The 57,671-nt window shown below is 40.9% G+C and carries 44 protein-coding genes, 2 tRNA genes and 1 pseudogene (2 of these 47 cut by a window edge); 16 read left to right on the forward strand and 31 right to left on the reverse strand.

Annotated features, from left to right (window positions below; translation table 11 throughout):
• Both ACED29_RS00390 and ACED29_RS00395 read left to right on the forward strand, forming a co-directional pair.
• A tRNA-Val gene (locus ACED29_RS00390) sits at positions 1–55 on the forward strand (it extends 122 nt beyond the left edge of the window).
• Between the two features lie 38 nt (positions 56–93).
• A tRNA-Val gene (locus ACED29_RS00395) sits at positions 94–170 on the forward strand.
• 471 nt (positions 171–641) lie between these two features.
• Here the strand turns inward: ACED29_RS00395 and ACED29_RS00400 are convergent.
• Both ACED29_RS00400 and ACED29_RS00405 read right to left on the reverse strand, forming a co-directional pair.
• Positions 642–2,189 carry a methyl-accepting chemotaxis protein gene (locus tag ACED29_RS00400; RefSeq protein ID WP_371696642.1) on the reverse strand — a complete coding sequence of 516 codons (1,548 nt, stop codon included), beginning with the start codon at positions 2,187–2,189 and terminating at the stop codon, positions 642–644.
• Between the two features lie 51 nt (positions 2,190–2,240).
• Positions 2,241–4,607, reverse strand: a complete 2,367-nt coding sequence (locus ACED29_RS00405) for an EAL domain-containing protein (RefSeq protein ID WP_371696644.1) — start codon at positions 4,605–4,607, stop codon at positions 2,241–2,243.
• A gap of 754 nt (positions 4,608–5,361) precedes the next feature.
• Between ACED29_RS00405 and ACED29_RS00410 the strand changes: the two genes are divergently transcribed.
• Positions 5,362–6,282 (forward strand): helix-turn-helix domain-containing protein, encoded by a 921-nt coding sequence (locus ACED29_RS00410; protein WP_371696645.1) that lies wholly within the window; start codon positions 5,362–5,364, stop codon positions 6,280–6,282.
• 203 nt (positions 6,283–6,485) lie between these two features.
• On the opposite strand, the pseudogene ACED29_RS00415 reads toward ACED29_RS00410, so the two are convergent.
• From ACED29_RS00415 to nhaA, 4 genes and pseudogenes are all read right to left on the reverse strand, one after another.
• Positions 6,486–7,518: pseudogene (locus ACED29_RS00415) on the reverse strand (NADP-dependent oxidoreductase).
• Positions 7,519–7,530: 12 nt separating this feature from the next.
• The gene (locus tag ACED29_RS00420) at positions 7,531–8,688 is read right to left on the reverse strand and encodes an iron-containing alcohol dehydrogenase (RefSeq protein WP_273058079.1); all 1,158 of its coding nucleotides are present in this window, start codon (positions 8,686–8,688) and stop codon (positions 7,531–7,533) included.
• Positions 8,689–9,698: 1,010 nt separating this feature from the next.
• Positions 9,699–9,827 (reverse strand): TetR/AcrR family transcriptional regulator, encoded by a 129-nt coding sequence (locus ACED29_RS00425; protein ID WP_371696647.1) that lies wholly within the window; start codon positions 9,825–9,827, stop codon positions 9,699–9,701.
• Between the two features lie 85 nt (positions 9,828–9,912).
• Positions 9,913–11,313 carry a Na+/H+ antiporter NhaA gene (gene nhaA / locus ACED29_RS00430; protein WP_371696648.1) on the reverse strand — a complete coding sequence of 467 codons (1,401 nt, stop codon included), beginning with the start codon at positions 11,311–11,313 and terminating at the stop codon, positions 9,913–9,915.
• 305 nt (positions 11,314–11,618) lie between these two features.
• Between nhaA and ACED29_RS00435 the strand changes: the two genes are divergently transcribed.
• Positions 11,619–11,831 (forward strand): hypothetical protein, encoded by a 213-nt coding sequence (locus ACED29_RS00435; protein ID WP_371696650.1) that lies wholly within the window; start codon positions 11,619–11,621, stop codon positions 11,829–11,831.
• A gap of 126 nt (positions 11,832–11,957) precedes the next feature.
• Here the strand turns inward: ACED29_RS00435 and ACED29_RS00440 are convergent, their stop codons facing one another.
• Together ACED29_RS00440 and ACED29_RS00445 are read right to left on the reverse strand one after the other, a co-directional pair.
• Complete coding sequence (locus tag ACED29_RS00440; protein WP_371696651.1) at positions 11,958–12,428, reverse strand: hypothetical protein; 471 nt, start codon at positions 12,426–12,428, stop codon at positions 11,958–11,960.
• Between the two features lie 703 nt (positions 12,429–13,131).
• On the reverse strand, positions 13,132–13,419 hold the full coding sequence (locus ACED29_RS00445) for a coiled coil domain-containing protein (protein ID WP_182697343.1): 288 nt from the start codon (positions 13,417–13,419) through the stop codon (positions 13,132–13,134).
• A gap of 254 nt (positions 13,420–13,673) precedes the next feature.
• Between ACED29_RS00445 and ACED29_RS00450 the strand changes: the two genes are divergently transcribed.
• Positions 13,674–14,075: a thiol-disulfide oxidoreductase DCC family protein gene (locus tag ACED29_RS00450; RefSeq protein ID WP_182697342.1), complete on the forward strand. Its 402-nt coding sequence runs from the start codon at positions 13,674–13,676 to the stop codon at positions 14,073–14,075.
• Positions 14,076–14,190: 115 nt separating this feature from the next.
• Positions 14,191–14,799 (forward strand): flavin reductase family protein, encoded by a 609-nt coding sequence (locus ACED29_RS00455; protein ID WP_182697341.1) that lies wholly within the window; start codon positions 14,191–14,193, stop codon positions 14,797–14,799.
• A 223-nt stretch (positions 14,800–15,022) separates the two neighbouring features.
• Here ACED29_RS00455 and ACED29_RS00460 read toward each other — a convergent pair whose 3' ends face one another.
• Together ACED29_RS00460 and ACED29_RS00465 are read right to left on the reverse strand one after the other, a co-directional pair.
• Positions 15,023–16,759: a DUF885 domain-containing protein gene (locus ACED29_RS00460; protein WP_371696654.1), complete on the reverse strand. Its 1,737-nt coding sequence runs from the start codon at positions 16,757–16,759 to the stop codon at positions 15,023–15,025.
• Positions 16,760–17,005: 246 nt separating this feature from the next.
• Positions 17,006–18,802 (reverse strand): acyl-CoA dehydrogenase C-terminal domain-containing protein, encoded by a 1,797-nt coding sequence (locus ACED29_RS00465; RefSeq protein ID WP_371696656.1) that lies wholly within the window; start codon positions 18,800–18,802, stop codon positions 17,006–17,008.
• An 887-nt stretch (positions 18,803–19,689) separates the two neighbouring features.
• On the opposite strand from ACED29_RS00465, the gene ACED29_RS00470 reads away from it, so the two are divergent.
• The 6 genes from ACED29_RS00470 to ACED29_RS00495 all read left to right on the forward strand — a co-directional run bounded on the left by ACED29_RS00470 (position 19,690) and on the right by ACED29_RS00495 (position 25,537).
• Entirely contained in the window at positions 19,690–20,352 is a 663-nt protein-coding gene (locus ACED29_RS00470) for a nitroreductase (RefSeq protein ID WP_124014844.1), read from the forward strand.
• 60 nt (positions 20,353–20,412) lie between these two features.
• Complete coding sequence (locus ACED29_RS00475; RefSeq protein ID WP_371696658.1) at positions 20,413–21,402, forward strand: alpha/beta fold hydrolase; 990 nt, start codon at positions 20,413–20,415, stop codon at positions 21,400–21,402.
• Between the two features lie 316 nt (positions 21,403–21,718).
• Entirely contained in the window at positions 21,719–22,411 is a 693-nt protein-coding gene (locus tag ACED29_RS00480; protein WP_124014842.1) for a crotonase/enoyl-CoA hydratase family protein, read from the forward strand.
• 10 nt (positions 22,412–22,421) lie between these two features.
• Positions 22,422–23,276: a crotonase/enoyl-CoA hydratase family protein gene (locus ACED29_RS00485; protein ID WP_371696660.1), complete on the forward strand. Its 855-nt coding sequence runs from the start codon at positions 22,422–22,424 to the stop codon at positions 23,274–23,276.
• Between the two features lie 102 nt (positions 23,277–23,378).
• On the forward strand, positions 23,379–24,164 hold the full coding sequence (locus tag ACED29_RS00490) for an alpha/beta fold hydrolase (protein ID WP_371696662.1): 786 nt from the start codon (positions 23,379–23,381) through the stop codon (positions 24,162–24,164).
• A gap of 197 nt (positions 24,165–24,361) precedes the next feature.
• Positions 24,362–25,537 (forward strand): sorbosone dehydrogenase family protein, encoded by a 1,176-nt coding sequence (locus tag ACED29_RS00495; protein WP_371696664.1) that lies wholly within the window; start codon positions 24,362–24,364, stop codon positions 25,535–25,537.
• 267 nt (positions 25,538–25,804) lie between these two features.
• Here ACED29_RS00495 and ACED29_RS00500 read toward each other — a convergent pair whose 3' ends face one another.
• Positions 25,805–26,620 carry an SGNH/GDSL hydrolase family protein gene (locus ACED29_RS00500; RefSeq protein WP_371696665.1) on the reverse strand — a complete coding sequence of 272 codons (816 nt, stop codon included), beginning with the start codon at positions 26,618–26,620 and terminating at the stop codon, positions 25,805–25,807.
• A gap of 346 nt (positions 26,621–26,966) precedes the next feature.
• Between ACED29_RS00500 and ACED29_RS00505 the strand changes: the two genes are divergently transcribed.
• Positions 26,967–28,586 carry an NAD(P)/FAD-dependent oxidoreductase gene (locus ACED29_RS00505; RefSeq protein ID WP_371696667.1) on the forward strand — a complete coding sequence of 540 codons (1,620 nt, stop codon included), beginning with the start codon at positions 26,967–26,969 and terminating at the stop codon, positions 28,584–28,586.
• A gap of 104 nt (positions 28,587–28,690) precedes the next feature.
• On the opposite strand, the gene ACED29_RS00510 is transcribed toward ACED29_RS00505, so the two are convergent.
• The 17 genes from ACED29_RS00510 to ACED29_RS00590 all read right to left on the reverse strand — a co-directional run bounded on the left by ACED29_RS00510 (position 28,691) and on the right by ACED29_RS00590 (position 48,988).
• Positions 28,691–29,863, reverse strand: coding sequence for a VWA domain-containing protein (locus ACED29_RS00510; RefSeq protein WP_182697333.1), 1,173 nt, complete (start codon positions 29,861–29,863; stop codon positions 28,691–28,693).
• A gap of 7 nt (positions 29,864–29,870) precedes the next feature.
• Positions 29,871–30,704 carry a MoxR family ATPase gene (locus ACED29_RS00515; RefSeq protein WP_124014835.1) on the reverse strand — a complete coding sequence of 278 codons (834 nt, stop codon included), beginning with the start codon at positions 30,702–30,704 and terminating at the stop codon, positions 29,871–29,873.
• A gap of 121 nt (positions 30,705–30,825) precedes the next feature.
• Complete coding sequence (locus tag ACED29_RS00520) at positions 30,826–32,955, reverse strand: molybdopterin-dependent oxidoreductase (protein ID WP_371696669.1); 2,130 nt, start codon at positions 32,953–32,955, stop codon at positions 30,826–30,828.
• Positions 32,956–33,000: 45 nt separating this feature from the next.
• Entirely contained in the window at positions 33,001–33,621 is a 621-nt protein-coding gene (locus tag ACED29_RS00525; RefSeq protein WP_371696671.1) for a cytochrome P460 family protein, read from the reverse strand.
• A gap of 82 nt (positions 33,622–33,703) precedes the next feature.
• Positions 33,704–34,702 (reverse strand): NADP-dependent oxidoreductase, encoded by a 999-nt coding sequence (locus ACED29_RS00530; RefSeq protein WP_371696672.1) that lies wholly within the window; start codon positions 34,700–34,702, stop codon positions 33,704–33,706.
• 76 nt (positions 34,703–34,778) lie between these two features.
• Positions 34,779–35,843 (reverse strand): patatin-like phospholipase family protein, encoded by a 1,065-nt coding sequence (locus ACED29_RS00535; protein ID WP_371696674.1) that lies wholly within the window; start codon positions 35,841–35,843, stop codon positions 34,779–34,781.
• A gap of 178 nt (positions 35,844–36,021) precedes the next feature.
• Positions 36,022–37,686, reverse strand: coding sequence for an AMP-binding protein (locus tag ACED29_RS00540; protein ID WP_371696676.1), 1,665 nt, complete (start codon positions 37,684–37,686; stop codon positions 36,022–36,024).
• Between the two features lie 216 nt (positions 37,687–37,902).
• Entirely contained in the window at positions 37,903–39,084 is a 1,182-nt protein-coding gene (locus ACED29_RS00545) for an acetyl-CoA C-acyltransferase (RefSeq protein WP_371696678.1), read from the reverse strand.
• 40 nt (positions 39,085–39,124) lie between these two features.
• Positions 39,125–40,048 (reverse strand): SDR family NAD(P)-dependent oxidoreductase, encoded by a 924-nt coding sequence (locus ACED29_RS00550; RefSeq protein WP_371696680.1) that lies wholly within the window; start codon positions 40,046–40,048, stop codon positions 39,125–39,127.
• Between the two features lie 84 nt (positions 40,049–40,132).
• Positions 40,133–40,594 (reverse strand): MaoC family dehydratase, encoded by a 462-nt coding sequence (locus tag ACED29_RS00555; RefSeq protein WP_182722901.1) that lies wholly within the window; start codon positions 40,592–40,594, stop codon positions 40,133–40,135.
• 299 nt (positions 40,595–40,893) lie between these two features.
• Positions 40,894–42,699: an acyl-CoA dehydrogenase gene (locus tag ACED29_RS00560; RefSeq protein ID WP_371696682.1), complete on the reverse strand. Its 1,806-nt coding sequence runs from the start codon at positions 42,697–42,699 to the stop codon at positions 40,894–40,896.
• 121 nt (positions 42,700–42,820) lie between these two features.
• Positions 42,821–43,582, reverse strand: coding sequence for an SDR family NAD(P)-dependent oxidoreductase (locus tag ACED29_RS00565; protein ID WP_371696684.1), 762 nt, complete (start codon positions 43,580–43,582; stop codon positions 42,821–42,823).
• A 62-nt stretch (positions 43,583–43,644) separates the two neighbouring features.
• Positions 43,645–44,685, reverse strand: coding sequence for a phosphotransferase family protein (locus ACED29_RS00570; protein ID WP_371696686.1), 1,041 nt, complete (start codon positions 44,683–44,685; stop codon positions 43,645–43,647).
• Between the two features lie 96 nt (positions 44,686–44,781).
• Positions 44,782–45,993 (reverse strand): acyl-CoA dehydrogenase family protein, encoded by a 1,212-nt coding sequence (locus ACED29_RS00575; RefSeq protein WP_124014823.1) that lies wholly within the window; start codon positions 45,991–45,993, stop codon positions 44,782–44,784.
• A 74-nt stretch (positions 45,994–46,067) separates the two neighbouring features.
• Entirely contained in the window at positions 46,068–47,192 is a 1,125-nt protein-coding gene (locus ACED29_RS00580; protein ID WP_182741912.1) for an NADH:flavin oxidoreductase, read from the reverse strand.
• Positions 47,193–47,292: 100 nt separating this feature from the next.
• Positions 47,293–48,063 (reverse strand): SDR family oxidoreductase, encoded by a 771-nt coding sequence (locus tag ACED29_RS00585; protein ID WP_124014821.1) that lies wholly within the window; start codon positions 48,061–48,063, stop codon positions 47,293–47,295.
• A 190-nt stretch (positions 48,064–48,253) separates the two neighbouring features.
• Positions 48,254–48,988 carry a histidine phosphatase family protein gene (locus ACED29_RS00590; protein ID WP_124014820.1) on the reverse strand — a complete coding sequence of 245 codons (735 nt, stop codon included), beginning with the start codon at positions 48,986–48,988 and terminating at the stop codon, positions 48,254–48,256.
• A 288-nt stretch (positions 48,989–49,276) separates the two neighbouring features.
• On the opposite strand from ACED29_RS00590, the gene ACED29_RS00595 reads away from it, so the two are divergent.
• Positions 49,277–50,188 (forward strand): LysR family transcriptional regulator, encoded by a 912-nt coding sequence (locus ACED29_RS00595; RefSeq protein WP_124014819.1) that lies wholly within the window; start codon positions 49,277–49,279, stop codon positions 50,186–50,188.
• 396 nt (positions 50,189–50,584) lie between these two features.
• Here the strand turns inward: ACED29_RS00595 and ACED29_RS00600 are convergent, their stop codons facing one another.
• Genes ACED29_RS00600 through ACED29_RS00610 form a run of 3 tightly spaced genes read right to left on the reverse strand, consistent with a single transcriptional unit; the run spans position 50,585 to position 54,302 of the window.
• Positions 50,585–51,718 carry an HDOD domain-containing protein gene (locus ACED29_RS00600; protein ID WP_371696690.1) on the reverse strand — a complete coding sequence of 378 codons (1,134 nt, stop codon included), beginning with the start codon at positions 51,716–51,718 and terminating at the stop codon, positions 50,585–50,587.
• A complete protein-coding gene (locus ACED29_RS00605) occupies positions 51,715–53,706 on the reverse strand; it encodes an EAL domain-containing protein (RefSeq protein ID WP_371696691.1) in 1,992 nt (663 codons plus the stop codon). The genes ACED29_RS00600 and ACED29_RS00605 overlap by 4 nt, the downstream gene beginning before the upstream one ends.
• Positions 53,707–53,717: 11 nt before the next feature.
• Positions 53,718–54,302: a response regulator gene (locus tag ACED29_RS00610; RefSeq protein ID WP_182697316.1), complete on the reverse strand. Its 585-nt coding sequence runs from the start codon at positions 54,300–54,302 to the stop codon at positions 53,718–53,720.
• 93 nt (positions 54,303–54,395) lie between these two features.
• Between ACED29_RS00610 and ACED29_RS00615 the strand changes: the two genes are divergently transcribed.
• Together ACED29_RS00615 and ACED29_RS00620 are read left to right on the forward strand one after the other, a co-directional pair.
• A complete protein-coding gene (locus ACED29_RS00615) occupies positions 54,396–55,754 on the forward strand; it encodes an HD domain-containing phosphohydrolase (RefSeq protein WP_371696692.1) in 1,359 nt (452 codons plus the stop codon).
• A 174-nt stretch (positions 55,755–55,928) separates the two neighbouring features.
• Positions 55,929–57,671, forward strand: partial view of an ATP-binding protein gene (locus ACED29_RS00620; RefSeq protein WP_371696694.1) — the 5' portion only. Its footprint extends 1,245 nt past the window's final position; 1,743 of the gene's 2,988 nt are visible here — the first part of the coding sequence; it begins with the start codon at positions 55,929–55,931; the stop codon falls past the right edge of the window.

Consider the following 57,671-nt stretch of genomic DNA (forward strand, 5'->3'; position numbering starts at 1 on the left):
GAGCACTACCTTGACATGGTAGGGGTCGGTGGTTCGAGTCCACTCGGGTGTACCACTCTTCTCAAAGAGTCTAAAGATTGAAAATCATATAATACACCCGTAGCTCAGCTGGTTAGAGCACTACCTTGACATGGTAGGGGTCGGTGGTTCGAGTCCACTCGGGTGTACCATTTCTTGCTTTATCTCCTCGTTTTAAAAGCCTTTTTCAAGTCAGTCATATTATTAGAATTAACCTACCCTTTACCAATTTGATTAATCTTGTGACAATTTGTATTTTTTGATGTGCAGATTTATAGGGTTTCCTTGCATTATAAATTGGTAATTAGCAGTATGTAGATATAAAAAAGGCACAAATCACTAACGAGCTAAATATGTTTGTACAAGGTGTTTTGAAAACAACCTTTAATACTACCCTCATCTCCCCCAGCTTTGATTCTTAGGCCGTTAGTTAATCCTGTTCAGCCAAAAAACAGTCAAATTATTTGTCTTGTATGCTAATGGACATTCAATAACGTTGATAATCATCAGTCTATACACTTAGAACCCCGATTGTTGACTAAGATGATTTATCTACAGTCAAAAATCGGTCTAAGCAAGCATGAGCGACTACAAGTAAACTCATCTATTAAATTCTCCAGCGTTCAATCTTTAAACTGGATAATAAGATTATATTGGTCGCTTAACCTGATAAGCAGCTCTTTACTCATGGATACAGATTTAATGCTTTGTTGCTCACTATGCTTTGCCATATCACTAATGGCGACAACGCTTCGACTTATTTGTTCAGATACGACCGATTGCTCTTCTATTGCTGTTGAAATTTGTGTATTTAAACCAGCTATTGCCGAAACTACATTGGTTATATTTTCGAAGGAATCACCAGTTGCATTAGCTAAAGCAACACATTTTTCCGATTGTTCATTACTTGAATTCATTGCTTTAATGGCTAGAACTGACTCCCCCCTTAACTCACCTAAAAGTTGACCAATCTCATTGGTTGATTGTTGAGAACGCATTGCTAGGGCCCTAACTTCATCGGCTACAACCGCAAATCCTCTTCCTTGTTCTCCCGCTCTTGCCGCTTCAATAGCCGCATTTAGTGCTAGTAAATTAGTCTGATCTGCAATACTGCTAATTTCACTAAGAACAGCTTCAATTGATTTAGTACCTTTAACTAAACGATCTATTGAATGGTCTACATTACTAAGTTGCTTTGATAACTCCTCAATAGCGGCAACCGTTTGAGTAACAATTTCTTGCCCTTTATTACTGCTATTTAAACCTTGCTGGGAAGATTGCGCAGCTCTACTTACAATACGAGCGACTTCTTGTATTGTTAAAGACATTTGATTAACCGCTGTCGCAACTTGATTGGTTTCACTCGTTTGTCTATTTAAGATGTTTTTAACGTCTTCGCCGCAATAAGAGGAGTCCTGCGCCAAGGCTGTCACTTTTTCTGAATCGTCAGATACTCGACCAACTACCGCACTCAATTCTGCTTTACGCATTTTTAAAGCTAATTCTATGATGCCGGTTGCATCGTTATTACCTGAATATATGAAGCTCATTAGAGGATTATCAAACACAGCTTTTGCCGTTTTAACCACGCGAGAATATTTAGTCCTCCATGAGGAAAAAATAATTATTCCACAGAGTGATACAGCTAAATTTGGTAAAGTAAACCACAATGAACTGTTTGCAAAAAATAAGGAACTTAAGGATAGCGCCATAAGAATGATGAATATAATTTGCACCCATAATGTTGAGTCTTTACTGAAGCTAATTTGCTTAAAGGGTTTACCCGCTGCAATTTTTCCGTATACAGAATCTGCTCTACGTTTTACATCACTGTCTAAATAAGTACGCACAGATTGATATTCAAACGTTTTACCCGTTTTGTCCTTTATTGGTGTTACAAAAGCATTTACCCAGTAGTAATCACCATTTTCACATTTATTTTTAACGGGTCCCATCCAGGAATTTCCAGCTTGAATATAGCTCCACATGTCTTTGAATGCCGCCTTCGGCATATCGGGGTGCCTGACCATGTTATGTGGCTTACCCATCATTTCATCTAAAGAAAACCCAGAGATATCACAAAAACTTTTGTTGGCGTACTTTATGTAACTGTTCAAATCTGTTGTAGAAAGGAGAATTTCGCTAGGCGAAAAAGTTTGTTCTTTACTCATGTAAGTTACTCATTAGTTAGTTTGTGTGAAATGTTTACTGTGGCAATGCTTTCAGGCGTCTTTTAAAAGCAGTGAAATAATATTTTCAGATGTGAGTGGCTTACTAAAGTAGTAACCTTGACCATAATCACAGTTAATATTGAGGAGATGTTTGATTTGTTCCTCGAGTTCAATTCCTTCAGCCGTTACCATTAGATTTAAAGAACTCCCCAGCGATACAATGGTATTAACCAAAACCACTTTGATTTCATTGAAGTTGTTATTATTGATCCCGCTAACGAAAGACTTGTCGACTTTTATGGATGTAATAGGATAATTAGCTAAATACTGTAGTGATGAATAACACGTGCCAAAGTCATCTAACGCTATACCAACGCCTATTTTCCTTAAATTCGCTAATGCTTGATCTAACATTAGTGAGGGCTCAATGAGTGTTTGCTCAGTAAGCTCTATCTCTAAACAACGTCCATCTAATTGATACGTTTCTAAAAGTTTTTCAATGGAACGTGAGAATGTCGGATCTTTCATCTGGTAAGGAGATATGTTTACTGCAACATGAAGCTCTTTTCCTGTTAAATCCTGCCAGTGCTTGATTGCTTCAAGGGAAGTTTTTAACACAAAATCGCCGACCTTATTTATAAGGTTTTTTTTCTCGAGAATAGGAATGTAATCTTCTGGAACTAAATGACTGAAGCGAAAATTGTTCCATCGCAGCAATGCTTCAAAACCAATTATATTTTGAGATTTGATTTCGAATTTTGGTTGATAAACAAGGTAAAATTCATTATTTTCATAAGCTTGCTGCAAAGCTATTTCTAATGCGTAGTATTCAGCTGTCTGAATAAACATCGCATCCTCAAAATACGAATAAGAGCTTTTACCCAAACTTTTTTTCGCATCATACATAGCGAGATCGGCATTGCGAATTAATTGATCACAATTACGCCCACAGTCTGGATAAATGCTTATGCCAATACTCGCGCCAATTTGTACACTTTTTCCGTCGATAGGCTCAATGCATTCAATTGCGAGTAATATTTTTTCAACTATATTGGTCAGTGACTCACTATGAATAATGTCAGGTATAATAACCAGGTACTCATCGCCACCAAGTCGACCAATTGTATCTTCGACTCGTAATAAGTCTCTAAGTACATTTGCAATACAAATAAGTAACTTATCGCCGAATTCATGACCGTGGAGGTCATTGGCCTTTTTGAAATGATCTAAGTCGATAAACAACACACCAAATTTATTATTACTTAGATTTGCCCGACTAATAGCTTGGTCCAGTCTATCGTTTATTAGTTTCCTATTTGGTAAGTTGGTCAGTAAATCATAATTAGCTTGATGTATTAACTTCGCTTCATTTTGTTTCTTCTCTGATATATCCCGAATAACGGTAATAGCCACTTTGCGATTATTCAGCTCTGCTAGATTCAAACTTATCTCAACTGGAAATTCTTTTTCCTGCTTATTTAGTGCATATAATGTCTTTCCGAGCCCCATCATTCTCGCGCTCGAATGGTTGAAAAAAAGTGCTATTTTCTCGTGATGATTAACAAACCTTTTCGGCATGAGTGTCGCAATGTTTAATTTTACAAATTCACTTTTTGAGTAACCAAAAAGGTCTTCTGCACTCTTATTCACTTGAGAGATAACTCCGTCTCTATCGGAAATTATCATTGCATCAGGAGATGATTCTAAAAGCTTGTTTGACCATGCAAGTTGGCTCGATACTGCTTGTTTTTCATTTGTTATATACCTCTGAAATGTATAAAAAACTATTAACAAACATGATGCCAGTAAGACTAAAATGAGTAATTCAATACGTAAATATTCTAATGAACCGTTATAAGACGTTTGTGTAATATTGTTAGCTTTACTTTCAGCCGTATTTGTCAGAAATTCTAACTGCTTATTAATTTTTTTTATGTTTTGCGTATTTTGTTGTAGCTGGTTAAGTAATAAACTCTTTTCTTCATTAAGTCTAATTCTAGCAATAATTTGTTCTCTGACAGAGAGCCAATCTAAGTAAACCCGTTTAACCGTATCGACCCTACTTTTATCTCCAACAAATTCTTTACCCAGTAGATCAAATGCTCGATTAACTTGATTATCATAATGGTCATTTTGACTAGCTATATTTTCCAGTCCGTGCTTGTTAGGAATGTATATTAAATCAACTAGTGACAGTTGACTTAAAAGCGTATGTTTCCTTATGTCACTAACTGCTTGTGCGACGCGACTATAATTATTGAATGACTTATTTAAGGTGATTACACTCTTTGTGTACAATAAAAATATAGAAAACGTACAAGCAAGTGCTAAGATCAAAAAAACGACTATATATTTCATATTTCTTTTTTTTGCTAAGACACATTCAGAGCTTTTTTCACTTTTAATTTTATAAGCCATTGAAATAACCTCATTAAATTTAATGTTTACAATCAGTACATTGAAAAACTGATCGAAGACTTTAAAAATAAGCTCAATCTTTGCTGCTGTTTTATATTATTTACAGCCACCTACAACTGTTAAAAAATATCATTCACCAGTATAACTTTGCCGCGCAATTATTTAGCTATGAGATAATATTCTTTATTACTAGCTGCCTTTATTGCTGTAGAACTTATTTTAAGCGGCTAGGCCTGGCGAAAAGTCTTACTCTTAACTTAAAGATACGTCGTCACTTCGCACATGATATTTGCATATGTAAACAACCATATAACTGATCATTTCATCATTGCCTGCCGGTTCATACCGTAGATCACCATAACGTTGTAACAACTGATTCATATCCATTCTGCTCCTTTTTGAAAACGCGGAAAGACCCAATTTTCAATGGCTTGATGAACTAATTTAGTGACTAAACTTATAAAGGAAACACACAACCCCTTATCATTGGCATTGCATTTTTTTAGAGTAGTTATGTTAGTAACTTAACTATAACAATACACTCAAAAAAACATCCAAACTATTATTTTTAAGGGATAAAATTCATATTGCGATTTTTGTATGATTACTAACATTATGGTTTGTAGGGTTTGTGTAGCTCAAACTGTTATAATTGCGTAATTTGTATGCCACAGTAACTTTATTTGCTGTAGATTATTGGCATATTATATTCATTCAATTAGAAAATATTAGTTTCTAGTGCGTTGTATCCAAAATGAAGTACGTTGAGTGTAATAGTATTGATGTCTATATTGATAATTTAAATGGACTGGACGTAGAAGCAACGCAGGTTGGTAGTGGACGTTTTTTTAGCACAAATAGAAATGTTAAGCTCCCGCTGATTGAAATCAACCATTGGCGTATTAATACCAGCATCTTATATCATGGAGCTTTAGCACAGGATAAAATTTATCTCTCTTTCCCCATAGAAAGGGAATCACAAATAATAGATGGCAAGGTTTTCGGTAGCGACTCTATTTTAGCCGTTTTACCCGACGAAGATCTATTGGTTCTTCATCCTAAACTTGTTGAAACAATGGATTTTTTAATCCCTTTGGCAGTATTGCAAGATTACTATAAATACCAAAACCTTACTGATACCTTACCATCATTAAAAAACCTGAGAAATAAAACTACATTTTCAAATATTGAGAATTTAAAAATAAAACAGCTTATTAATTATACGTTAAGTGTTATTGACCAAGTAAGCCAATGGAATTATCTGGCCGCACTAGACGCTCAGGATACGATTTTAGTAAACATATTAGAAATTTTGGGTGAATCTGGTGATAAAAAGGTAATTTGTAGTTCAAAACATAGAGTCGTTGTTGTTAAACGGGCGTTAGCTGCTATCCATAAAGAACCTAAATCCAATTTAACTATCGTAGAATTATCTAATATCTGCTTTTGTAGTATAAGAACTTTAGAATATTCTTTTAAGTCAATCCTTGGATGTTCACCCAAGGCTTATCTTATAAAAAGAAGACTAAACCTTATTAAGCATGAAATAAAATTCAGTCCAGAAAAAAGTATTAGTAGAATCGCTATCGATTTTGGGGTAGTTAATGCAGGACGATTTTCCAATGACTATTTTATGTATTTTGGCGAGTACCCTTCGGATACACGGAATAAATAATATCAACTGCCATAGGCTCATTTTATGGCAGTGCAGACTTTGCCAATAATGATATAAGTTAGGCCCTGTATGCAGTGGCACACTAATTATGTGCCACTTAACTAGAGATGAGTATGTTCTTTACTTTATGATCAGCTGCTATTGTGAAAAGCTATCACCCGAGAGCAAAGTCAGTATGATTAAGATGGTAATGTACTGACCTTTTACTTTTGACCAACGTGGATCGTACGCTTACCAAAGCTTTCACCATTAAGTAGACCTATGAATGCATTTGGGGCATTTTCTAACCCTGTGATAATCTCTTCTCGACATTTAATCTTGCCGCTTTTAACCCAAGCAGTCATCTCTGTCGCGAAATCAGGATACAGATGGCCAAAATCATCAAAAATAATGAAACCCTGCAGTTTTATTTTCTTGCGCAGGATCTGCCCCATCAGCCAGTTCATCCTGTCTGGCCCCTCTGGCAAATTGGTAGCATTGTATTGCGATACCAGCCCGCAAAGTGGGATTCGTGCGTTCGGATTCAATAGCGGAATAACAGCATCAAGGACCTTACCACCGACACTTTCAAAATAGACATCAATGCCCTTTGAGCTCACCTTAGCAAGTTGGACGGCAAAGTCAGCAGCCTTATGGTCGATGCAGGCGTCAAAGCCCAACTCGTCTACTGCATAAGCACATTTTTCCGCACCGCCCGCAATTCCAACCACATGGCAGCCAAGTAGCTTGCCAATTTGACCAACAGTAGCGCCGACAGGACCGGTCGCAGCTGCCACAACAATGGTTTCGCCTGCTTTTGGTGCACCAATCTGCTTCAGGCCAGCCCAAGCAGTAAACCCAGGCATGCCTAAAATACCGAGCGCCCATGAAAGATGCGACGAAGACTTACCGAGGTTAGTAAGCCCAACGCCATCAGACACTGCATAGTCCTGCCAACCATTGTAACTAAGCACAAAGTCGCCTGGAGCAAAGCCATCGATATTGGAATCAACAACTTGAGACACTGTGCCGCCTATCATCACCTCGCCTATTTCGACTGGGTCGGCATAAGATGGTGCATCGCTCATCCGCCCCCGCATATAGGGATCAAGCGAAAGGAACTCAGTCCGCAGTAGCATTTGTTGGTCGCCAGCAACAGGGATGGCTGTCAATCAAAGTTAACGTGTCTTCCGTAGGCTCGCCTGAAGGACGTTGGCTAAGAACCCATTGTCGATTCGTTGTGTTTGTCTGTGTCATGTTCTATCTCCTTTAAAGTGACGCTTCGAGAATCCGGCGCACATCAGTTGGGGTGATGTCTTTATGTTCGCCAAGGGCCGTCATGCCATGTTCCTGCAAGGCACTAACGATAAGTTCAATTTCTGGGGCGGCAATATCGTAGTCGCTTAAGTGAGTCTTAATGCCTAGTTGCTCAAAGAATGCACGCGTAGCATCTATCGCAGCGTCAATTCGTACGGCATCAGAACCTTCGTTGATCCCCCAAACATTACGAGCATATTGCAGTAGTTTTTCGTGCTTGTGGCCGCGCTGATCATTCAATAATGACGGCAATATAACTGCAAGTGTACGGGCGTGGTCGGTATCATTGAGCGCGGTAATCTCATGTCCGATCATGTGAGAAGCCCAATCTTGTGGCACTCCGGCACCGATTAATCCATTCAAGGCCAGCGTGGCCGTCAACATCAAACTTGCGCGGATGTCATAATCTTCTGGTGTCTCTAGCGCTTTAGGGCCAAGCTCAATAATGGTGCGCAGTAGAGACTCGGCAAAACCATCCTGTACGTGTGCGCCGCTGGGGTAAGTCAGATACTGCTCGACGATATGAACAAAGGCATCTACTGCACCATTGGCAATCTGACGAGCAGGCAGCGTATAGGTAAGCTCAGGATCGAGAACAGAAAAAATTGGGTAGCAATGTGGACTTCTAAAAGGAAGCTTGGCGACCTTCTCTGGGTTAGTGATCACTCCACCATTATTCATCTCTGATCCTGTTGCAGGCAGTGTTAGCACAGTACCGAACGGCATAGCCTCGGTCACTTTTGTACTGCCAGCAGTAAGGATTTCCCAAGGGTCACCGGCATAAAGCGCCGCCATGGCAATGAATTTAGTCGCATCAATAACAGATCCGCCACCCACGGCAAGCAAAAAGGTGATGTCGTTATCAGCGATTGCTTTAACGGCATTAAGGGTAGTGGCATAACGAGGATTTGGCTCTATACCGCCGAACTCGACTAATGTGCGATCAGCTAGTGCTGTTCGTACTTGTGTTAACACGCCGGTCCGTTCTGCGCTACCGCCGCCATAGATAATCAATACTTTTGCATCTGCTGGAACATGATCGTTCAGGTCTGCGATGCGGCCTTTGCCAAAGAGGATTTTTGTGGGGTTATGAAAGTCAAAGTTTTTCATATTAGGATTCCTTCTGATTATATGTGAAGGCGTACGCTTATGCTGACATACGTCGATTTTCTGTGTCTAGTATTCGAATATCGGTAAACCTGATGACAAATATACTGGAAGGGTTTGCGCTCCCAGCCATTACAAAAAGACTTAGCAACAACATCGTAAATAGCGCTATTTTGCCAATAATGGTAATAGCCTAGATGGAATAAAATGCGTTGATCATATTCACTTGCTTGATATCTACATTGTTATTCTTTACTAAATGGTCAACTATAATTGAATGAGTAAATTACCTAAAGTAACCACTTAGATATGTCAATGCGATATTTAAATATAAAACTCGTCATTACCTATGATTTAAGACATTTATATTTATAGATAATATTTAAATATATTTTCAGTATGACACTAACCATATTAAAGCAAGGTTATAAAAATCACTGTTAGTGCTGTGTCTTAAATAAACCAAATTATATTTTACTGTTTAGTTACACTAACATACCAATGTTAGCCTTTCCAATTAGGCCAATAAATCTTAATAATTGTAAACAGTTCAGACTAAAAGGATGTAATTGAGTACATTCAGTTAACAATACTGTCGATTGGGATTAAGTTTTGTTTAAGTATGAAAGTGATTATAGGTACTAACAATAATCAGCGTATGTTATTAGCCACATAAGATTAACTTAATAATAACTCTTAAATAGATAAATAGATAAATAGATAAATAGATAAATAAGCATCTTTGTTTTTGAATAAATCCTAACGCGCGTGAAAATCAACAGTTTCAATACTGCTTATTTCATCATCCATACAGAAATGTGGGCAGCCCAACACGCGGCCATGTTTCTCGATAGCCTCGACCTGTGTTTATTGTATATCGTAAAAGTAGGCTTTAAGTCATTCTAAAGGTGGTCTAGTTACCGAACAAAGGTGTTGATTTTCGGCTTTTTTTCCTCCGATCCGTCGCGGATTGCCTCAGTAGCATATTGTGATTTAGATTTGAAAAAATAGTATTAACAGCCCTTCTTCACGCCGACTCGCTCACATATAGCATCAATAGTGAGAGTGCCATAGCTGCTCTGCCACATTAAATCTAATATTGCTTGTAGCAAGCGTTCTTTGCCATCACTTTTGCGGCCCATTTCCAGTACCTATCAATACGTTGACATTATTGAAATTGACTATTATCTATTCGTCTCGATACGCTAATTGGGCCAACTATTTAACCTAATCTTTAGAGACCGAAAACAATATAGCAGCTCCTATTATACCGGCAATTAATGAACCGAAAAGGATACCCAGTTTTGCTTGTTCAATTAAAGCGGGTTGTCCCTCAAATGCTAATACTGATATAAATAATGACATTGTAAAGCCTACACCCGCCAAAAAACCGATACCAATGATATGAGAAAATGTCACACCATCAGGCAATCTTACCGCACCTACTTTTAATCCCAACCAGGCAAAAAAGCTAATACCAATCCCCTTTCCTAAAACCAATGCGAGTATTATCGCCAGTGTGACCACAGTATCGTTAAATTCAGGAATGACCGTAGGTAACATTACGCCTGCATTTAAAAAAGCGAACAAAGGTAGAATAATCAAACTGACAGGTTTATCTAGTGTATATCCCCAGCGTAATATTGGCGCTGTCGTTTGCTTGGCAATATCTTCTGCCTTTACAGCCAGTGCGTGTTGTTGTTCATTTTCAAGGATAGGAGTATCTTCACTGTCTACGTCCTTAAAATCATGGATGACATTTTGCATTTTACGGCGAAACCAGATTTTGTTGGTATAAGGACGTGTCGGCACCATCATTGCGGCTAACAGACCTGCGGTGGTTGCATGTACGCCTGATTGAAGAATAAACCACCAAAGAAAAAAACCGCCCACTAAATAAAAGACAGGTTTCCTGATACCAAGAAGGTTTATAAAAAACAGGACTAATAGCGTGAGCCCCGCCCATAGAAGTGACTGAATAATAATTTGGTCGGTATAAAATAAACCTATAACAGCTACTGCTCCCATGTCATCTACAATGGCTAAACCAGTAAGAATAATGTAAGCCGCTCGAGGGGCTTTAGCGCCTAACAGTGTGAGAATACCTATCGCAAAAGCCGTGTCTGTGGCCATAGGCACACCCCAGCCTTGATAAGCGTTGGACGACTCACTAATCCAAATAATACTAGAGTAAATTAGTGCCGGAAGCACCATGCCCCCCAGTGCCATAACAATAACTAATCCAGCATCTTTTAAATCGCTTAGCGCTCCGACCAAGCATTCATATTTAATTTCTAGCCCTAAAATGAAAAAGAACAACACCATTAAACCGTCATTGATCCAGTAATGTAATGAATGACTTATAGCCCAATCGCCAAGAGAAATAGTTAGCTCAAGTGTACTTAAGGCTTCATAACTGTGTTGCAATCCTAAATTAACCATAAGAATGGCTGCTATTGCTGAAACAAGTAATACGATTCCAGCTACGATCTGACTATTGATAAATGACTCAACAGGCAATGAGAACTTAAGAAAACCACGCTCTAATGGAGCATGATCACGATTTTCTTCCTTTATTTCGTAACTCATAACTTGTCTCCGCAACGTTACTGTGTGCTTTTCAACCACATAATGTGGCCAGATCCCTTTAAAATCAAAAGAGTAAACTGGTAATAATACGATACCATCTTTTTATCAACACGGCTTTGTATGCCGCTATTAGCGTTAAAACTCGATCCGAATTAACACTATGCTTTGCAAATCAGCGCTCAAGCCACAGTTAAGGACAAGTCGTAACCTGTTTAACAGGCTTAGATGCCCTCGACAACGATTCGGTATATTTACCATCACTTTGATTGCAACATGCACGTTAATATTGTTAGTGTGAGTGAACAGCTAGACATCAATATCAAACATTTAATGGAGTGCAACTAATGGGATCGCATAATACTGATCAACATAAGCACAGTATCGCTACTTTTGCAGCCTTAAAAACAGCTATCGCAAATGATGAAGAGCATTTGGTAAAAGATTTATTAGCAAATGAACCGATGCAAGAGCTTGAGAAAAGCTATCTAATTGATTTAGCAAATATAAACAATAATCAAACTATCTTAACATTACTGAAAGATATCCCTGAAATATAGCTACAAGGTGAAATATAGCCTGTTAGTACTCGCTCTATTTAGATAACCATTTTCACTAAAGAGAATCGCCGCATATGGCGGCGCAACACTTATCTAAGCCATCGCTAAATATCATTTTTCACAGGCTTACAATTCACTTTCCTCTTCTCTTTTCTCGATAGTCGCGCTTAATTTTTGGTACACGCCAAGCGAAACAATCAAAATCGCTGATACTATGATAAGTAACGCCGGATAGAGTAAAAGGCTAAGGTCTTTCGTTCCTGCTTTGAATATAAACACCAGTCCTTCAATACTGACGGCGATGGTAATAATGACAATAATTTTTGTAATTGTTCTTCTTGCCTCTTTGGGATCTCGCAGCTCTTTATCCTTAAACACTTCTTCTTCCATCATGTACTGTGCAACATCGATAATCGCTGCAGCTATGATAATAGCGGCGACAGATTGAAGCATTAATGGAATAAATCCAGAGTCATACTCTATGCCAGAAATGACCTCGTAAATAGACCACAGCATAATTATCAAAGATAAGATGATAAGAGTGACAGCTGCGAACAGATGAACTCCAGCAAAAATCTTATTGAACAGTTTTTTCATATTTTTGACCTGTAATTATTTATCGACCAAGGTGGCTCATTGCGCTATTAATGTGCACGCATAAATGAGGTTATGTTCTTCATCAAATACCATGCTGATGACATTTACCTATTATTGAATAGCACTCACTTATCGGCACAAGCTTGATCTAGATAAGGTCACTATAGATTGAGAACAGATGGCAAAACATCATATGAACTCAAGTGAACACTAAGTTGACTGTAAATAACCAGAAAACATGGATAGACCCAATGGAGCTTGAGAGGTAACTTAGTATTGCTTGCCTACCCTGTTAATCGTTCAAGGGTAACACACTCGAGTTTATGAAGGGGTTACAGTAATAAAATGCAGTCACTTATCAAGGATTAGGATCTGCATTATGTTGTTTAAGACTCTGTTTTCTGCCAATTAAAATGGTCGTAAGGGCAATTGTTGTTTATCGCAAGTTAGCCTAATTCGACCGCACCAAGGAAGCCACTTGCACTATTTTATTGGCTGGTAATAGTAAGCTTCCACTGCTAATTGTTAATTGTAACTAAGCTATTTAGGTCGTCCAATGGAGAAGCTGTCATTAATGACTGGCGTGATTTATAGCTGTTTTGGCGACCAAGATTAATAGCCCATTTCACAATCTGTAACGTATTAATCATTGGTCACCTTAATAGAGGATAGATATGATATAAATATCTTTAGTGCAACATGATTACTTAAACCTTGAACTCGCTGACTTAAATGCTGCACTGAGCGAATCCCAGGCGCTATCAATGCCGATTTTTACGTCTTCCCAAGCATCATCACTGGCTTGTTTAAGCTCATTAAGTTTTTTATTGGCAGATTGTTTCATCGACTCAAGTTCCTCTATTCTTTGATAGTATTCCAACTGCTCATCAGCAGCTTTACCATCGGCTTTTGCTTTCAGTCTATCAATTTGCGCACTCCACTCATCGAGTTGCGCCTGCAATTTTTTTTCGTATGCTTGTTTCTTACTCATAATGATTGTCCTTTTTAATGACGTGGTTAAAACAGCTTTAACGACTGAAGTTTTTGCTTAATTTAAATACTTGGCTTCAGAATATTGGATTTTTATCCTGAAAATATACGTTAACATGCATGGCAACATAATGCTCATTTATGCCTCATTTGCCCTTGTATGATGCCACAGGGCGATCAAACATTATTTAATGGATCTATTTGTCATCCTTGAACGTAAAAACTAGCTCTTTCGAATTATCTCAAAGCAGTAATATGATCATTTTCTACGATGGCAATTGCCCACTATGCAGCATAGAAATGCAGCAACTAAAACATGCTGATATTCATCAAAAAATCATCCTTGAAGATCTTAATGCGCTTGATTTTAGTCTTCGATACCCAAGTATTGATGTCAATCAGGCAATGACGTATTTACAAGCACAAACACTATCGGGTGAGATGATTTACGGCCTTGATGTGACTTGTCAGGCGTGGGAGATTGTTGGAAAACATCGCTGGTTAAAACTTATCCGCTTACCCATCATTCGCTTATTTGCCGACCTTGGATATCGCTTTTTTGCAAAGTATAGGCATTCTATTAGCAAATTTTTAATGCCCAATTCAAGCTGTTCTAACGGCCAGTGTCATAGGAAACTAAAATCTGACAAACGATAAACACAAACGTGTTGCATGTTGCCAACAGCGCACACTCAGAAAAATTGATATCTAAAAAGTTAATCAGCCCATTAAGATTAATAGGGTTACACTATTTTACTGTTAAGGACTTCAAATGCATTTTACCCAAGAGCGCATAGACGCGCTTGATAAACACACCCGTACCCATTTGATTAATTCACTCTCTGGTTTTAAAAGCGCTAATTTAATTGGCACTCAAGACTCACAAGGCTTGACTAACTTATCTATTGTCAGCTCGGTGATACACCTAGGCGCAAATCCGCCGCTGGTGGGGATGATAGTGCGCCCACATACAGTACCTCGTCATACATTTGAAAATATTTTACAAACGGGTTGCTATACAATTAACCAAGTTAATCAATCAATTTATAAGCAGGCTCATCAAACATCAGCCCGTTATGATAAAGACGAGTCGGAGTTTGCGGTAACGGGACTAACACCTGAATACTTAAATAATTTTACCGCGCCATTTGTAAAAGAAAGTCGTTTAAAATATTCGGTAAAATTTATTGAGCATCAACATTTAGCCGTTAATGGTACTGAGCTGGTGATTGGTGAAATTATCGATGTGTATGTTGATGAAGCAGCACTTCAAAGTGATGGCTTTTTAGACTTGCAAGCAATAGACACAGTGGCGATTACAGGATTAGATAGTTACCACACTAGCAATAAACTTATGCGTTTACCCTATGCTAAAAAGTGATTCAGCTATGTATTCCGCCAAGGTAAAATAGCCTTTAGTCAGCAATAAACAATATGCTAATCAAACCGTAAATCGTAGATTAAAAGCAATGTAAACAGCATATTGGCTAACATGCTGCTTACATTATTCAATCATTGCATGGCATAAAAAATCCCATTCAAATCGGTAACGATTCAAATCGGTAACGATTTAAATGGGATCCATTAAATAAACCGGTACATTTTTACTGAGCTAAAAATTGTTGGTTAACCGCTTCCGCCATTAATTTAGGTGGGATCAAGCCTTGGCTCAACACAAAATTATTAAACGCTAAACGATCGAACTTGTCGCCTAGGGCTATTTCAACTCCGGCGCGGATCTCCAATAATCGTGATAAGCCATAAAAATAACTGCCAGCCTGGCCAGGCATTCTCATAGTGTATCGATCAACTTCTTGTTTTACAGCCGCTTCTGAAAACACCACATCGTTGCGTAACAATGAATATGCGTTTTCTTTTGTTGTCAGACCTAAGTTCAACATAGGGTCTAACATAGCGCGAGCATTACGCAATAACCTATGTTGCAGGGCAATAAGCTGTGCTTCAATAGGCAGATACGGCAACATTTCCGCTTCGGCATACAATGCCCATCCTTCTACGTTAACGCTGTTAAAAGCATAATATACACGTGCCAGTGAAACGCCCTGCTCCAACATGACCGCAAATTGTAATTCATGCCCAGGTCTGCCTTCATGGGCACTTAATGTATAAGCAACCGCATTAAAATTAAAGTCATCGTAGGCAGCATCACCCGTTAATGCAGGGTTACCGGTTGTCAGAACAAATTGGCCTTGCTCACCAGTATTGCCAATGAACGGTGGCGGCAACATATGAGGCGCAGGACTACCTGCCGCTTCGGCATCACTTGCAAGTCGCATGATCATATCGCGTTTAGGTAAATCAACCACATGATGTTTACTGATCAAGGCCTCAAGTTTTTTATTGGTTTCACGATAATAATTTTCAATTTTATCCTTGGTTAATGATTCTTTTTTAAGTGCTTTAATCACATCGCGATAATCACTTGATGGCATATCAAATTTTTGTGCAACCAAGGGCGCTAATGCCTGCATATTCGCTTTGGTTATCATGTAACTTGCTTTAGCGCGTTCAATTAACAACTCAGGGTCGATATCGATGCCAACGGTTTTAAGCTTTAAGGCATAAATTTCTTCGGGTAATCTAAAGTCATCACGTGTGTTTGGGATAACCGTTTTTTCAGCCCATTGGCGATAATCTTCAATTTGCTGCTTTAATAGCAACATATTCTCATCGGCTTTTATGAATTCATTTTGTTCAAATAACTGCTGTAAACCTTGTAATAAAGTGTCAGTTCTCGCTAGGGCTTGGTTAACTTCTTCTTTTGTCGGCCCAATTAACTTTTTGTTGGCTAACGCCGCTTCAAATAAGGTTTTGGCTTGCTCCGTTAAGGCTGCTTGCCCTGTTTTGCCGACATAACACGCAAGACGGGTATTAACCGCTTGTTTGCGTGTATCTGACATTTGATCATCTAATAATGCCGACACACCTCTGAATATAATCAGGGGGACATCAACCCAAGGCAGCATGTATTTATCGTCTAAATTACCCGCGGCAATGGTCTGATCAATATTGTCGATAATAATGTTAAGGTCTTGACGAACTGGCAATGATTTTTCAGTTTTCACCGCTTGTAGCAAGGTTTTCTTACTGGTTTCAAGCGTCTCTATATATTTATCTTGCTGTGCCTTAGTGATATTACTACACAGACTATCAGCTTCAGTAATCCCTATTGAACTGGCCATTTCTGGCTGAAATTGACTGGTTATCTGTATTTGTTTGTTTGTGTATTGATTACTGACATCAACCCAAGAGCTGGCTGATGACGTCAATGGAAATAAAGCGAGCAGTGGAATCACTGAAGTAAATATTTTACCTGACATCTGTTTAATCCCTTGTTATTTTTATTCTGAAGTTAACCATTATAGCCGAATTAAACCACGACGCGACATGCCATCAGTTAAGTTATCACCTTAAGCAGTATTAGATTATAAGTGTTAATTATCAATATATTACGTTGTATTTATGGTATCAACATCTTCGGTATTATTGTCTGGTTACAAATAAAAACACCGCAACCTATAAGGTTGCGGTGTTTAAGCAGAACGTTATCGGCGTATACAGTTTACTTAAAAAGCAAAATCATCGCTGCTCAGTGCCATCATTGAGTCAACGCCATTTTGAATACATGCTGCATGGCCTTTTGCTCTTGGTAACATACGTTGCATATAAAACTGAGCGGTTTTTATTTTAGCTTCATAGAACGCTGTTTCACTTGTATCTGTAGCCAGTTTATCTTGAGCGACTTTTGCCATTTTTGCCCAGAAAAACGCTAAGGTTACATAGCCGGCATACATGAGGTAATCAACTGAAGCACCACCAATTTCATCAGGATTTTTCGTCGCTTTAGCACCGATCAATACAGTAAGTTCATGCCACTCTTTTGCGTAAATCATAATGGGTTTAATAAACTCTGCCATCGCAGGGTTGTCCATGTTCTGTTGACAGAATGCGGTCACATCTTGAGAAAAAGGTTTTAACACTTCGCCTTGGCTGCCAATAATTTTACGTGCCAGTAAATCTAAGGCTTGAATACCGGTTGTGCCTTCATATATACAACTGATTTTGGTATCACGCATTAACTGTTCCATGCCCCACTCTTTGATAAAGCCATGGCCACCGAACACCTGAACGCCAAGGCTGGTACATTCAAAACCAAGTTCAGTGAGAAAGGCTTTTGCAATTGGGGTTAATAATGCCAATTTTGTCTCAGCATCCGCTTTAATTGCCTCATCTTTTTCAGCATGGCCGATATCCACTAACTGAGCCAAATATGAAATTAATGCACGGCCACCTTCGGCAATAGACTTTTGAGTTAACAACATTCTACGTACATCTGGATGAACAATAATCGGATCCGCAGGGCCATTAGGGTTTTTAACCCCGCTAATAGAACGCATCTGTAATCGATCTTTGGCGTAAGCTAGCGCACCTTGGAAAGAAGCCTCTGCTGCGGCAACACCTTCACTCGCCACACCGATACGGGCTGCATTCATGAAGGTAAACATGCATTTAAGGCCGCGATTAGGTTCGCCAATTAAATGGCCTGTAGCGCCATCAAAGTTAATCACACAAGTCGCGTTACCATTAATACCCATTTTGTGCTCTATTGAGCCACAATTCACCCCATTTCTATCTGAAATGGTGCCGTCAATATTGACATTAAATTTAGGCACAATGAATAAAGATATGCCTTTATTGCCTTCTGGGGCGCCAGGAATACGAGCAATAACAATATGCACTATGTTGTCTGACAGATCGTGTTCACCCGCCGAAATAAAGATTTTAGTGCCCGTTAACGAATAGCTGCCGTCATCTTGACGCTCAGCCTTGGTGCGCAACATTCCTAAATCTGTGCCACAGTGCGGCTCAGTTAAGCACATGGTGCCTGTCCACTTACCTTCAACAAGTTTGGGCATAAACTGTTGCTTTTGTGATTCAGTGCCGTGGGCTTCAATGGTGGCTAATGCACCATGACTGAGTCCTGGGTACATGGCAAAACTATGATTCGCACTGGAAAATAGCTCAGCGATACTAATATTTAGCGAATGTGGTAAACCTTGACCACCAAATTCTTCAGACTGAGATAATGTTGGCCAACCGCCTTCTACATACTGGGCATACGCCTCTTTAAAGCCATCAGGAGTGGTTACCGCGCCATCTTTCCATGTACAACCCTGCTGATCGCCAATTTGATTTAATGGCGCAACAACCTCTTCTGTTAGTTTTGCAGCTTCATTGATAATGGCATCAACCATATCAATAGTCGCATCTTGATAGCCTAAATGCTCATAGTGGCCTTCACAGCCGAGCAATTCTTGCATCACAAACTTAACATCACGAATGGGGGCTTTGTATTCAGGCATTGTTGCTCTCCAACTATTATCTATAAGTGTTAGGGGCTGTTGATCTTTTGTGGCTAAATTTTATTTAACACAGACGGCTAATGGTTTATTTCAGCATGTAGAACAAATGTTAGACAGAAAGTATCTAAATAAGTAATACCTTATGAAAACCTGATTTATATAAAAATAAACCCTATCGATTAGCCACTCCCAGATACCGGTGTGAAGAGTCGCTTATCTAGATAGATGAAGGCATCTAACAAGCTCCGCCTTAACTATCATTGCCGGTAACGTCTGCAAAATTTATCTAAAAAAACAACAACCTCTGCGATTAAGTGATTATTTAGATGATTTTCCATATAAATAACCCGTCATATTACTGATGCTAAAGTAACAAGGTGTATTATCCAAATGCATATTAATTATAGGTACACATTCACCTTGCTAATAGTGCCTCTAGCTTAACAAGCCAATGGCACAATATTGCGCATTAATCTTGATCAATTGCCCGATAGTTTACTTGTCTACTGTGCCCTTTATGGCGCGACTTGCACATATATAGCAGCTTTATTAGCCTATAACAGTGCACTATTCATTATGCGAATAGTTCATCATTAAAATAATCGATTGGTTTAATTTTAATACAGCATCTAGCATCGTTTGGAGCTAAATTAGCATAGTCGCAGGGTTTTATTTGAGCAAAGAGTGGCAAGACTGGGATCAATCTTAATGTTCTTCCCTGTGGTTATTGAATCATACTGTTCTACGCAAATGAACGTTGAGATTATCAATAACAATGCTTAATCGTGGTGCAATACCATTTTCCCTCAATGAATCAACAAGCTTGTGCCTGGATTAAAATATACATTTTAAAACAATTCAAAATCCAACTAATAAGAGTATCAAACATGTCTATAGAATCGATATTACAACAACGAACTTCAGTAAGAGCCTTTGTTGACCAACCAGTGGCAGATGACACATTACAGAAAATTTTCGCCAGTGCGCAACTCTCCCCGTCCAATTGTAATGTACAACCATGGCAAGCTTGTGTGGTATCTGGGGCAACTAAAGATAAACTGAAACAACGATTGATAGAAACTTTGATGAGCGGCGCATCACCAAACCCTGATTTCAATTGGTTACCGCAATATCAAGGCATTCATCGTGAGCGTCAATTTGGTTCAGCTAATGCGTTATACAGCGCAATTGGGGTCGCACGCGAAGACAAAAAAGCCCGTCAAATGGCCATGTTACGTAATTGGCAATTTTTTGATGCACCACATGCGGTGTTTTTTACCATGGATAAATACTTAGACATTATGGGTGCTGTCGACTTAGGTATTTATGCACAAACGTTATCGCTTGTGATGGCAGAACATGGCGTATCAAATTGCATGCAAGGTGCGCTAGGACAATTTCCTGATCCTGTTAGAGAAATACTTAACCTGCCAGATGAACGCGGAATTTTGTTTGGCATGTCTTTTGGTTATGCCGATGATAGCGCTGCGGTAAATAACACCAGAACAGACCGTGAGTTGCTTGAGAATTCAGTCACCTTCTTCCAATAATGCATCACCTGTACCGTTTAACTAGGCCTCAATAGGCTTTAATTTGTGCCGAGATTGAATATGAAGCTAATGCATCAGTATATTGCAGTGGATAAGGTCAATATACATTATGTTGAAACTGGCCACATGTCAGAAACAAAACCCTTATCGACCATGGTATTTTTACATGGTTTTCCTGAATATTGGGGCTCATGGCAAAAACAGTTAGACTATTTTTCAACTCACTATCATGTTATTGCGCCTGACTTACCCGGATATAATCTAAGTGATAAACCCAGTGATTTGGACTTTTATACTGTCCCCAATTTAATCGCGTTTATCGCTCAGTTTATTGCAGCCATAAGCCCTACAGAGCCTGTCATTTTGGTTGCTCATGATTGGGGCGGCGCTATAGCCTGGCCATTAGCCGCTTTTTATCCTCACTTAATAAGCAAACTGATTATTCTTAATGCCGCTCATCCGAGTACCTTTACCCGAGAGATGATCAATAACCCTATTCAACGACAAAAGAGTGCTTATATTCATCAGTTGATTAGTCCATCAGCTGAAACACTATTAATCGAGGATGATTATCGCTATTTAACTAAAAAAATAATGGTTAGCTCACAAGAGGCAATTTTTACTGAACAGGTGCTCGCACGTTACAAAAAAGTGTGGGGTCAATACGGAGCCATTAATGGCATGCTGCAATACTATCGAGCTATGCCACAATTAGCACCCAACGTAGCACCCAACGACACAGATGATGGCATTGAAAAAGCATTAGCTGATGAGACGTCAATTAACACAGGGCAAATCAAAAAGACGGCTGACATAAGGATCCCCAATATTCGAATTAATCAGCCAACGTTAGTGCTTTGGGGGGAACAAGATTTAGCGTTCGTTAACGAAACCCTCAATGACATTGAGCGCTATGTTGCAGATTGCACAATTAAACGTTTTGCAAATACCAGTCACTGGCTGCAACATGAAAGACCCGCTGAAGTGAATCGCGCCATTCATGCATTCGTCAATCAACCAAGTTTACCTATGAGTCACTTACATGACTGAAGACTCAAAATAGCGAGTATTAAGCCATCGTTATTATTCAATATGGATAACGAATGAGTCACATGCCGTAATCTAGACACTAATGCTGCGGGCAAAGTAGAAAATATCATTTATGCCAACGCCTTAGGCAATAGCCATGCTATTTACTGGCAGGTTTTTAGTTGCTATGTTGGGCATAACATATTGATAGCAAGGCTAGGTATAAACAAACAACAATTAAAGGCCTTAGGGGCAAATATACCGATTACCCCTTGCCTAGCCCATTAAACTAAATTATTGTTTAATAAACAATTAGCAACCATATTTCAGGTGAAAAATGCAATTAATTAACGTCACAATTGAAGACAATGTCCATATCATCAGTTTGAACAATGGCAAGGTAAATGCAATCTCACCAGAGGTGATAGCACAGATTCATGCCGCCCTAGACGATGCTGAACAGCAAGCTGCTGTGGTGGTGATAACTGGCCAAGCAGGAATATTCTCAGGCGGCTATGACTTAAAAACAATGAAGCAAAGTTCAGATTCTGCCATTGCCCTTGTGACTGCGGGCTCCGGCTTGGCATACAGAATGTTGGCGTTCCCTACTCCGATCATCGGCGTGTGTACTGGTCATGCAATCGCCAAAGGGGCATTTTTATTACTCAGTTGTGATTATCGAATTGGTTGTACCGGTGACTTTAAAATTGGCTTAAACGAAGTCGCTATTGGCATGACAATGCACCAAGCTGGAATTGAAATTGCCCGAAATCGCATTCCACAAAACTACCTCAGCCGTGCAGTGATCAATGCTGAGCTTTTTGCTCCTGAATCTGCTGTGCTTGCAGGATTTCTTGACCAAGTGGTGCAAGCAGACGTTCTCATGAGCACAGCAATGAGCGTTGCTAAACACATGCAGACGCTCAATATGAAAGCTCATCATGGTACTAAACTAAAAGAGCGCCAAACAATACTCGCGTCACTCAGTGATGCAATTGAGCTGGATAAGCAAATCACATTAAATCTATAAGGAAATAGTCATGACTTCTGAGCAAGAGTACAACACGCTAACCGTCAATATTAACCATAAAGTGGCCCATATCGTCCTAAACAGACCTGACTCGTTGAATTCAATGAACGTCGATTTTTGGCATGAGTTCCCAAGGGTTATTGATGATATTAATAATAAATCAGCAGCTCGGGCGATTGTTATTTCATCAACAGGTAAACACTTTAGTGCTGGTATGGATTTGGCCGTATTCAGTGCCAATGGCCCAAACGACAATATCGAGTTAGGCCGAAAACACGACCAACTACGTCGATTAGTGCTAAAGCTACAAGACTGTTTTAGTGTGTTAGAAACAGCTCGGATGCCAGTATTAGTGGCGATTCAAGGCGGCTGTATTGGCGGCGCGGTTGATATGGTTACCGCCGCCGATTGCCGCTACTGCACACAAGATGCGTTTTTCAGTATTGAAGAAACCAAACTCGGCATGACTGCTGATGTTGGTACGTTACAGCGTTTGCCTAAGTTGATTTCAATCGGTCTAGTTAAAGAGCTTGCTTATACGGGTCGCAGAATGCCAGCAGAAGAAGCTAAACATGCCGGTTTGGTCAATCAAGTGTATGACGACCAACAAACGATGATCACCGCAGTATTAGCCATAGCAGCCGAGATCGCCGCCCGCTCGCCTTTAGCGGTAACAGGTTGTAAAGAGATGATTAATTATGCCCGCGATCATAGTGTTCAAGACAGCTTACAATATATGTCGGTGTGGCAAAGCGGGATGTTCCAACCACAAAACGATATGATGGAAATATTCACAGCTAAAGCGCAAAATCGTGCGCCAGAGTTTGCCGAGCTAACGCCCATTGATCCGATGAAAATATTCTAAATATTGGGGAATACTGTGCTATTTGCGCTTAAATAAAATGTAGAGTGAATTTATTTGAATCAAATTACACCGCAAATAGCCCAAACATCCATCAGAGACATTATGACAAAACCACTGATAAACCTAGTTCATGCTAATGGCTTTCCAGCGGGAAGCTATAAAACATTATTAGCAGAATTTACTCGCGATTATCGCACCGTAGCCCAAGATCAGTTTGGGCATAACATCCTCTATCCGATACACAGCAACTGGCAACATCTAGTTACAGAACTAGTTGAATTTATTAGAAAGCAGGATGAAAAAGTCATTTGTGTCGGCCATTCTTTTGGCGGAGTCATTTCTTTTATCGCAGCTTGCCAGCATCCGGAATTGTTTCGCGGTTTAGTGATGTTAGATCCACCGGTGGTGACTGGCGCATTGTCACATTTACTGAGTTTTATCAAACGTACACCGTATATTGATAGGCTATCTCCTGCTGGTAAAGCCAAAAATCGCCAAAATCACTGGCCAGAAAAAACAAACTTGGTTGATTATTTTTCACATAAGTCATTATTCAAAAACTTCGACTCTCGTTGCTTGCAAGACTATGTGCATTCTGGCGCAGTTTCACGTAACAAGCGTTTAGAATTAACCTTCTCACCGGCTGTCGAAGCGGATATCTTTAGGCACTTACCGACTAACTTAGTGACATATAAAAACAAACTAAAGGTGCCCGCAAAACTGATTTATGGTGAAAAGACGACCATCTTCCCGATTAAACATTTTGTTCGGTTTGCCAAACTTAACGACATCGAATTAATGACTCTACCTAACGGCGGCCACATGTTCCCGCTAGAGCAGCCAGAAAATACCGCAGCGATGATCAAAAATATTATTAAAGATTGGTAAGCGTAGGCTATTGATAATGTTAGTCTACTGATAATTATAGAGTATTGATAACAGTCGATTATTGATAACATGGTTGATAAAAATCAATGTCGATAATCTTGTGATTGAACCTCATGGTGATTGTCGTAAAAACATTGATAAAAGTACTAAGATTACCTTGTTGATTAACAATGCTATTGCATAAAGGGACCCTCAATATGACTAAGCCAATTACCTTGTTAACTGCTTTCACGTTGGGGTTGAGTATCTCTTGCCCATCAATAGCATTACCTTTAGATAGAATTCAATTACCCCAAGGCTTTAGCATCGATATCTACGCTGAAAATATTGAAAATGCTCGTCAAATGGCACTAGGCGATAACGGCACTGTATTTGTTGGCAGCCGTAAAGCGGGTAATGTCTACGCACTTATTGACACTAATCATGATTTTAAAGCGGACAAAAAAATCATAGTTGCGACCGATTTATTTATGCCCTCAGGGATAGCGTTTCATCAAGGCAGTTTATATGTCGCAGAAGTAGATAAAATCTGGCGTTACCCTGATATTGAAAAGTCATTACCCACCATCCCTAAAGCAGAATTAGTGTTTGATAAACTGCCGAATAAATCACACCATGGTTGGAAATTTATCGCCTTTGGCCCAGACGGTAAATTGTACGTTCCTGTAGGTGCGCCATGTAATGTGTGCGAAAGTGAATTGCCCTTTGCCAGTATTCTAAAATTGGACCCAGACTCTCAACTTGCAGATAACCAACTAACAGGTAGTCAACAAACACAGACCCAGAAAGCAGGCTCTACACAACAAGACTCTGTGCAGACCACCATAGTCGCTCAAGGCGTACGTAACAGTGTTGGCTTTGATTTCCACCCTGTCACTGGTGAATTATGGTTTACCGATAATGGCCGTGACATGATGGGCGATGACCTACCCGATGATGAGCTAAACCGCGTCAGCCAAACCGGCCAACACTTTGGTTTTCCTTATGTTCACAATAACAATATCGCGGATCCCGAATTTACCAATCCAGAGATTGCCAAACTGAATACACCGCCAGCATTAACTCTTGGCGCTCATGTCGCAGCCTTAGGAATGGAGTTTTATCAGGGCCAGCAATTTCCTGCTGAATATAAAAATACCATCTTAATTGCGCAGCACGGGTCGTGGAATCGCAGCAATAAAGTCGGCTATCGCATCATGAAAGTGGTGCTAAATGGTAATACGGTGAGCGACTATTCGCCTTTTGCTACAGGCTGGCTCAATGGTGAACAAAGCTGGGGACGCCCAGTAGATGTGATGACTCTGGCAGATGGCTCGATCTTGGTATCAGATGACTTTGCCAATGCCGTGTATCGAATTAGTTATACCGAGTAGTAAAAGCTATGCGTTATGCTGTAGCTGTACTACTGGAATACAGTTTGATCACTATCAAACTTGGATATTTATAAGCGAAGGCATCTACTCATTTATGGACAGATGATTGCTAACAGCCTTCTCATCGTCCCAACTCTCACGTCGTCCCGGTAATGTTTTTTAGCCGGGATCCAGGTGTTTGTCTTATATTTTGTATTTTATACTTATGGCCTACGGCCATATATCCGACTCATAGTAGGCAGAAACGCATGTCATACATCTATTTCATTAAATAGCAGCAGATTTAATGCCACCAACTATCTGCTCCACCACTAAATTTGCCCATGCATTATAAATCGGTGCTCCTGGGTGAAACCCATCTGTGGCCATGACTTGGCGCATAAATTCAAGCATGGTGATATCGGGTTGTGGGTTGTCTAACGGCAGTTTAATTAATCTAAAGGCTGTAGTGGGATCGATATGTTGATTTATAGGCAGAGCGCCTTGCTGATCAAGTTTAATTAATAATTGCTGTAATTTACGATTAAATTGATTGGCGCGCTGGCCTAAGCTCCACCGAAGTGGATTAGGCAAAACAGGAAATAACCCCAGTGGCGGTAACGCCGTCACTAGTATCAATTTGGGTTTGTACCGCTGAGTAATGAGCTCTAACAACTGTTTTTGTTGCTGCAGCCACTTATCGCAACTGATTGATGAAGTAATGTCATTGACACCCAGTGATGTAACAATAACATCATAGTGCTTTTGGCCGAGGATTGGATGGGCGGTATCAATGCGTTCATGTAAGTCTTGTAACGTGGTGGCTGTCGTCGACCCTGTCTTAGCAAACAATGCATAACTAAATTCGAGTTGAGGGCTTAATTGCTCAATAATCTGTCCCAATAAAGCGTGTTGTTGATTAGTCACTCCAACGCCTGCAGCAGCTGAGTCACCTAAAATAAGCAAGCTTAACGCAGGATTCGATCCAGTTTGCCCAACTCGTTCACCCTCGGGTTCAGGCAACCTTGGCGTAGTACGGCGAACCTTAAGTCCCTGAAACACTAATACTGGGGCCAGCATGATAGAAATTCCTTGATGTAACATTACGTCTCCCTTTTACTCAACCAACGACAGATACCGCAGTAAACTAAACCATTCATTTTGCTAATGGAATACCGTAACTAGTTTGATTAAATTTTCGATAGCTGACCAACACCTAAAGATTTAATGACAAAATGGTAAAAATCATCAAATGGTTTATAGATTAACACTAAATAAAGGGTCTAGACGGAACATTACAAAGGCAAACAAACTCAGCTAAGGCCATGATTTACTCTATATCATTAATAGAACCTGCCTGTATGGCATATGACATCAATAGATAATTTCATTTTAAGGTTAGATCACGTAAACTACGCGCTGTTTTTTAAGTCTCTTTTTTAGGTAAATCATGATCCGTTTAAACCAAGTAAAATTGCCTCTCGACCATAATGAAGATGCACTCCAAGAAGTGGTGTTGCAAAGGCTCTCTATTTCAGCGGATCAGCTGGTTGACATCCATATATTTAAGCGTGGCTACGATGCACGCAAAAAGAACTTAATTTTCTTAATTTATACCTTGGATGTGACCTTAACCAATGTAGACGAAGCACAATTATTAGCATCAGTTGCTGATGACCATAACATTCGCGTATCGCCTGATACCGATTACAAATATGTCGCTTACGCACCTGAAGGGTTAACCGAACGTCCAATCGTGATTGGCATGGGGCCTTGTGGTTTATTTGTTGGACTGATGTTAGCGCAAATGGGCTTTAATCCTATTATTGTAGAACGCGGTAAATCAGTGCATGAACGCGCTAAAGATACCTTCCGCTTTTGGCGTACCAGCGAGCTCAATACCGAATCAAATGTGCAATTTGGTGAAGGTGGTGCTGGCACGTTTTCGGATGGTAAGTTGTACAGCCAAGTGAAAGACCCAGGTTTTAAAGGCTTAAAAGTAAAACAAGAATTTGTTGCCGCCGGTGCACCTGCTGAAATCATTTATGTGAGTAAACCCCACATTGGTACCTTTAAATTGGTCACCATGGTAGAAAAAATGCGCCGTGAGATCATTCGCTTAGGCGGTGAAATTCGCTTTGAAACCCGCGTCGATAAAATCAATATTAGCGATCGCCAAGTTACTGGTGTCAGCCTTAATAATGGCGAAGTACTGCATTCTAAGCATGTGATTGCGGCAGTAGGCCACAGCGCCCGTGATACCTTCCAAATGTTACATGACCAAGGCGTGTTTATGCAGGCGCAGTCATTTTCAATTGGGTTTCGTATTGAACACAAGCAAGAGATGATCGATAAAGATCGCTTTGGCATCAATGCCGGCAACCCTATTTTGGGCGCGGCTGATTATAAATTAGTCCATCATTGTAAAAGCGGCCGCAGTGTTTACAGTTTCTGTATGTGTCCAGGTGGTGTTGTTGTGGCGGCAACGTCTGAAGAACACGCAGTGGTAACCAACGGTATGAGTCAATACTCGCGCAGTGAGCGTAATGCCAACAGTGCCATTGTAGTGGGCATAGATCCTAGTGATTTTGATAACGATCCACTACAAGGTATTGCACTACAACGTAAACTAGAGCGTCATGCATATGTTATGGGCGGCAGTAATTATGATGCTCCGGCACAAATGGTTGGCGACTTTTTGGCAGCAGGATCAGGATTACCGTTCGAAAATGTCGAGCCGTCTTACAAACCTAATGTCAAAATGACTGATTTAAGTGATGCATTACCGCAATTTGCAATCGATGCCATCCGTGAAGCCATTCCTGCCTTTGGTAAAAAGATCCGTGGTTTTGACAGTAAAGATGCCATGTTAACGGGCGTTGAAACTCGCACCTCTTCACCAGTGCAAATTAAACGCGGCGCAGATTTCCAAAGTATCAATACCAAAGGCTTATACCCAGCGGGTGAAGGTGCGGGTTACGCTGGTGGGATTTTATCGGCGGGTATCGATGGCATTAGTATTGCCGAAGCCGTTGCTTTAGACATGATAAAAGCAATGAAGAACAGTTAAGCGAGTCTGTGCTTTAACTGTATATCGAGCCTATCGACTCATAGCATCATGTGATTCATATCCGTTAATAAAAACAGCAGCCTAATTGGCTGCTGTTTTTATTGTTAGCTAATGTCTTTAATTGCCCGCCCAATACCATCCACAGTGAGTGGGTACATTTTATTGCCAACAAGCTGCTGGATAATGGCAATAGAATGATGGATCTGCCAGTGATTTTCAGGTTGCGGGTTTAACCATGCGACCTTATTGAAATGGCCTAGCAATCGATTCATGTATTCAATACCTGGTTTTTCATTCCAGTGTTCAACACTGCCACCTTTAGCAATAATCTCATAAGGTCCCATGGTGGCATCGCCGACGAAAATCACTTTATAGTCAGATGAAAATGTTCTGATAATTTCTTCAAGATCGATGGTTTTATCAAAGCGGCGGTTGTTGTCTTGCCACAGTTGATCGTAAACACAGTTATGAAAATAGAAAAACTTTAAATGTTTAAATTCGCTGTGGGCCGCGGAGAACAGCTCTTCGCAAGTATGGATATAATCATCCATCGAGCCGCCAATATCGAAAAACATCAGCACTTTAACGGCATTATGGCGTTCTGGCTCCATATGCACATCTAACATGCCACCATTTTTAGCGGTTGAGCTAATCGTAGTATTGATGTCGAGCTTTTCACTGGCGCCGGTACGAGCAAACTTTCTTAGCTTTTTAAGGGCCAACTTGATATTACGGGTGCCTAATTCGCGATCTTGGTCGAAATTTTTAAACTCGCGCTTATCCCATACTTTCACGGCACTGTTATTACGATTTTTATCTTGGCCGACTCTGATCCCTTCGGGATGATAACCATAAGCCCCAAAGGGTGATGTACCACCTGTTCCGACCCATTTATTACCGCCAGCATGACGCTTTTTTTGTTCTTCCAAACGCTCTTTTAACGCCTTCATTAACGCTTCAAGGCCACCAAGTGATTTGAGTTGATCCTTTTCTTCTTGGCTAAGGTGTTTTTCGAATTCTTTTCTGAGCCAGTCTTCCGGCAAGATCTTATCGAAAATATCAATACTCTCTATGCCGTTAAAGTACTCAGCAAAAGCCTTGTCATATCTGTCGTAGTGTATTTCATCTTTAACCATGACGATTTTGGCAAGGTTATAAAAATCGTCTACGTTGGCAAAAATCAGCCCTTTTTTGAGCAAGGCTATAAGATCTAATAGCTCGCGTAAGCTACAAGGCACCTTGTGTTTTTTTAGGGTAAGAAAAAAATCAATAAACACTGTTAAATCACCTGTTTCTACGACTCATAAAGGCCAATTTTTCAATCAGTGAAACGTCTTGCTCATTTTTTAACAGCGCGCCAAACAAGGGAATAATATCTGATTTATTATCCAGTAAGATGTCTTGTGAGATGTCGTCGGAAATCAGTAGCTTAAGCCAATCAATTAATTCTGATGTTGAGGGTTTTTTCTTAATGCCATTGACCTCACGTAAATCAAAAAACACCTCTAGTGCTTGTGTTAATAAAGCTTGTTTAACATCAGGATGATGCACATCGATAATTTTTTCCATTTCAGCTTTAGTAGGAAACTTAATGTAATGGAAAAAACAGCGCCTTAAAAAAGCATCAGGTAACTCTTTTTCGTTATTTGAGGTGATGATAATGATGGGCCTTTGTTTGGCCTTAATCACTTGTTGAGTTTCGTAGACATAGAACTCCATTTTATCGAGTTCTTGTAGTAAATCATTTGGAAACTCAATATCGGCTTTATCGATTTCATCAATCAACAATATCGGTCTTTGCTCTTCCTCAAACGCCTGCCACAACTTACCTTTTACGATATAGTTGCCAATATCATGCACGCGAACATCACCTAACTGACTGTCGCGCAAGCGCGATACAGCATCGTATTCGTAAAGCCCTTGTTGCGCTTTAGTGGTCGATTTAATGTGCCATTGGTACAGTTTGCAATTGAGTGATTTAGCTAACTCTTCGGCTAACTGGGTTTTACCGGTTCCAGGCTCGCCTTTGATTAATAATGGTTTCTCTAATGAAATGGCCGCATTTACCGCCATGGTGAGGTCGCTGGATGCAATATAATTCTGTGTACTTTTAAACATGCTCTACCTTTTCATTGATTTCGTTTGGCGCTAATAGCATTTACCAGCAGCAAAATATTAATTGATATCAGTTTTATCGATTGTAACAAAAGCCCGCTGGCTTAGTTAGGACACTTTGTACTTAGCGCCCTTCTTTTAACACTAAAGTGATAGCAACTGGCGTACCATTAAATGCTGCATTCCCCGTGAGCATATCAACTCGACTGGCATCTGTTAAATCATTAATGCTCACGCCTGGCTGAGTGGCGGCAACCGACATGTTTGTGCCCTGCTGATTATGGCCCCAACCTTGGGGTATGGTCACCACACCCGCTTGAATATCATCGGTGAGGACCACTTCAATATCAATTTGGCCCACTGCAGAACTGACCGTCACTAGCTGGCCTTGTTCAATACCCATCTGGTGCGCATCTTGTGAATTCATTTCTAAAGTACAAGGATTTTTACCTTTAATGAGCCGTGCTGAATTTTGGGTCCAGGTGTTATGGCTTTTAACCAGTCGACGCCCAATTAATTCAAATGGATAAGCCAGATCGCGCGAAACTGGTGTCAGCACAGCTTGCAATCGGGGCAAATCATCACTAAATACTTGCGGAAACAGATCGATTTTGCCGTTAGCGGTTTTAATTCGTTCTGCTAAACACGGCATTAATGGGCCGATATCGATACCGTGAGGGTTATCGATTAACCTTTGTAAACTCATGCCTTGCTCGCCATAGGGGCCTTGTTTGAGTTCCATATCCAAAATGATTTCGGGAGTGATTTTTTGCATTGGATCATCTGCTGCAATATTAAGCATTCGCGCAGAAATTTCTTTGAGTATTTGCCAGTCGCTACGTTGATCGACTTGTTTTTCAAACAATGGCGCTGAGTATTTAACTGTGTTTCTAACCGAGAATGAGTTAAAGAAAATATCAAAGTGCGAATTCTCAACGCCCGTGGTGCCCGGCAGAATAATGTCGGCATATTTAGTGGTTTCATTGAGGTAAATATCGACCGAAACCATATAATCTAAACCTGCGAAGGCTTGGGCTAATTGATGACCACTGGGGGCCGACAATACCGGATTTCCAGCAACGGTTATCAAGCTTTTAATCTGCCCTTCTCCCGGTGTTTGTATTTCTTCAGCCAAAGAAGCAACCGGAAACTCACCATTAAAAAATGGTAACTTACGCACTCGGGTTTGATGCTGACCAAACGAACTTTGATGGCCGACTTTATGGTTACGCAGTAAATCAAAGGCCGGTTGCGGAAACATGGCACCACCGGCGCGATCAAAATTGCCTGTGATTATATTGAGTACATTGGTAAGCCATAAACATAAGCCACCAAATGTTTGCGTAGATGCTCCCATGCGGCTGTAACACACAGCGGAATCTGCCAACAACATATCATCGGCCAAGGTGTAAATAGTACTCGCTTCAATGCCGACTATGCTTGCAACCACATCGGGTGAATAGGTTTTGGCAAGTTTAGCAACATCATCAAGCCCCTCTACTAAGTGTTCTAAATGACCTAAATTAACCTTGTTACGCTCAAACACACAATGGATCAAGGCGAGCAGTAAAAAGGCATCTTTCTCTGGGCGAATAAACAAATGTTGGTCGGCAATTTTAGCGGTACGGGTTCTACGAGGGTCAACCACGACAATTTTTCCGCCACGCTGTTGAATAGCCTTCATACGGCCTATAACATTGGGCGCAGTCATCATACTGCCATTGGACACCACAGGATTAGCCCCTATGATCAACATAAAGTCAGTTCTATCAATGTCGGGGACCGGGATTAACATACCAGCGCCAAACATAAAGTTAGCCGCGACATGATGCGGCAATTGGTCAGCAGAGGCTGAACTAAAACGATTTATTGTGCCAAGTGACTTCAAAAAAGGCTTGAGGAATAGCGCATTCCCCAGACTATGAGCATTGGGATTGCCGAGATAAACGGCTAACGAATTTTTCCCGTGTTGCTGTTGAATGCTTTTAAACTTAGCGACTATCTCGCTAAAAGCGTCATCCCAACTAATAGCTTGCCAACCAGAAGCGGTTCGTTTTATCGGCGTTTTTAAGCGATCTTTATCAGTATAGAAATCTTCTAAAGCAAGTGCTTTAGGGCAATTATAACCTTGGCTAAAGGGATCAAGTTGGTCACCTTTAATCGAGATGATTTGTTTATCTTGATAGACAATTTCCAAGCCACACATGGCTTCACAAATATTGCAATTTCTATAATGGGTATTCATTTCGCTCATATATATCGCCTGACTTGGATGGGTGAACACCAGGTTATTTAAAGATTAAAATAAATCTTCAAGCCATTTCTTGGCACTGCCAAGCACAACCATAGCGTTAAGTTTAAACAAGGCAAATGTATCGCCATCTTGCAGTTCTGGTTCACCGCAACGCGGGTCCGAACGCTGCAATGCACCTGTCATACTGTGATCTATCGGGATAGGCTCGCAACCATGACCTGATTCACAAACAAAATCCCACTTTTCAGCTGCAGGTAAATGGCAAGTAAAACAGTTACCGCCAAAACGGTTATTCACATCCGTGAATCCACGTTTAGTGATAGTTGAGCCTTGTTCATCGACTTCTAATTCAAAAAACTCCCAGTCACCGGTGGCAGGAAAAGTGCCCGCTTCGCGTTTAACCATCACTTCAGTGGGCACTAACTGCACCACAGATCCTTCAGGATAAACGGCACCTTCAGGATTATTAGCAACAGCTAAAGTGCCTTGAGTATTACCAAGCAGGTTATCGACATAAAAATGGCGAACAGGTGTCATATCTCTGATGCAATTAAAGCTATTATCATCAATATTGCTGACTTGGTTTGCCGCGTTAATCGAAAACGCTGCAGCCGTTAACAGCACCGAACTAATGCTAATAACAATACGTTTATTACGCTTGTTCATAGTCAATCCCTTTGACGGCATGGTGGTAATGGCTTCCGCCACCATGCATGTTGAGTGAAGGTGAATTAATTGAAGGATGATTTTATAATTTAACGATGAGCTTGCCTTTGTTTTGACCAGTGAAAAACAAGTTTAAGCCAGTGATGGCCGACTCAAGTCCAATTAATACATGGGCGCGATGTTTAATCTGTCCTTTCATGACATAAGGGGTTAATTTTTCGAGTAATGCAGGTACATCACCAAAATGATCTGGCATTGTAAAGCCTTGGATAATTAGCCTTTTTTTAATTACCTGCACCCAGCTTGGGCCTAAATCCGGTACCGCTTTGGGATAATCAGCAATCATGCCACACACCACAATACGCCCATGGGGATTCATTTTGGCAAACACATGATGCTGGATAGGACCACCAGTGTTTTCAAAATACATATCAACACCATCAGGGGTTAATTCAGCCAGTTTGGCTGCTAAATCATCGGTCTTGTAATTAATCGCACCATCGAAACCTAGCTCGTTAATTATCCAATCCGCTTTTTCATCACTGCCGACTACGCCAATGACTCTTAAGCCATCAGCTTTAGCCAGTTGACCCACAATCGATCCTACAGAACCCGCGGCACCAGAGACTACAATGGTTTCGCCTTTTTGTGGCTTTCCTACGTTGAACAGTCCTTGTGTCGCCGTTAACCCAGGCAAAGCAAATACCGATAAAATAGCTTCATCGGGTAATGGCGCCGTCACTTTATGCAAACCGGCACCATTACTTAGAAAATATTCTTGCCAACCCATCATCCCCATCACTCGGTCGCCAACAGTAAAGTCAGGGTGGTGACTTTCGACAACTTCACCTATGCCAGAGCTGCGCATAACCTCGCCCAAGGTGACAGGAGGAATATAACTTTCGGTATCTGGGCTCATCCAGCCAAACATGGCCGGATCAAGTGACATATGATGTTGCTTAACTAAAAACTGCCCTTGTGCCACTGCCGGCATTGGCTTTTCGACAATTTCAAATAATTCTGGGCCAATTGGGCCACCTTGAGGACGGGCGACTAAGTTAATGGCGGTATAGGTACTCATATTTGATTCCCTTTATATGTGAGTGAATATCAATAATCGATCTCTAAAAATGATGGCAAATGATGGTTTAACCTTGTCACCTGATGAGTTGCTTGATGCTTTTTATACTGTTGATATTTTGCGTTTGATAAAAGTGTTTAAAGTGCTGGGCAAGTTTTTCACTTTCAACAAAAACCTGTCGCCAGTATTGGATCCGTTGAGCAGGTTTCATTTCAACAAAATCTTTGCGATCAGGGATTTTATGATAAGGCAACGAATCAATAAATTCTGCTGATGGACACAATAATACTGTGTTGTCGTAATGTTCTAGCCTGACTTTTCGAGATAAGTTTTTGTCAAACCAGCCCGCTTTTAAGGTGGAACTGAAATGAGGATAAAGAGTTAGCCCCTCATTTTTAATTTTAAAATCAAAATGATAATCAATGATACCGCCATCACGATACATGCCAGGAGAACAATCTGCAATGTTGTTTATCCCTTGCATCACCAGCGGAATTGAGCCAGATGCCAACAATGCCGTTTTGATATTGTGTAGGCTTAATGGCACTGACGTGGTGGGGATATGGTCAGGATCAAAAATGGTTAAATCACTTTGATGATGCTGAAAAATGTACCGCTCATACTGGCTTTTGAGTAATGGCCGACTTAACGCGTTTCTCAGAAAGCTATTGAGTAACCCGGCACCTTGTTTTAGTTTGTTTTCAGATGCCACCAATCCATGACATTTAGCCACAATAAAATGGGCTTTAAAAACACTATTATTAATGATCTCACTTGCGCCCGTATCGCCAAATAACTCATCAAGTAACGTTATCGCTTTAGCAGTTATTTCGTCAGCTTGTGGCTTAGTGTCATTTGAATACACGGTTTCACTGTAATGTTTAGCTAATCGCTCTATTGCTGCAACGGGATCTTTTTGCGCAAAACATGCGGCGCGAAATGCTCCTGCACTTGAGCCAATGACATTTAACGGCTGTTGTCTGCCATTAAAAAATTCACCAAAGATATACTTGTCTAATCCCAGTAAAGTAAACCATTTCGGCCCACCACTTGCACCAAGAAAAGAGCTAAATAACGCTGGAGAAAATCCATCTTGATGGATTGTTGTTAAGGCCGTTTCACCGGCATAAATTTCTAACATAACATTCTTATGGTTAACCTGTCGGCAATCAATGCCGACAGTGATTTTAGTGACTAATACACAGTGACCAATTATTGATGCATATAACTTCGCACTAATGCTGGATTAAAAAGACTTAGCGCTTTATGAAGGCTATAAGCTTAACGCTATAGCCACGAGTGATCCGTTTCGACCAAGCTTATGCCATATTACGAAGGTCTTTACGTAACACTTTACCGACGTTACTTTTCGGTAATTCATTCATAAATTCAATCACCTTAGGGCGCTTATAGTTGGTCAGCATTTTATTACAATGATCAAACACATCTTGCTCGGTAAGGTTAGGATCTTTACGCACTATGTACACTTTAACTCGCTCGCCGGTAATATCACATGAGGTCCCTACCGCAGCGGCTTCAAGTATGCCGTCATGCATCACGAGTACTTCTTCAATCTCATTTGGAAACACATTGAAGCCAGACACATTGATCATGTCTTTTTTACGATCAACAATTTTAAAGAAACCATTTTCATCCATGGTGGCAATATCACCGGTGGCTAACCAGCCATCAATGAGCACCTCATCCGTTGCTTTTTGGCGATTGTAGTAACCTTTCATCACTTGAGGGCCTTTAACCCACATTTCCCCTGGCTCACCTAATGCCACTTCTTCACCATCTGCCCCAACAAGGCGAATATCAGTTGATGAAGCAGGCAAACCAATCGATCCATTGTAACTTTTTTGATTATAAGGGCTCATAGTCACTAAAGGCGCACATTCAGTTAAGCCGTAGCCTTCTAAAAGACGACTTTTAGTGACTTTTTCCCAATGTTCAGCTACAGGACGTTGCACTGACATGCCGCCGCCAAAGCCCATTTTTAAAGCGCTGAAATCAAGCTTGTCAAAGCCAGGAGTATGTAACAATCCGTTAAATAGCGTGTTGACGCCAGTAATAATGGTAAAGCGATATTTAGCCAACTCTTTTACAAATCCCGCCATGTCACGTGGATTGGTAATTAATAGATTGATGCCACCAAATGGCAAAAAGGCTAAGCAATTAGAGGTCAGCGCATAAATATGATAAAGCGGTAATGCGGTGACAATGATCTCTTTACCCACTTCAAAGATATTTTTAGTCACTGCATTGGACTGTTCAAGATTAGCAACCATGTTGCGATGAGTCAGCATTGCCCCTTTTGATGGACCTGTAGTACCACCTGTATATTGTAAAAAAGCCAAATCAGAACCGACAACGGGAACGGCTACAAAATTCAGTTTGCTGCCTTTGGACATAGCATCATTAAATTTAACCGCATTGGGCAACTCAAACGCAGGGATCAGCTTTTTAACATGCTTAATGGCGCCGTTAACTAATGCACCTTTTATAAGCCCTAATCGGTCACCGACACCTGTGGTGATCACATGCTTAATATCAGTTTTATCGATCACGGCTTGCAATACATGAGCAAAATTTTCGAGGATAAGGATCCCTTTGGCACCAGAGTCTTTTAATTGATGTTCTAATTCGCGGGCGGTATACAATGGATTAACGTTTACAATTGTCAGTCCGGCAATCAGCGCACCAAATAGCGCGATAGGATATTGCAGTGTATTGGGGATCATGATGGCAAATTTGTCGCCTTTGACTAACCGCAAATCTTGCTGTAAGTAGGCAGCAAAATCAGTCGCTTGCTGAGCCAGTTGCTGATAAGTAATACTGACATCCATATTAATAAATGCAGTATTATCGGCGTATAACTTGGTATATTTTAAAAATAAATCTGCCAAAGAATTATATTTATCAGGATCGATTTCAAACTCAACCCCGGGCGGATAACTCTTTTCAAGCCAAATTTTTTCCATAATATTGTCCCCAAAATGTAATGTTATTAGCAGCTGCAAAGTCCATCTCAAATACGCAACAGAACCTAATACACGAGCCGCTATCTATGTTTATTATTATTTTGCATCATGTCATTAGCGTCATTAAACTGAGCACTAACCTTAAATCTACACACCAATCTTAAATTTAAACTTAACGAACCATTAACAATGGCTGTTGATCTTTTAAGCGTCATTTTATAACACTTCAAATAATCCAGCCGCGCCTTGACCACCGCCAATACACATACTGACAACCACATATTTAATGCCGCGGCGTTTACCTTCAATTAAGGCGTGCATCACCATACGTGTGCCGCTCATACCATAAGGGTGACCGATTGAGATTGCGCCGCCGTCGACATTTAAACGATCGGCGGGAATGCCGAGATATTCAGCACAATAAATGACCTGAACCGCAAACGCTTCATTGATTTCCCATAAACCTATGTCGTCAATGCTAAGGCCATTTCGCTCAAGCAGTTTCGGAATTGCATAGATAGGTCCAATGCCCATTTCATCTGGCTCACATCCGCTCACCACCATGCCTCGATACGCGCCTAATGGTGTTAAACCTCGTTGCTCGGCGAGTTCACGTTCCATTACCACAACCGCTGCTGCACCGTCTGATAGTTGTGATGCATTGCCACCGGTAATCGATCCATTTTCTTTAACCGCTTTTAAGCCAGCTAGACCTTCTAAATTTGTCGATGGGCGATTGCCTTCATCTTGAGTTAAGGTCACTTGCTCTTTACTGATTTCGCCGCTAACTTTATCCATTATCAGCATAGTGCAACTGACCGGGACTATTTCAGCATCAAATCGGCCTTGTGACTGTGCGATTGCGGTGCGTTGCTGAGAGGATAATGCATAGGCATCTTGTGCCTCGCGTGAAATATTATATCGCTTAGCCACCACTTCAGCCGTATCGAGCATCGGCATATAAATCGCTGGTCGATAGGCTTTCACGCTAGGATCTACCGCGCGATGCATGTTCATCTTATCGTTTTGAACCAAGCTGATAGAGTCACAACCTCCGGCAACCACAACTTGGGCACCATCACAAACAATATGATTGGCAGCTATAGCAATAGACATGAGTCCTGATGAACATTGGCGATCAACCGTCATGCCTGGCACCGACACAGGTAATTGCGCCGCCATGGCCACTTGACGACCAAAATTCATGCCTTGGTTACCTTGGGTTAAGGCGGCGCCAAAAATACAGTCTTCAATTTCATTTGGATCGATTCCGGCTCTTTCTACCGCGGCATTAACCGCAATAGCGGCTAACGTGGGGGCTGATAAATCGTTAAAGGCGCCGCGATAGGCTTTACCAATTGGTGTTCTGGCGGCTGAAACAATGACGGCTTCTCTCATGACAAATCCTTTTTTTTAATGATGTGTGCTGCTAATCAATTCACCCTAGAGCCTGAGATTTCATAAACGCCATGGCTTTCATCACAAACTTTTCACCTTGTTGCGAACCCGACACTAAGGCTTTTTGATTGTGTTGATCGGTGAGTTGATCCCAATGTTCACGCACAGTTTCTGGGCTTTGTTTCGCGCTAGGAATAAAGCAGCCATCGGTTTCAAAGATACTCGCGCTTGAATAACCGCCTGCGCCAGCACATAAAATAAATCGATTGGGCGCGTCATCGTCACACAAAGTCAGCATGCCTGCGGTGACCGCTTCTGGTGCAAAGGCTTTAACGATTTCTTCAGGCATTAAATCTTCGGTCATACGTGTGCCAGCCGTAGGTGCTAGCGCATTAATATGGATATTATTTTTCGCACCTTCCAGCACTAAGGTATTCATTAGGCCAATCAGCGCCATTTTAGCCGCGCCATAATTGGCTTGACCAAAGTTACCGTACATACCACTCGATGACGTCGTCATCACGATTCGACCGTAATTTTGCTGCTTCATGATGTCCCATACAGCTTTGGTGCAGTTAACCGAGCCCATCACATGCACGTCCATGACCAGTTTAAAGTCATCTAAGGTCATCTTTGAAAACGACTTATCACGTAAAATACCGGCGTTATTGATTAAAATATCGACACGTCCCCATTTATCCATGGTTTGTTGCACCATGTCTTGTACTTGATCAAAATGGGCAACGTTAGCGCCATGGCTAATCGCTTCACCGCCCATTGCTTCAATCAACTTAACCACCTCTTGTGACGCTGCAGAAGATGCACCGCTGCCATCACGTGCGCCGCCTAAATCATTAACAACGACTTTGGCGCCACGTCTGGCTAATTCCAACGCGTGTGAACGGCCTAATCCGTTACCTGCCCCAGTAACAATAGCCACTTTTCCTGCAAAACTGATAGTCATGTTATTACCTTAACTGTTTATTTTTATTTGTTATTATTTTGTCTGTACCAGCATGATGAATTAACGATCATCACTTAACCAATATTAGTTAACCATTTGTACTGATATCCACTCAGCAACTAATGCCGGTGTATCAACGCCCTCAATCTCAATGGTCACTTCGGTCGATAAGCGAAATTGCCCCGGCTTTTTTTCTTCAATAGAAAGGATTTTCGCATGTGCCCTAATGCGGCTATTGACGCTAACGGGTTGCAAAAATCTGACTTTATCGAAACCGGCATTGAGCCCCATATAGAAGCCATCAATAAGCAGGCTAAATTCTTCAGCAAAATGAGACAACATAGATAACGATAAAAAACCGTGGGCAATGGTGGAACCAAAAGGAGTGGCTTTCGCTTTTTCTTCATCGACGTGAATAAATTGATGGTCGAGAGTGCAATCGGCAAATTGATTAATTTGATCTTGGGTGATTTGGAACCAGTTTGTAGCGGCTGCTTGGTAGCCAATATAGTTAGCAATATCATTGCGATTAATTTTTGTCGGCATTATTCCCTTTCCTCTGATACTTTCGCGGTACTATCCATGAATGAAATTTAAGCGATATCTCATGCTAGTTGCGCTAGGTAAATTAAACAAATGAATAGTTTTGATACTAAGTTATTCACAATATGAATAGCTTGGCGTTTGGAAGGCAGCTAATAGAAACAAATATCTTGAGAGCTTTAACAACAAAAAACATTACTGCACTGGGCGGTAATGTTTTCATTAAATTGGGTTTTATAACGCTCGCCTAAAGCTAGGTAAACCAATCAGCCTAACAGCGCCTTAAGTCGGTTTAATTCACATTAGAACCAATCAGGCTGCATATCAAAGCTGGTGCTGTCAGTGGTAACGAGTAGGTTTGACCAGACGTTAATTTCAGGTAATTCAAAGCGATAAAAATACTGACACGCAAGCAATTTACCTTGATAAAAATCCATATCAGCTTGATGCGGTTGTTCAGCTATCGCTTTAGTGGCGACAATACTTTGCTTAAGCCACAACCAGGCAATAATCACATGACCAAACAACTCTAAATATTTAACCGAATTGGCCAAAGCGAGATCAATATTCTTAGTCGACATTGCCGCTAACACTGCTTGGGTTGTGGTACTTAAGGTCGCAACTGCTTGGGTTAATTGACTAGAAAACTCATGTAAACTGGGATAGTGTTTTGCCTCATCAATGGTGATGACCATTTCAGCTAAGGTCGCTTTATAACCTTGTAAGTTATTCATCGGTACTTTGCGGGTGAGCAAATCTAATGATTGAATCCCAGTAGTACCTTCATGGATCGGGTTTAAGCGATTATCACGATAGAACATTTCAACCGGATGCTCGTTAATATAACCGTGACCGCCCATCACTTGAATCGCCAGTGAATTGGCTTTGGGGCCATATTCTGACGGCCACGTTTTAATAATGGGGGTTAAGAAATCCAACAGTATATGGGCATGTTGGCGTTGCTCGACTGTGACGGCAGTACGTTCATCATCACTTAATTGAGTACCATATAGCACTAACGCCATTGCCCCTTCCGCATAGGCTTTTTGGGCTAACAGCATGCGTTTTACATCAGCATGCTCAATGATATTCACCATAGGTGATTGTGGATCTTTACACGAGGGTAATCGACCTTGGGGGCGATTTTTGGCGTAATCGACTGAATATTGATATCCGGCTACCGCCAAAACTGCGCCACTGGTGCCGACCATAATGCGGGCTTCGTTCATCATGTGAAACATATACTTCAAGCCACAATGTTCTTCACCGACTAAATAGCCAATGGAGCCCTGTTTTTCACCGAAACTCAATGCCGTTGACGTTTGCGCGCGACCACCCATTTTATGAAACAAACCAGCCAGAGCGACGTCATTGTCTGCGCCAATGCTGCCATCATCATTAAGTAAAAACTTAGGTACCACAAATAACGAAATGCCTTTAACACCTTTAGGTGCACCTTGAATTCGAGCCAATACTAAATGAACGATGTTGTCGCTTAAATCGTGATCGCCACCGGAAATATAGATTTTATTGCCCGTAATCCGATATGTACCATCATCGGCTTTTACCGCTTTGGTAATTAAATCACCTAAAGCAGATCCGCTACCGGGCTCTGTCATGGCCATGGTGCCCATAAATCGCCCTTCACGCATAGGTTTAACCCAGGTTTCAATCAACTCAGCATTGCCATGGGCTTGCAGTAAATTGGCATTTGCCGTGGTCAACATGTTGTACCCCATGCCAACACCACCGGCAACACTGAGATACGCCCCTGCTGCACTGGCAATGATTGGCGGCAGTTGCATGCCACCTAACTCATAATCTGCTGTTGCAGCGCCAATGCCCGACTCGTTTACTGCGTCGATAGCGGTTTTAAGTTCTGGGATAATGTGTACTTTTTTGCCGTCAAAAGTTGGCTGATGGCTATCAAGCTTTTGACGAATAGGAAGAAAATATTTTTCTGCAATTATTTTGGCAGTATTGACCACCTCATTAAACGTTTGGCGATCGTGATCTTGATAGCGATCTCTGCTGGTTAATGCTTCACTATCAAACAGTTCATACAGCATAAATTCTAGGTCACGTTGATTCATTAACGTCGCAGGCATAATATTCTCTTCTTATTGTGTTTTCTTCTATAACGTGGAAATGACGTAGCGAACGACTCAGCAAGTGTTTACGCTAACGGCACGAGCTGGCGTGTCAATAACACTGACTGCAAAGCGCAACTTAATAGGCTGATACGCCACCGTCGACCGCAATACATTGGCCTGTCATATAGGTATTGGCAGGAGATAACATCATCAGCATCACCGCGACAATTTCTTTAGGCTCACCTAAGCGATTCATTGGCGCGCCAACGGCCATTTTCTTTTGCTTTTCTGCATCAGCAAAATTGGTCACCATAGGTGTCAGGGTAAAAAATGGGCATATCGCATTGATGCGAATATTATTACGGCCGTACTCAACCGCGCCGGTTTTGGTTAAGCCAATTACCGCATGTTTCGCCATAGAATAAGCACTGCCTCTGGCGGCGCCGACTAACCCAGCCATAGAACTCACGTTGAGGATCGCGCCCTCGCCTTGTTTGAGCATTTGCTGTATTTGATAACGCATACCAAACTGCACGCCTTTAACATTGATCGCAAATTGACTGTCCATAATCGCTTCATCAATTTGATGAAGCGGCATAAATTCATGGGCAACACCGGCATTGTTTACCCCAATATCCACTCGGCCAAAATGCTCAATCGCAGTATCAACCATAGCTTTACACGAGGCATCTTTTGACACATCACATTTCATCGCGATAACCTCAGCGCCGCGAGAGGCAATATCTTCCGCCACCTTACGAACACCTGCTTCATTAATATCACTAATCACTAACTTAGCACCGCGTTTGGCTAATTCTTGTGCCAGTAACTGACCAAAGCCTTGAGCGGCGCCAGTGATAACAGCAACCTTACCGGTAAAGTCTAATAATGGATCCATGCGAGTTACTCCTGTAATTGATGGTCTTTTTGATGTTGTTTTATCATACGGCTGATCTAATGTTATTTTTTAGCTTCGCAAGCAATGACGTCTAAGGCCATTTTGGCCAGAGGCTCAACAAATGATCCCACTTTATTAGCGTGTTCATTGGAGGCATTACCTTCTGTTGCTCGTTTGGCTACACCTTGTGCAATCGCTGCTAAGCGGAAGAAACTGAATGCCAAATAAAAGCCCCAGTGCTCAATCTGCTCAATACCCATGCGTTGGCAATATCGAGCGACATATTCTTCTTCAGACGGAATCCCTAAGCTGGCGCGGTCGATATCTTTTAAACCATCAATGCTGCCCATGCCTGCTGGCATCCGCAGTTGCATACATTGGTATGCTAAATCAGCAAAGGGATGGCCTAAGGTCGATAATTCCCAATCCAGTAAAGCAATAACCTCTGGTGAATCTTTGGCAAACATCATGTTGTCTAAGCGAAAGTCACCATGTACTAAGCAAACACGACCATCATCACTGGGTAGATTATCTTCAAGCCAGTTAATTAAGGCATCCATGGCAGCAATGTTGTGTAATTCTGTGGCGCGATATTGTGATGTCCAGCGACCGAGTTGACGTGCAAAGTAATTGCCCGCTTTACCATAATCAGCTAAACCGACGGCATCAACATCGACACTGTGCAGCGCGACCAAGACTTTATTCATCGCGTCATACATAGCTGAGCGTCGATCATTACTGTCTATTTCGGCTAATGATGCACTCCAATACACAGTGCCATCGCAAAACTCCATCAGATAAAACATTGAACCAATAACGCTGCAGTCTTCACACAGGTGAAATACTTTTGCCACAGGTACATAACTGTCTTTTAGTGCATCTAATACCCGATATTCACGATCGACTGCATGTGCTGATTTTAATAATTTACCCGGCGGTTGACGACGCAACACATACACACCCGTTGGCGAGGTCACTTTGTAAGTGGGATTGGATTGACCACCTGAAAATTTTTCTAAGGTGATCGGCCCTGTAAAGTCGGCGACATGCTGCTCTAAATAAGCGCTAAGTTGTTCATTATCAATGGGGAATACTTGTGACATTTAGCAATACTCTCGTTGTTTGATGGATTTAGCTTGGCTGAGAAAAAGTACGATTACGGGGTGAAACGCTTACTGCGTTTCACCCTAAGCATTTATTTACCCAACTATCTTTTTTACTAAATCACGCCCCAGCTGCATCATATGCACTTGATCTGGACCATCCGCTAAACGCAATGTTCTCTGGCCAGCCCAGGCATGCGCTAAGAAAGTATCTTGACTGACACCCACAGCGCCATGGCATTGAATCGCGCGGTCGATCACATCAAGAGACATACTTGGGGCAACAATTTTAATCATAGCGATCAATTCTTTAGCCGCTTTATTGCCTTCTGTGTCCATTTTCTGGGCTGCTTTTAAGGTCATCAAACGTGCTTGTTCAATTTGGCAGGCTGATTTGGCTATATCTTCGCGAACCGACTGCTGTTTGATCATAGGTTGACCAAATACAATACGCTCGCCAACGCGTTTACACATTAAATCGAGCGCGCGCTGAGCAATACCGATTGAACGCATGCAGTGGTGAATACGCCCAGGGCCAAGACGTCCTTGAGCAATTTCAAAACCTTTGCCTTCGCCAGCAATAATGTTATCCAGCGGCACTCGCACATTAGTAAACGTTACCTCAGCATGGCCTTCAGGTGAATCATCATAGCCGAACACTTTCATCGGTCTTACCATGGTGACACCAGGGGTATTCATCGGTACAAGCACTTGAGATTGCTGAATATAACGGTTGCTATTTTCAGCATCTGTTTTACCCATCACAATCATGATTTCACACTGTTTGCGACATGCGCCGCTAATGTAAAACTTGCGGCCATTAATCACGTATTCATTGCCATCACGCACTATGCTCAGTTCAATATTAGTGGCATCGCTTGAGGCGACTTCAGGTTCTGTCATTGCAAAAGCAGAGCGTATTTTTCCGTCCAGTAAAGGCTCTAACCATTGTTTCTTTTGTGCTTCATTACCGTATTTGGCCAGTACTTCCATGTTGCCGGTGTCGGGTGCCGCGCAGTTAAATACTTCTGGCGCCCACATAACCTTGCCCATAATTTCAGCCAACGGGGCATATTCTAAATTAGTTAATCCAGCACTGTATTTACCGTAGGCAACCGGTAGAAACAAATTCCATAAACCTTCAGCTTTGGCTTTGGCTTTAAGTTGTTCCATTAACGGCGGCGTTGACCATGGTTCGAGCTCAACTTGCTTATGCATTTCTTCTTCGACAGGAAATACATGTAAATCCATAAAGTCGTTGACTCGCTTGATTAATCCTTGAACTTTTTCGCTGTATTCAAAATTCATTACTGTATCCTTTTACCCGGTAATAACGGCGTTAATCGCTGTGGTAATGAGCCTAGACCCACTGACTTAAGCGATTAACTCAACGACATTAATGACTTCTTATTAAACGGTTTAATTTCATCAATGGCGTTGTGCTGGATTTTTTTTACCCACTGAGGATCAACTAATAGCGCCCGCCCAATGGCAACTAAATCAAATTCATCATTGTTTAAGCGCACTAATAACTCATCAATACCGGTTGGATTTGAAGTACCCGACAAATCAGCATTGCCCTCGCCGATAAAATCAGCATCTAGGCCGACATTACCCACAGTGATCACCGGCTTGTTAGTCAATTTTTTAGTCCAACCAGCAAGCCCAAGATCTGAACCCGCAAATTCTGCAACCCAAAAACGACGAGTACTGGCATGGAAAATATCAACGCCAGCATCACTTAATAAACCTAAAAATGTATCAAGTTCTTCAGGTGTTTGGCACAACTTGGCGTTGTAATCTTGTTGTTTCCACTGCGAAAAACGGAAGATAATGGTAAAGTCATTACCCACAGCAGCGCGGATGGCATTCACGATTTCAACACCAAAACGGGTGCGATTTTCTAATGAACCACCATATTTGTCGGTGCGTTGATTGGTCCCTTCCCAGAAAAACTGATCAACTAAGTACCCATGAGCGCCATGCACCTCTATGGCATCAAAACCGATGTTTTTAGCATCGAGCGCGGCTTGAGCAAATGATGCAACCACGGCGTCGATATCGTCTTGGGTCATGGCAACGCCGTTAGCAGCACCAGGCTTATACAAACCTGAAGGGCTATAGGCTGGTGCCTCTTTATGTGGACCTATACCTGACTTTCTTACCGAACCCACATGCCAAAGTTGAGGCGCAATTTTGCCGCCAACAGCATGCACTTCATCAACAACATGCTTCCAACCTGCTAAGGCTTGGTCACCATAAATCGCTGGCACATTCTCGTATCCATTCGCCCCTTCATGGGAGATAAATGTCCCTTCAGTGATAATCAGGCCTACATCGCCTTCGGCGCGTCTACGGTAATAGGCTGCTACTTCATCATTAGGGATATAATTAGGCGAAAATGCTCGAGTCATTGGCGCCATCACCGTCTTATTTTTGAGTGACAATGATGCTGTGACAAAGGGTTCAAATAATCTATTTACACTGGTGTTTTTGTCGCTATTCATATTTGCTTCCTAGCGTTAATTGATGCTTTATTTTTATGTTGTTTGTCTTGTTCAGTTGGCTTAAGCGTTTGGCATTGGAGTCAGCTTGAGTGTTAAGCCGTTAACCAATCAAATAACCGCCATCAACATTAATCGCTGTACCTGTGGTGTAGCTTGATGCATTTGAGACTAAATATAATACAGTGCCGGCCATTTCATCAGGTTGTGCCACGCGCTTCATCGGTACGTGATGCATCATTTGTTTAAGAATGGCTGGGTTATCTACTAAAGCAGAAGCGAATTTAGTGTCGGTACCACCGGGTAATAATGCATTTACGCGAATATTAAATTGGGCGCACTCTTTAGCAAAAGCTTGTGTCATTGAAATCACTGCCGCTTTGGTAATAGAGTAGATACCTTGGTAATCGCCCGGGATCACGCCATTAACTGACGCGACATTGACAATAGCGCCACCGCCACTGTCTTTCATTAATTGCGCGCCCTTAGTCGACATAAAGAAATACCCCCGAATATTCACATCAACCGTCTTTTGAAAGGCAATTAAATCGGTATCGATAATGTGACCAAAATAAGGATTTGCGGCAGCATTATTGACTAAAATATCCAGCTTGCCATGTTGCTGTTTGATTGCAGCAAAGATTGAGTCAATTTGATCTAACTCGCCAATATGACAGGCAATGGCTTGTGCACTGCCGCCTGCGGCAACAATTTCATCTACCACGGTTTGGCAGGCTTCAAGTTTTCGGCTTGATACAATCACATGAGCACCATACTGGGCTAATACTTTAGCAACACTTTCGCCAATACCACGGCTGGCTCCGGTGACTAAAGCAACTTTCCCTGTTAAATCAAATAAATCGCCCTTGTTCATGTTATTTCCTTATTATTTTGGGTTAATCGTTTTCGAGTTAATAGCTTCGAATGAATTGTACTCGGGTTAAATTGTTATATTGGTTTTGCTCGCTGAACTCAGCAAGTAAACAGAGGCTGTTGATAGCGTCAGTCAATATTTACGTTACTCCATTTGAAGCTTATTTTTAAACGTGTAACGGCACTTAAGTTTACTTATAGGTGATCCACTCATCACCAGCCTGCTCTAAATGGCTATAGTTATTAAAATAATCCACGCTCAGCATATTTTCCGAAAACAGTAATTTGGTCACGCTGGTATTTCTGGTTTGTTGATTAATGGCTAATGTTTGTTGATCGTTTAATTTTAATATGTGCTGGATGATCACTGAAATGGTACCGCCTGAGGTGAACACTAAAATGTCTTTAGACGGTTTAGGTTCATGGTTCACCGCACGTAACTGGCGTTTATGACTCAATTGCTGTTGAATAATATCTTGCAATGCACGAATACAGCGCGCCTGAAACTGCGGCCAACTCTCTTTATACTCATGATGGTTATCGCCTGAAATCCAGCGTTTAAGTGCTTGATAAAATTCTTGCTGCAGTGCCTTATTGGGCTCATCCAGTTGGTTTAGCGCGTCATTCATTTTGGCAAAGTTATTCCACTGGGGATTGTATTGCTGCAAAATCTCGACATGATCAAACTCATTAAAACCCGAGTGGATAACCATAGGCGTGGTCTCACCTTGGTATCCATTGACAAAGTGAGTTAACGTTTGGCCGTGACGCAGCAAGTCGCCGCAATAAAACTGACTCGGGGCCCCTCTTGAACGCCAATACTCGCCCAACAATCTCGCCTGCTGGCTACCTTTGTTTGATAATTGATCGTAATCAGTGCTGCCAAATGAGGCTTGCCCGTGTCGAATCAAATAAATTGCTGCCATGTCGTGTCTCTGACTGAGTAAAAGAATGATGACTCAATAGGTAAACAATGAATCGTTGCTAACTTAAATGTAATTGCAGCCGTTTAATCTGCTGTATCACATCGTTTATTTGATTGTCATAACGGTCATTTTGCATGCGTTTTACGCTATATCGAATCTACTTGACTATGCTAATGCCAACATCTAAATTGAACAAATGAATAGTTCTAATACCCTACTATTTATAATTTAAATAGTATGCCCATCTTAGGTGGTGTTAATGCACAGTAAGGGATCACTGGAGTAAATATGAAAATTGATTTGAATTTGTTTGTGGTGTTTGATGCAATCTATTGCGAAGGTAATATCACTAAAGCGGCATCGGTATTGAATCTATCCCAGCCGGCTGTGAGTCACTCGCTGGGTAAATTACGCACTCATTTTGATGATGCTTTATTTATCAGGCAAGGTAATGAAATGCGCCCGACTCCGGTGGCAAAGAATGTAATAGATGATGTGCGCGAAGCCTTGCACCAATTACAAGTATGTTTAGTGCAATCTAGACAGTTTGAGCCATTAACCTCACGCAAAAGCTTTTCATTATCCTTACACGGTTCTTTAGAACCTTACTATTTGCCTATCTTGCAACAAAGCTTGTCGTTAGAGTCGCCAGCAATCAATTTAAGCAGTAATAAGCGAGTAAGACGCACAGAACTTGAAAACAAACTGGCCAGTGGCGACATCGATTTGGCCATTGATACCTTAATCCCTGTCAGCAACAATATTATGCATACGCAGTTAGAGTTAGATCAACTGGTTGTTATTGCGCGTAAAAATCACCCAGCTATTACCGACGCACTCGATTTAGAGACTTATTTGCGCCTAGAGCATGTATTGGTGTCATCTCGCTCAACCGGACCTAGCTTAGAAGATTTTGAACTGTCACGTATCGGTTTACATCGTAAAATATCCCTACGGTGTCAGCATGCGTTATCGGCGTGTAGAGTGATCTTAAATAACGACATGTTACTGACATTACCGAAAACGGCCGCAGCCATGTACGGTCAAATGCTTGATATCGCCATTTACCCCATGCCAGTTGAATTACCCGATATTGGGGTGCATTTATACTGGCATATTAATGTCGACAAAGAGCCAGCGAATAAATGGCTCAGAAACAAAATGATTATTGCGGCAACAAATACAAGAATCACACCTTAATCGAAATCCATAATGGGTAAACAAACAGCTGCAACCATAAGCTGACTGACATATCCTGCGCAACATAGTAAACAGATAATATTATCCACTATGTCGAGCAGCTTAATCGCTACACAGGCATGCCCCTTGGGCAACTAACGTCAAACATTATGAGAATAATGAGCCAAATTTTACGCGCTTAGGCCATCACTTTTTGTCGGTGTAACGTGCTTCTGAGCATCCGAAAGCTGGTTATGTAAATGCGAAGTATCAGTGGCTTTAGCTAAAGACAATTAGGCTATGTTATCTAGACGTGGGAGATCGTTAAGTATTAATAAATAACAGCACGACAATTATGATACAAATTAGCCAGCGAAGAGTGAGATTAATGTAATCATCCTTGATTACATTTTACTATTAACAATTATCTATCCAATCAATAATATCGACATCTTCTATCAAGGTTTTTAGATTGCTTTTTGCAAATTCATCAAGTTGACCAGACAAAAATACTTTCACTACATACATAATGAGCCCCAACTTTTGGTCTGTTAAGCCTTTTGCGGCAAAGTCAGGCTTGTCTTGCATTAAAATGATTTGACATAATTCCAGCGGGTAGCCCCATAGCGTCAATATATACACAGTTAACGAGGTTGCTTCATCGAGTATCATTTTATTATCATCGGCATCGATATTAATAAATTCATTTGCTTCAGCAATAAACACTAAACGACCAATGCCACTGAGTAACGAAGCAATAAACACATTATCAAGTTGAACGGCTTTAAAGCCCAATGACTGGCTTAACTGGCGACTAAGTTTTGAATAATTAAAAGCCCACTCATTAACCTTTTTGTGAATTTCTATGGGTAATTTTGGCGCAATACAATTATTGACAAGCATAGATATTACAATGGTTTCTGTCATTTTAAGACCTAATCTTTTGATGGCCTCTTCTAACGAAACGGTTTTACTGTGGTAGCCTAAAAAAGCCGAATTGGCGATTTGAATAATTTTTGCCGCAATAAACGCTTCTTGCTTAATAAGGTCTGCAGTTTGTCCAATATCAACTTCATCAATGGCAAATAATGTTCTTAACTGTGCAGCTATTTCGGGTAACGGAAAAAAATAGCCAATTCGACCTAATTTGTTACGCATTTCTAAACTAAAATTAAGCGAATCGAGGCGTTCCAAACAAAAGAACACATCTTCTAAATCAGCTGCTGCAAAGGGTTTTTTTAGTACAAAATGCGACACTTCACTAACTTTTGAGACCACATCTTCGGCGGTATCGCCAGTGAGTAATACTCTTACTGATGAGGGAATAATCGCAGCTATTTCTTCAAGAAGCTCATCGCCATTTTTTTCAGGCATAAGGTAATCGCAAAATATTGCATCGGGCAACACCCCATGAGGCAATGCATCTTGCCAACTTAGGGCATCTTCACAAATATAAAAGTCCCAGTTTGGCTGAGCTCGTCGAGCGGTGCGTTGCAGTGCTTTAAGCATAAACATATCATCATCGATGAACAGCACAGATAATTTTTTCATATTCCCCCCATTACCGCAGCAATTGATGCGTCGGCATTGGCAATCAACCGAGTAAAACTGTCTTCATCTTGAGGCCGAGCAATAAAGTAGCCTTGAATGACATCACAGTTAAGTTTTTCAAGGATCAACATTTGCTCAATGTGCTCTACCCCCTCCACAACAACTTTCATGCCTAAGTCGTGGGCCATTCGGGTAATATTACCGACCATGCTTTGAGTATTTAAATTGTCTGAGATATCAATAATTAGCGACCGATCAATTTTTAACACATCAATAGGCAGTTTTGAAAGATAAGATAAGGATGAGTAACCAGTACCAAAATCATCAATGGCAATACTGATACCGGCATTTTTTAATCGAGTTAATTTTTCTGCACTTTCTTCAATATTATCAACTAACCATGACTCGGTAAGTTCAAATTCCAGAGTCGACATATCAATATCAAATCCTGCTAATAATGCTTCCACTCTGGGAATAAAATCGGCATGGGATAGCTGTTTCCCCGATATATTTATTGCGACTTTATCGAGTTTGATACCTTTTTGGGTCCAATTTGATATTGCCATGCACGCAGCATGAATGACCCAATAACCTAGCTCTATAATTTGCCCTTCTCGCTCTGCTATCGGAATAAACACCACAGGGGAAATATTGCCTAATTGTGGATGTTCCCAGCGAAGTAACACTTCACAGCTGGTAATTTTGCGCTGATTTAAATCAAACTTAGGCTGAAAATGCAAATAGAGTTGTTGATTGTCGACCGCGTGGAATAAGGCTTTGCTAATAAACAGTTGCTTGCGTTTTTGCTCAATAATTGCCGCATCATAGCGCATAAAGAAATGCGAATGACCCGTTCTGTGTAAACGATTAGAGATTAATGCATTGCTGAGTAATTGGGCGGCATTATCACCATCTTCTCTGGCGATACAATAGGTGACGACCAGTTCAACTCTGACTGATTTGTCTGAATAACTAGTATGACTAAAGGGGGCGATAAAATCAGTGAGTTGTTTGTGCAAATCATGCTCGTTGGTAAAATTATCCATGAGCAACACAAAATGTTCATTAGTCAAAAAAGCTAACGCTGAGGAAGATATTTTAGACTGAGTAAATAAGGTTAACGCAATATCATCAAATAACTTTTCAGTCGCCACCTGGCCAATTATCTCAGTCCAATAACTGTAATTTTTAAGGTGGATGGCCACCATCGCAAATGGCTTGACGGTCTCGAGCAGTGAATCAGCTAAATTAACGATTTCGTTTTGATCTAAAAATGAGGCTAATTGTTTTCTATATGGCAATGCACCATCATTTTTATTCATAAATTGCAGTTCAAAAAAGCGCGATTTATCTGTCGTTTTCTTTAACACGAATTCGACATTTTTGCCAGTGGTTGCCTTTAGCACCACGTTATCAATATTGCTACTAAATAGCGTTAACAGACATTCATAGGAGCAAAATGGAAACACATCGGCGATTAAAATACTGCTGGAATCTAGATTAAATATTTGCTTGGCAACACCATTAACTCTGCCGATCTGGCCGTTAGGATAAAGTTCAATCAGGGCTTCTGCGCTATTGGCCATTAATTGATTGACTTCATTTTCGTCAAAGTGTTTGTTGTAAGCAATAAAAGCGGCTTCAACCTCGGAATAAAGAAGCGTTTCATCCCAGGGTTTTTGTAAAAAACGAAACACAGTACCAGAATTAAGTAACGCTAATACTGAACTAAAATCAGTAAAACCACTGAGGATCATGCACAGACTTGTAGGATATTGCGCTTTTATGGCCGCCAATAATTGCGAGCCGTTCATTACTGGCATTCTAAAATCAGAAATAATCACCTGACAATGTTCTTGAGCCATGATGTTGAGCGCGTCATAACCACTGGTTGCAGTAAATACCCGATAGCCTGCACGAGCAAACAATCGTTTTAATGCCCGTAAAATGGCCTCTTCATCATCAACAATCAACAGCTTATTCGTCATATTTCTACCAGTTAATTAAAAAATTTATCTACCGCTGAACGCAATTGCTCATTATCGAATGGTTTTGGTAATACGGCATCTGCGCCTAGATCTAATGCTTTTTGCAATTCAATTTCAGATAACCCTGACACCACTAAAATTTTTAGATGGTTTAGCTCTGGTTGTTGGCGGATAAACTGCAGAACTTCAAAACCGTCTAATCCAGGCATAGATAAATCGAGTGTAACAAGGTCAGGTTTATCGCTAAGCACTTTAACCCCAGCCTGAAATCCATCAGATGCAAATGAAAACTCATAGCCGCTGGGTATCAATACGCGGCGGATCGCATTTCTAATTTCAATTTCATCGTCAATAATTAAAATGCGCTTGGGCAATTCTTTCACTGAATCAATTTGGTTAGAGTGACTTAATAACTCCTCAGGCATAGGCATTTTTTGGGTTTGCAAAAACATAATAAAATCGTCTAGTAATACACGATAATTACCTCGACCTGGTAGCTTATGTCCTTTTAATCGCCCTTGAGCAATCCATCGACTTACGGTGCGCTGGTGTACATCGCAATATTGCGCAATGTCACTCGGTCGTAATGTCTTCATAGAATGTTATCCATCATATATCTTGATTAATTAACCGTTATAGCATAACTTAATCTAAGAGACAAATAAGACAAGCGAGAAATTAAGGACATTATGAGCTCATTAGAAACATCAATGCCTATTATTTTGTGTGTCGACGACGAGACCAGCATCTTGAAGTCGCTGCAACGCTTATTCATGTCTTCAAAAGTGAAGCTATTACTGTCATCAAGTGGCCAACAAGCGCTTGAACTTATGCAAACAGAAAAAGTTAATATCATTATTTCAGATATGCGTATGCCTAATATGACAGGTGCTGAATTCCTTGCACAAGCGGCAGTGCTTCAACCGGATGCTTATCGTATTTTAATGACTGGATATTCTGATATTCAATCAACCGTTAGTGCGATTAATGTGGGTAAAATTCATCGTTATATTCAAAAACCTTGGGATAACGCAGAGCTACTTGCTCAAGTTCATGAAGGCTTAGAAATCTATCGTCTCGTAGAAGCTAACAAGTTGCTGACAAAAAAAATCACTCTGCAGAACAAGCAACTAAAACAATTAAACAATAACTTAGAAGAGATGGTTCAGCAACGAACTACCCAATTAAAAAAGACATTATATCAATACAAACTGTTGGCCAGTACACGTGGTAATGAGCAAAAAGCCACACTTGAAGTTCTTTATAATTTGATCAGTATTAACCCAGCATTAAATGGCAAGTTTGCACTGCAAGTGAGTGAAACATGTGGTCACATAGCCACTGCATTAAAGATGAATAAAGCTCATGTCGAGTTAATCAGTAAAGCAGGTCTATACTGTGAACTGGGTAAACTAGGCTTGCCTGCACATTGTCTTACTGGCCCCTACGACCAACTCAGTAGTGCAGCCCAAAAACGCTTTTTTCAACACCCGCAATTGGCAGAAGAAATGCTGGCACCAGCGGTTCACCTATCGACGATTAGTGAGATCATTGGCAGTCAATATGAGCACTATAACGGTACGGGTGAACCGTTACAAAAAGTGGCACAAAACATTCATATTGGGGCTCGTATATTAGCCGTCGCAAGAGACTTTTGGTTAGCGTTATTTGAACAACAAAATGCAAAAGACCAAACTAAAGACCTCACCAAAGAAGAAATATATAAACACATAAAACTACAGCAAGGTAACGTGTATGACCCCAAAGTCGTCAATGTGCTAGGGCAAATCATTACTGCTTACCAGGACCAAGAAACGATTAACCATTCAGATGCGCAATTAGATGATGGTCTGCTTATTGAACAAATCACCGAAGGTATGCGCTTAACTCAAAATTTATACAATCGTAAACACATGTTGTTATTGCCTAAAGGCCATGTGTTTTGCGAGAAAACACTGCAGAACTTATACCGCTATCAGACAAAAAATAACGAAAAATTGCTCATCAAAGCAGAGCGAGTTGAACAAACAGATACCCAGGCAGAATAAAATATATGAACAGCTCAACAACCGAATTAACAATAATATTTACCCGCACTTTTTACAGGTAATCGTGCCGATATGATGGATATTGTTACCAGACTATTTTACTCAAAGTCGTTTTCATTAAGACGATTATGGTTTTTTTGCACCACAACGCTGTTGGGATTTATCGCCAATGCTATGGCGATCGAACTGCCTATTGTCGTACCTTTTCTCATCGGTAACATTGCCTTTTCAATTATCCTCATTCGCTTAGGTTTTATCTGGTCTCTGTTGGCTCTTGCTATCGTCAGCGTTCCAATAGCAAGTAATATTGAATTATTTAACAGCATCTTGCAGCTGTTTTGCTTGATGTTATTAACATTAAATTTGAAACAACCTCTTTGGCGAGTAATGGGTGTTTATACTGTCGCCATAGGCTTTATCTACCATCAATTTGCGTATCCCATTTTTACTGAATCGCCAGCGTTATTAGTCAGTGCGACACTGTTAAACGGTTGTATTTTTATTTTATGTACCAAAACGGCGTTAATGCTAAATGCCATTACAATCACCCCAAAAAATCAAAAAAATCAAAGCTTAAAGCTGCAGTTAAGCCATCGAATTGGTTTGTATAGCGCCGTACCCTGCACTATTTTAATCGCATTTATTTTACAAGGTGCTATCAGTCTCCACATATCATCCGTTCTGCAGTATTACGATAATGAACAAAGTAAATTTATTAATGAAATTCAACGTCATATCGAACGGTATATCGGCAATACAGAACTTATCGCCAGTTTAGGACATGACAATATTGACCAAAACACATTACGTAAGTTAACTGAACAACAAGCAGAACTGATATCTGCACTGGTCACCGATAAGAATGGCCTTATTTCACTATTTTATAAAGCCGACTTACCTAACAGTAAAATGCAAAAGACATCGGTTGCCGACCGGAGTTATTTCAGTAAACCTAAGGAACTGAGCAAAAGCTATGTCAGTGAGACCTTTCAGGGAAGAGGACTGGGTGAAGATCGATTATTTGCGGTCAGCGCACCGCTTTTCCAAAATGGCACATTTGATGGGGTAGTCGAGATTTCTGTCAATCTTAAAACGTTAACCAATACCTTCAAATCTTCAGATGATATGGATTCTAACCGTATTTTACTCGACAGAGACTCGAAGAAAATTTGGGGTAGCGATACCTTAGGACAGTTAGGTCGTGTCTGGACAGAACGGCCATTAATGACACCTTTCACAAGCTCTGTGTTTGGACAGCATATATTTAATAAAGTTGAACCAATTGCCTTCACATCTGACGGTCGTTATATCGTTATACGAAAACACCTAGACGAATTGAATTGGACTGCGCTGTACTATTTAGACACCCGCTCATTTGTGATTCGCTATTTTATTTATTTATCGATTGCGATGATATCAGCGTTGTTATTGCTGCAATACATCACAGTGTTGTCTGGGCGATTAATTCATCAGTACACCAATACATTAGAACAAATTACCCGCCACACTCATCGCTGGCGATCTGATAAACCTAATACACAGCCTCTGACATTTACCACCACAGCACTTGAGTTTGAAGTATTGTCTGAAAGCATTAATGGTTTGCAAAAGCGAGTAATCGATTCTCGCAAAGCTATGCACAAATCAATGGCAGAAGTGAGCACTCTCAATAATGAATTAGAAGCAAGAGTCAAAGACAGAACTCAGCAACTGGAACAAGAACGTGATAAAGCAAAACTGCTCGCAGAAATTAAAACCCGGTTTCTAGCAAATATGAGTCATGAGATCCGCACACCGATTACTATTATTAAGGGTTTTACTGAAGAACTGCTTAGTGAAGCGACGGGCGATACCTACCGCACGCTTAATCGTATAAATCAAAATACTCTGCACTTACAAAATGTAATTGATGATATT

Origin of the sequence: Shewanella sp. 5S214, assembly GCF_041439795.1 — a bacterium.
GTDB classification, from domain to species: Bacteria; Pseudomonadota; Gammaproteobacteria; order Enterobacterales; family Shewanellaceae; genus Shewanella; species Shewanella vesiculosa.

Excerpts from the sequence above, each read along its gene's own strand:
- ACED29_RS00400 (WP_371696642.1), bottom strand. The coding sequence starts at position 2,189 with ATGAGTAAAGAACAAACTTTTTCGCCTAGCGAAATTCTCCTTTCTACA.
- ACED29_RS00405 (WP_371696644.1), bottom strand. The coding sequence starts at position 4,607 with ATGGCTTATAAAATTAAAAGTGAAAAAAGCTCTGAATGTGTCTTAGCA.
- ACED29_RS00410 (WP_371696645.1), top strand. The coding sequence starts at position 5,362 with ATGAAGTACGTTGAGTGTAATAGTATTGATGTCTATATTGATAATTTA.
- ACED29_RS00420 (WP_273058079.1), bottom strand. The coding sequence starts at position 8,688 with ATGAAAAACTTTGACTTTCATAACCCCACAAAAATCCTCTTTGGCAAA.
- ACED29_RS00425 (WP_371696647.1), bottom strand. The coding sequence starts at position 9,827 with ATGGGCCGCAAAAGTGATGGCAAAGAACGCTTGCTACAAGCAATATTA.
- ACED29_RS00435 (WP_371696650.1), top strand. The coding sequence starts at position 11,619 with ATGGGATCGCATAATACTGATCAACATAAGCACAGTATCGCTACTTTT.
- ACED29_RS00440 (WP_371696651.1), bottom strand. The coding sequence starts at position 12,428 with ATGAAAAAACTGTTCAATAAGATTTTTGCTGGAGTTCATCTGTTCGCA.
- ACED29_RS00445 (WP_182697343.1), bottom strand. The coding sequence starts at position 13,419 with ATGAGTAAGAAACAAGCATACGAAAAAAAATTGCAGGCGCAACTCGAT.
- ACED29_RS00450 (WP_182697342.1), top strand. The coding sequence starts at position 13,674 with ATGATCATTTTCTACGATGGCAATTGCCCACTATGCAGCATAGAAATG.
- ACED29_RS00455 (WP_182697341.1), top strand. The coding sequence starts at position 14,191 with ATGCATTTTACCCAAGAGCGCATAGACGCGCTTGATAAACACACCCGT.
- ACED29_RS00460 (WP_371696654.1), bottom strand. The coding sequence starts at position 16,759 with ATGTCAGGTAAAATATTTACTTCAGTGATTCCACTGCTCGCTTTATTT.
- ACED29_RS00465 (WP_371696656.1), bottom strand. The coding sequence starts at position 18,802 with ATGCCTGAATACAAAGCCCCCATTCGTGATGTTAAGTTTGTGATGCAA.
- ACED29_RS00470 (WP_124014844.1), top strand. The coding sequence starts at position 19,690 with ATGTCTATAGAATCGATATTACAACAACGAACTTCAGTAAGAGCCTTT.
- ACED29_RS00475 (WP_371696658.1), top strand. The coding sequence starts at position 20,413 with ATGAAGCTAATGCATCAGTATATTGCAGTGGATAAGGTCAATATACAT.
- ACED29_RS00480 (WP_124014842.1), top strand. The coding sequence starts at position 21,719 with ATGCAATTAATTAACGTCACAATTGAAGACAATGTCCATATCATCAGT.
- ACED29_RS00485 (WP_371696660.1), top strand. The coding sequence starts at position 22,422 with ATGACTTCTGAGCAAGAGTACAACACGCTAACCGTCAATATTAACCAT.
- ACED29_RS00490 (WP_371696662.1), top strand. The coding sequence starts at position 23,379 with ATGACAAAACCACTGATAAACCTAGTTCATGCTAATGGCTTTCCAGCG.
- ACED29_RS00495 (WP_371696664.1), top strand. The coding sequence starts at position 24,362 with ATGACTAAGCCAATTACCTTGTTAACTGCTTTCACGTTGGGGTTGAGT.
- ACED29_RS00500 (WP_371696665.1), bottom strand. The coding sequence starts at position 26,620 with ATGTTACATCAAGGAATTTCTATCATGCTGGCCCCAGTATTAGTGTTT.
- ACED29_RS00505 (WP_371696667.1), top strand. The coding sequence starts at position 26,967 with ATGATCCGTTTAAACCAAGTAAAATTGCCTCTCGACCATAATGAAGAT.
- ACED29_RS00515 (WP_124014835.1), bottom strand. The coding sequence starts at position 30,704 with ATGTTTAAAAGTACACAGAATTATATTGCATCCAGCGACCTCACCATG.
- ACED29_RS00520 (WP_371696669.1), bottom strand. The coding sequence starts at position 32,955 with ATGAGCGAAATGAATACCCATTATAGAAATTGCAATATTTGTGAAGCC.
- ACED29_RS00525 (WP_371696671.1), bottom strand. The coding sequence starts at position 33,621 with ATGAACAAGCGTAATAAACGTATTGTTATTAGCATTAGTTCGGTGCTG.
- ACED29_RS00530 (WP_371696672.1), bottom strand. The coding sequence starts at position 34,702 with ATGAGTACCTATACCGCCATTAACTTAGTCGCCCGTCCTCAAGGTGGC.
- ACED29_RS00535 (WP_371696674.1), bottom strand. The coding sequence starts at position 35,843 with ATGTTAGAAATTTATGCCGGTGAAACGGCCTTAACAACAATCCATCAA.
- ACED29_RS00540 (WP_371696676.1), bottom strand. The coding sequence starts at position 37,686 with ATGGAAAAAATTTGGCTTGAAAAGAGTTATCCGCCCGGGGTTGAGTTT.
- ACED29_RS00545 (WP_371696678.1), bottom strand. The coding sequence starts at position 39,084 with ATGAGAGAAGCCGTCATTGTTTCAGCCGCCAGAACACCAATTGGTAAA.
- ACED29_RS00550 (WP_371696680.1), bottom strand. The coding sequence starts at position 40,048 with ATGACTATCAGTTTTGCAGGAAAAGTGGCTATTGTTACTGGGGCAGGT.
- ACED29_RS00555 (WP_182722901.1), bottom strand. The coding sequence starts at position 40,594 with ATGCCGACAAAAATTAATCGCAATGATATTGCTAACTATATTGGCTAC.
- ACED29_RS00560 (WP_371696682.1), bottom strand. The coding sequence starts at position 42,699 with ATGCCTGCGACGTTAATGAATCAACGTGACCTAGAATTTATGCTGTAT.
- ACED29_RS00565 (WP_371696684.1), bottom strand. The coding sequence starts at position 43,582 with ATGGATCCATTATTAGACTTTACCGGTAAGGTTGCTGTTATCACTGGC.
- ACED29_RS00570 (WP_371696686.1), bottom strand. The coding sequence starts at position 44,685 with ATGTCACAAGTATTCCCCATTGATAATGAACAACTTAGCGCTTATTTA.
- ACED29_RS00575 (WP_124014823.1), bottom strand. The coding sequence starts at position 45,993 with ATGAATTTTGAATACAGCGAAAAAGTTCAAGGATTAATCAAGCGAGTC.
- ACED29_RS00580 (WP_182741912.1), bottom strand. The coding sequence starts at position 47,192 with ATGAATAGCGACAAAAACACCAGTGTAAATAGATTATTTGAACCCTTT.
- ACED29_RS00585 (WP_124014821.1), bottom strand. The coding sequence starts at position 48,063 with ATGAACAAGGGCGATTTATTTGATTTAACAGGGAAAGTTGCTTTAGTC.
- ACED29_RS00590 (WP_124014820.1), bottom strand. The coding sequence starts at position 48,988 with ATGGCAGCAATTTATTTGATTCGACACGGGCAAGCCTCATTTGGCAGC.
- ACED29_RS00595 (WP_124014819.1), top strand. The coding sequence starts at position 49,277 with ATGAAAATTGATTTGAATTTGTTTGTGGTGTTTGATGCAATCTATTGC.
- ACED29_RS00600 (WP_371696690.1), bottom strand. The coding sequence starts at position 51,718 with ATGAAAAAATTATCTGTGCTGTTCATCGATGATGATATGTTTATGCTT.
- ACED29_RS00605 (WP_371696691.1), bottom strand. The coding sequence starts at position 53,706 with ATGACGAATAAGCTGTTGATTGTTGATGATGAAGAGGCCATTTTACGG.
- ACED29_RS00610 (WP_182697316.1), bottom strand. The coding sequence starts at position 54,302 with ATGAAGACATTACGACCGAGTGACATTGCGCAATATTGCGATGTACAC.
- ACED29_RS00615 (WP_371696692.1), top strand. The coding sequence starts at position 54,396 with ATGAGCTCATTAGAAACATCAATGCCTATTATTTTGTGTGTCGACGAC.